General features: G+C 39.7%; 41 protein-coding genes and 2 tRNA genes (1 of these 43 only partly in view). 10 read left to right on the forward strand and 33 right to left on the reverse strand.

Translation table 11 applies throughout. The annotated features are described in order from the left end of the window. The 4 genes from Q0465_RS08250 to Q0465_RS08265 form a co-directional block, all read left to right on the forward strand. Positions 1-1,595: the 3' portion of an efflux RND transporter permease subunit gene (locus tag Q0465_RS08250; protein ID WP_298614953.1), read on the forward strand. 1,582 nt of this gene lie to the left of the window's left edge; 1,595 of the gene's 3,177 nt are visible here — the last part of the coding sequence; its start codon lies off the left edge, out of view; its stop codon occupies positions 1,593-1,595. Positions 1,596-1,969: 374 nt separating this feature from the next. Continuing rightward, entirely contained in the window at positions 1,970-2,482 is a 513-nt protein-coding gene (locus Q0465_RS08255) for an RNA polymerase sigma factor (protein WP_298614956.1), read from the forward strand. Between the two features lie 28 nt (positions 2,483-2,510). After that, a complete protein-coding gene (locus Q0465_RS08260; RefSeq protein ID WP_298614958.1) occupies positions 2,511-2,945 on the forward strand; it encodes a hypothetical protein in 435 nt (144 codons plus the stop codon). 41 nt (positions 2,946-2,986) lie between these two features. Then, positions 2,987-4,204 carry a DUF4252 domain-containing protein gene (locus Q0465_RS08265; RefSeq protein WP_298614959.1) on the forward strand — a complete coding sequence of 406 codons (1,218 nt, stop codon included), beginning with the start codon at positions 2,987-2,989 and terminating at the stop codon, positions 4,202-4,204. A 201-nt stretch (positions 4,205-4,405) separates the two neighbouring features. On the opposite strand, the gene Q0465_RS08270 is transcribed toward Q0465_RS08265, so the two are convergent. The 4 genes from Q0465_RS08270 to Q0465_RS08285 all read right to left on the reverse strand — a co-directional run bounded on the left by Q0465_RS08270 (position 4,406) and on the right by Q0465_RS08285 (position 9,891). Beyond that, positions 4,406-6,121, reverse strand: coding sequence for a TonB family protein (locus Q0465_RS08270; protein ID WP_298614961.1), 1,716 nt, complete (start codon positions 6,119-6,121; stop codon positions 4,406-4,408). A 23-nt stretch (positions 6,122-6,144) separates the two neighbouring features. Beyond that, entirely contained in the window at positions 6,145-6,501 is a 357-nt protein-coding gene (locus Q0465_RS08275; RefSeq protein WP_298614963.1) for a BlaI/MecI/CopY family transcriptional regulator, read from the reverse strand. 161 nt (positions 6,502-6,662) lie between these two features. Continuing rightward, positions 6,663-7,682, reverse strand: a complete 1,020-nt coding sequence (locus Q0465_RS08280) for a branched-chain amino acid aminotransferase (protein ID WP_298614965.1) — start codon at positions 7,680-7,682, stop codon at positions 6,663-6,665. 46 nt (positions 7,683-7,728) lie between these two features. Next, a complete protein-coding gene (locus tag Q0465_RS08285) occupies positions 7,729-9,891 on the reverse strand; it encodes a S46 family peptidase (RefSeq protein ID WP_298614967.1) in 2,163 nt (720 codons plus the stop codon). Between the two features lie 212 nt (positions 9,892-10,103). Here Q0465_RS08285 and rlmN point away from each other — a divergent pair, with 212 nt between their 5' ends. Both rlmN and Q0465_RS08295 read left to right on the forward strand, forming a co-directional pair. After that, on the forward strand, positions 10,104-11,141 hold the full coding sequence (rlmN, locus tag Q0465_RS08290) for a 23S rRNA (adenine(2503)-C(2))-methyltransferase RlmN (protein ID WP_298614969.1): 1,038 nt from the start codon (positions 10,104-10,106) through the stop codon (positions 11,139-11,141). Between the two features lie 9 nt (positions 11,142-11,150). Beyond that, positions 11,151-12,524 (forward strand): DNA recombination protein RmuC, encoded by a 1,374-nt coding sequence (locus tag Q0465_RS08295; protein WP_298614973.1) that lies wholly within the window; start codon positions 11,151-11,153, stop codon positions 12,522-12,524. A 78-nt stretch (positions 12,525-12,602) separates the two neighbouring features. Here the strand turns inward: Q0465_RS08295 and Q0465_RS08300 are convergent, their stop codons facing one another. Both Q0465_RS08300 and Q0465_RS08305 read right to left on the reverse strand, forming a co-directional pair. Continuing rightward, the gene (locus tag Q0465_RS08300) at positions 12,603-13,136 is read right to left on the reverse strand and encodes a chromate transporter (protein WP_298614975.1); all 534 of its coding nucleotides are present in this window, start codon (positions 13,134-13,136) and stop codon (positions 12,603-12,605) included. After that, positions 13,136-13,687, reverse strand: coding sequence for a chromate transporter (locus Q0465_RS08305; RefSeq protein ID WP_298614978.1), 552 nt, complete (start codon positions 13,685-13,687; stop codon positions 13,136-13,138). Before Q0465_RS08305 ends, Q0465_RS08300 begins: the two co-directional genes overlap by 1 nt. Before the next feature lie 196 nt (positions 13,688-13,883). On the opposite strand from Q0465_RS08305, the gene Q0465_RS08310 reads away from it, so the two are divergent. Then, positions 13,884-16,001 (forward strand): DUF3352 domain-containing protein, encoded by a 2,118-nt coding sequence (locus tag Q0465_RS08310; protein WP_298614980.1) that lies wholly within the window; start codon positions 13,884-13,886, stop codon positions 15,999-16,001. A 1-nt stretch (position 16,002) separates the two neighbouring features. Here the strand turns inward: Q0465_RS08310 and Q0465_RS08315 are convergent, their stop codons facing one another. The 8 genes from Q0465_RS08315 to Q0465_RS08350 all read right to left on the reverse strand — a co-directional run bounded on the left by Q0465_RS08315 (position 16,003) and on the right by Q0465_RS08350 (position 24,322). Next, positions 16,003-17,247 (reverse strand): peptidoglycan DD-metalloendopeptidase family protein, encoded by a 1,245-nt coding sequence (locus Q0465_RS08315; protein ID WP_298614982.1) that lies wholly within the window; start codon positions 17,245-17,247, stop codon positions 16,003-16,005. 13 nt (positions 17,248-17,260) lie between these two features. Next, positions 17,261-18,700 carry a carbon starvation protein A gene (locus Q0465_RS08320; protein WP_298614985.1) on the reverse strand — a complete coding sequence of 480 codons (1,440 nt, stop codon included), beginning with the start codon at positions 18,698-18,700 and terminating at the stop codon, positions 17,261-17,263. A gap of 35 nt (positions 18,701-18,735) precedes the next feature. Beyond that, entirely contained in the window at positions 18,736-20,970 is a 2,235-nt protein-coding gene (rnr, locus tag Q0465_RS08325; RefSeq protein WP_298614987.1) for a ribonuclease R, read from the reverse strand. Between the two features lie 213 nt (positions 20,971-21,183). Further along, positions 21,184-22,152 carry an NAD-dependent epimerase/dehydratase family protein gene (locus Q0465_RS08330; RefSeq protein WP_298614989.1) on the reverse strand — a complete coding sequence of 323 codons (969 nt, stop codon included), beginning with the start codon at positions 22,150-22,152 and terminating at the stop codon, positions 21,184-21,186. A 450-nt stretch (positions 22,153-22,602) separates the two neighbouring features. Beyond that, complete coding sequence (gene rnhA / locus Q0465_RS08335) at positions 22,603-23,088, reverse strand: ribonuclease HI (RefSeq protein ID WP_298614991.1); 486 nt, start codon at positions 23,086-23,088, stop codon at positions 22,603-22,605. Positions 23,089-23,324: 236 nt separating this feature from the next. After that, positions 23,325-23,395 (reverse strand) — tRNA-Cys (locus Q0465_RS08340). Between the two features lie 135 nt (positions 23,396-23,530). Further along, positions 23,531-23,884, reverse strand: coding sequence for a dihydroneopterin aldolase (folB, locus tag Q0465_RS08345; protein ID WP_298614993.1), 354 nt, complete (start codon positions 23,882-23,884; stop codon positions 23,531-23,533). Between the two features lie 363 nt (positions 23,885-24,247). Continuing rightward, positions 24,248-24,322 (reverse strand) — tRNA-Val (locus Q0465_RS08350). A 329-nt stretch (positions 24,323-24,651) separates the two neighbouring features. Between Q0465_RS08350 and Q0465_RS08355 the strand changes: the two genes are divergently transcribed. Both Q0465_RS08355 and Q0465_RS08360 read left to right on the forward strand, forming a co-directional pair. Continuing rightward, on the forward strand, positions 24,652-24,906 hold the full coding sequence (locus Q0465_RS08355) for a hypothetical protein (RefSeq protein WP_298614996.1): 255 nt from the start codon (positions 24,652-24,654) through the stop codon (positions 24,904-24,906). A gap of 50 nt (positions 24,907-24,956) precedes the next feature. After that, positions 24,957-25,202 carry a class I lanthipeptide gene (locus tag Q0465_RS08360; protein ID WP_298614998.1) on the forward strand — a complete coding sequence of 82 codons (246 nt, stop codon included), beginning with the start codon at positions 24,957-24,959 and terminating at the stop codon, positions 25,200-25,202. 90 nt (positions 25,203-25,292) lie between these two features. On the opposite strand, the gene Q0465_RS08365 is transcribed toward Q0465_RS08360, so the two are convergent. The 8 genes from Q0465_RS08365 to Q0465_RS08400 all read right to left on the reverse strand — a co-directional run bounded on the left by Q0465_RS08365 (position 25,293) and on the right by Q0465_RS08400 (position 38,225). Next, positions 25,293-26,186 carry a DUF5996 family protein gene (locus tag Q0465_RS08365; protein WP_298615000.1) on the reverse strand — a complete coding sequence of 298 codons (894 nt, stop codon included), beginning with the start codon at positions 26,184-26,186 and terminating at the stop codon, positions 25,293-25,295. Positions 26,187-26,748: 562 nt separating this feature from the next. After that, positions 26,749-28,617 carry a fibronectin type III domain-containing protein gene (locus Q0465_RS08370; protein ID WP_298615003.1) on the reverse strand — a complete coding sequence of 623 codons (1,869 nt, stop codon included), beginning with the start codon at positions 28,615-28,617 and terminating at the stop codon, positions 26,749-26,751. A 21-nt stretch (positions 28,618-28,638) separates the two neighbouring features. Continuing rightward, entirely contained in the window at positions 28,639-30,072 is a 1,434-nt protein-coding gene (locus Q0465_RS08375; protein ID WP_298615006.1) for a DUF4302 domain-containing protein, read from the reverse strand. A gap of 13 nt (positions 30,073-30,085) precedes the next feature. Continuing rightward, positions 30,086-31,006 carry a putative zinc-binding metallopeptidase gene (locus Q0465_RS08380; RefSeq protein WP_298615008.1) on the reverse strand — a complete coding sequence of 307 codons (921 nt, stop codon included), beginning with the start codon at positions 31,004-31,006 and terminating at the stop codon, positions 30,086-30,088. 26 nt (positions 31,007-31,032) lie between these two features. Continuing rightward, complete coding sequence (locus tag Q0465_RS08385) at positions 31,033-32,679, reverse strand: RagB/SusD family nutrient uptake outer membrane protein (RefSeq protein ID WP_298615011.1); 1,647 nt, start codon at positions 32,677-32,679, stop codon at positions 31,033-31,035. A gap of 14 nt (positions 32,680-32,693) precedes the next feature. Beyond that, the gene (locus Q0465_RS08390) at positions 32,694-36,344 is read right to left on the reverse strand and encodes a SusC/RagA family TonB-linked outer membrane protein (RefSeq protein ID WP_298615014.1); all 3,651 of its coding nucleotides are present in this window, start codon (positions 36,342-36,344) and stop codon (positions 32,694-32,696) included. A gap of 115 nt (positions 36,345-36,459) precedes the next feature. Continuing rightward, positions 36,460-37,557: a FecR family protein gene (locus Q0465_RS08395; RefSeq protein WP_298615017.1), complete on the reverse strand. Its 1,098-nt coding sequence runs from the start codon at positions 37,555-37,557 to the stop codon at positions 36,460-36,462. Between the two features lie 86 nt (positions 37,558-37,643). After that, entirely contained in the window at positions 37,644-38,225 is a 582-nt protein-coding gene (locus tag Q0465_RS08400; protein WP_298615019.1) for an RNA polymerase sigma-70 factor, read from the reverse strand. Positions 38,226-38,519: 294 nt separating this feature from the next. Between Q0465_RS08400 and Q0465_RS08405 the strand changes: the two genes are divergently transcribed. Further along, a complete protein-coding gene (locus tag Q0465_RS08405; RefSeq protein WP_298615021.1) occupies positions 38,520-38,663 on the forward strand; it encodes a hypothetical protein in 144 nt (47 codons plus the stop codon). Between the two features lie 886 nt (positions 38,664-39,549). On the opposite strand, the gene Q0465_RS08410 is transcribed toward Q0465_RS08405, so the two are convergent. The 11 genes from Q0465_RS08410 to Q0465_RS08460 form a co-directional block, all read right to left on the reverse strand. Continuing rightward, complete coding sequence (locus tag Q0465_RS08410; protein ID WP_298615024.1) at positions 39,550-40,743, reverse strand: FISUMP domain-containing protein; 1,194 nt, start codon at positions 40,741-40,743, stop codon at positions 39,550-39,552. A 26-nt stretch (positions 40,744-40,769) separates the two neighbouring features. Beyond that, positions 40,770-42,938, reverse strand: coding sequence for a S46 family peptidase (locus tag Q0465_RS08415; RefSeq protein ID WP_298615026.1), 2,169 nt, complete (start codon positions 42,936-42,938; stop codon positions 40,770-40,772). A gap of 21 nt (positions 42,939-42,959) precedes the next feature. After that, complete coding sequence (locus tag Q0465_RS08420; protein WP_298615028.1) at positions 42,960-44,900, reverse strand: 4Fe-4S binding protein; 1,941 nt, start codon at positions 44,898-44,900, stop codon at positions 42,960-42,962. 54 nt (positions 44,901-44,954) lie between these two features. After that, positions 44,955-46,541, reverse strand: a complete 1,587-nt coding sequence (locus Q0465_RS08425; RefSeq protein ID WP_298615030.1) for a DUF6850 family outer membrane beta-barrel protein — start codon at positions 46,539-46,541, stop codon at positions 44,955-44,957. 34 nt (positions 46,542-46,575) lie between these two features. After that, positions 46,576-47,754 carry a DUF4876 domain-containing protein gene (locus Q0465_RS08430; RefSeq protein ID WP_298615032.1) on the reverse strand — a complete coding sequence of 393 codons (1,179 nt, stop codon included), beginning with the start codon at positions 47,752-47,754 and terminating at the stop codon, positions 46,576-46,578. A 20-nt stretch (positions 47,755-47,774) separates the two neighbouring features. After that, the gene (locus Q0465_RS08435; RefSeq protein WP_298615034.1) at positions 47,775-50,615 is read right to left on the reverse strand and encodes a TonB-dependent receptor; all 2,841 of its coding nucleotides are present in this window, start codon (positions 50,613-50,615) and stop codon (positions 47,775-47,777) included. Positions 50,616-50,810: 195 nt separating this feature from the next. After that, positions 50,811-51,104, reverse strand: a complete 294-nt coding sequence (locus Q0465_RS08440) for a hypothetical protein (protein WP_298615037.1) — start codon at positions 51,102-51,104, stop codon at positions 50,811-50,813. 38 nt (positions 51,105-51,142) lie between these two features. Next, positions 51,143-51,745 (reverse strand): hypothetical protein, encoded by a 603-nt coding sequence (locus tag Q0465_RS08445; protein WP_298615039.1) that lies wholly within the window; start codon positions 51,743-51,745, stop codon positions 51,143-51,145. Between the two features lie 20 nt (positions 51,746-51,765). Beyond that, complete coding sequence (locus Q0465_RS08450; RefSeq protein ID WP_298615041.1) at positions 51,766-52,341, reverse strand: RNA polymerase sigma factor; 576 nt, start codon at positions 52,339-52,341, stop codon at positions 51,766-51,768. Between the two features lie 406 nt (positions 52,342-52,747). Further along, a complete protein-coding gene (locus Q0465_RS08455; RefSeq protein WP_298615043.1) occupies positions 52,748-54,169 on the reverse strand; it encodes an alkaline phosphatase in 1,422 nt (473 codons plus the stop codon). Positions 54,170-54,414: 245 nt separating this feature from the next. Then, the gene (locus tag Q0465_RS08460; protein ID WP_298615046.1) at positions 54,415-57,324 is read right to left on the reverse strand and encodes a hypothetical protein; all 2,910 of its coding nucleotides are present in this window, start codon (positions 57,322-57,324) and stop codon (positions 54,415-54,417) included. Between the last annotated feature and the right edge of the window lie 347 nt (positions 57,325-57,671).

A 57,671-nucleotide genomic window follows, 5' to 3' on the forward strand; every position in this document is an offset into this window, starting at 1 on the left:
TAATCACCGGTTTTATGCGAAAATCCGTACTGACATTACTTGTATTCGCAGTGATTTCTTTCTTCGCTTTCTGGGGTTTCCTGAAATGGCCCCGTACTTTTCTGCCTCAGGAAGACCAAGGTTACTTTATGGCTTTTATGCAACTGACGAACGGAGCTTCTTCCTCCCAAACAGAAACCGCTATTCAGAAAGCCACAGCCATCTTAAACCATTTGGAAGGCATAGAAACCTATATCACAATTAACGGATTTTCAGTTATGAGTGGGGCAAACGCTTCCAATGCAGCTACTTTATTCGTCATGCTAAAAAACTGGGATGAACGCAAGGCTCCAGGCCTGAGTGCCCAGGCAATAGTCGACAAGTTTAATGAAATGGCATATCTGGAAATACCGGAAGCACAAGCCTTTGCCGTGCTTCCCCCGGCTATCCCCGGTCTGGGAGAAAGCAGCGGTTTCGAAGTAATGCTGGAAGACATCAATAATTACGGACCCCAAGAGCTGGAAAAAATGACCGATGAACTGATGATGGCAGGCAACCAGACTCCCGGCCTTTCCAATGTTCAGTCTATGTTCAGCGCAAGCGTTCCCCAATATTTCCTCAATATTGACCGTAATAAGGTGGAAATGATGCAAGTTTCCCTGGGAGAAGTTTTCAATACCCTAACGGTCTTTTTAGGTTCTTCCTATGTCAATAATTTCGTTAAATTCGGCCGTACCTATCAGGTTAATGTGGAAGGGGATCCCAATAGCCGTGCTGTTATCGAAGACGTAAGCCGCTTGAATGTCCGCAATGCCAACGGAAAAATGATTCCCTTTTCAGCTTTTACAACCATAGAAAGCCGTTTAGGACCTGAACATCTTACGAAATACAATACTTATGTTTCCGCCCTTATCTCCGGTTCTGCAGCTCCGGGTTATAGTTCCGGACAAGCCCTGGAAATCATGGGCAAATTGATTAAAGAAAAAGCAGGCCGTTCTTTCGGTTATGAATGGACTTCTATGGCCTATCAGGAAGAAAATTCTTCTTCTTCAACTTCTCTGGTTTTTATTCTGGCCATTTTAGTTGCCTATCTTATTCTGGCCGCCCAATATGAAAGCTGGACGAATCCGGTTGCCGTGATCATGGGTTTGCCCATTGCCCTGCTGGGTGTCGTAATCGGAGTTATGGTAATGAACTTACCCGTTAGTGTTTATACCCAAATCGGTATTGTGTTATTAATAGCCCTTACAGCCAAAAATGCAATTCTGATTGTAGAATTTGCCAGAGATTATCATGCTTCCGGGAAAACCATTACGGAAGCTGCACTGGAAGGCGGACGGGTACGTTTACGTCCTATTCTGATGACTTCCTTTGCCTTTATTTTAGGAACTCTTCCGCTGGTTATCTCTACCGGAGCCGGAGCTGCCAGTAGAATATCCCTCGGAATTGCTGTCTTTGCCGGAATGTTGATGAGTTCTTTAGTCGGTACTCTTTTCATCCCGAATTTCTATAAACTTATGCAAGAAATCCAAGAAAAGTTTACCCGGAAAAAGAAAGATACCCCGGAAAACCTGCCGGTTGTTTATGAAGAAAACCTGCCAGCCGAAATAAAGTAATTTTACAGGCCGAAAGAGAAAAGGGATAACCTCAGCTCTATTCCGGAAACGATCTGCCCTTGCTCTCCGGCACTGATTCCGGAAACGAAACTGCTGATTTATCTTCTTATGCGGCCTGAAAGTCCGTCTATCAGTCATCCGTCTGACGGGCATAAATCAATCCCTTTTTACTATCAATTTTAACCCTTTTCAACTGGAATCCGTACTCCCATATATTCTTAAATTTTTGACAAAAAACAGTAAAAATCTGAAAGCCCGAAAAAATAAAACGTTGTTTTTTTATTTTTGATGTAATAAAAATTCTTTTCATTCGTCTTTAAAGAAACGAACATTTTAAAACAGATCTGAAACGGGTAATTCCATTGACTAAAAGAATGACTGAAAAAGAGTTCAATGCATGCATTTTGCCGCTAGCTCAGCATATTTACAACTTTGCGGTAAATCTGACGGGCAATCGTACAGATGCCGCAGATATAACCCAGGATGTAATGTTTAAATTATGGGACAACCGGAATGAATTATCCAAAATTAAAAATCTGCGGGCCTGGGCATTGAAAATTACACGTAATTTATATTATGATACCGTTAAAAAATATAAACCTATCTATGATGAAGAACAAATGCTTCAAAACGAAGGATATGATTCAGAGTTAATGCATTCTATCGAACAGAAAGAAACAGCAGCTCTTTTAAGAAAAATCATTGATACGCTCCCGGATACGCAGAGGGAAGTCATTCTCCTCCGGGAAATTGAAGAGTTGGAATACGATGAAATTGCTCAAATCACAGGTCTAGGCCTGAACAATATCCGAACAATTTTATCCAGAGCCCGCACCAGAGTAAAAGAAATGCTTGTCAAAAAATATAAAATTTCGAAATACGATTAGGTTCAGGAATTTGCACAAAAGGAAAAAGATGGACAATATAAAAGAAATTATAAAACGTTATTACCGGGGAGAAACCAGTATGGAAGAAGAAAAATTCCTCAAAGCCCAATTCCGTGCAGGATATTTGAAAGAAGATCCTTTTTTGTCTCTTTCCTATCCGGAAACTCCCTTACCCGCCGGATTAAATGAAAAAATCCGTCTGGGCATCCGGAAACGGAAAAAATCTTCCCTACGCCGGATTTACATTACAGTAGGAAGCATTGCAGCAGCAGGCATACTGCTCATCTCGCTCAAAGGAGGACTTTCCTTTACGGAAACAAATTCCCTGCAACTTTCAGACAATACGAAACGGGCCCGTTTTGAAGATGCCCTCCGGGTAATCGGCAATGTACTGGAAAATCCGGCTTCTTCTAAAGAAAAGATTTTATACGAAGACAAAAATTTAATTATTGCTATTGAATAAAACTATCATTTGAAATGTAATTAATATAAATCAGAAGGGTTATGAATAAGTTTGTTATTTTACTTGCAGTAAGTTTGTTAATCCCTTTTTGTACACAGGCACAATTGGGGAAACTAATGGCTAAATACCATGGTAAAGAATATGTTACAGTTACTCAACTGGATAAAAATCTATACGGTCTTTACAAAAAAAAGAACATTCCTCCGGAAGCTGAAAACTTATTAAAGCAACTGAAAGAAGTCAATATTCTGACAGTAGATTTAACGAATTGCAATAAAAACTTTGCTGAAGACATTGATTCCAAATTTAAAGCCGTATTAGATCATCCGGATAAATACAAATTAATTAAAAGTCACAGTGAAGCCAACGGGAAACAATGGATATATGCACATACGGACCAGGACAAGCTGAGTGAACTGGTCGTATGGAATCAAACGCCTCAACGGATGGACATTATTGAGTTAAAAGGAGATATTCAAACCGAAAATATAGCTTTACTTTCAAAAGCTTTAAATATAAAAGGATTAAACTCACTTTCAGTCCTCAATCCTGAAAACGAGAACTATAAACATTACCTTCGTTCATTCAATTACGACAACATGGCTGATATGTCCCGGCAAATGCAGGAAATGGCCCAGAAAATGCGGGAAAATTTCAGAGAAATGTTTGGAGAACGGAAGCAAAACATGCCCGGTCAGTTTCCTCTTTACCCCTTCCAGGATGTAGATTCTCTATTCGGTTCCATGGGGATGAATTTCAATATGATGAGTGATATTTTCGACAATTATAATCCTTTTGAAAGCGGAGTAGATATTCGTGGAAATTCCATACAAATCACAGAAGAAAACGGGAAGACAAAAATCAAAATAAACACTCAAAACTCCGCTATGATCTACGTTGTTGACGGTGTTAAATTTGAAGGGGAAGAAGTTACAATGCCCGAAAAAATAAGAGATGTACGGATTGTCGGAGACAAAAAAGATCCCCGGAAATCTTATCTGATCGTCACATCTGACAGTCGTCTGGGCCAATTTATTTCTTATAAAAATCATACATTGACGTTCAAATACGATAATCAAGAGTACAAATACAATCTGGGAAAAGCCGGCCATCCCCTTTTAGTGATAAACGGAGAAATAACCAACGATTTTACAGATATACGTCCGGATGAAATCCTCCAGATTCGTCCGCTGACACCTATGGAAAAAGAAGTGGGAGAATACGGAACAGCCGAAGTTTTTATTCTTACTCAGGAATAAAAATACCTATACGGCCGGCAGAATCTTTCCTGAATTTATAGAATTATTAAAATATAAACATCCGGAAAGCCCAAACAATAAATCGAAAACAAAATACGGAAATGGAGAAAACCTGAAAATTCCAGACGAAAGATAAAATATAAATACGGAATCTCTGAACGAGATTTCGTATTTATTCTTTAATAAACAGCCGTCAGCAGGTCAGTGGGCTTTTTTGGAAGTAACAATCATTACATCTCTCTCTTTCGCTTTTTCCCCATATAAAGCAACGGCTTTTTCTCCCTTTAAAATTGTAAAAGATTCAATCTGACCAGTAGGCAAAGATTTAAGATCGAAATCATCCGGCATAAGCTTTCCGTCTACAACGACAAGGGGATTCTTTATTCTGTCCCGTTTTACCGGAATTGAAAAATCCAGGGGTAGCACACAGCTTGCCTCTACAGCAACACCATTCTGTTGTGCAGGAGTCCAGTCCGGCATCAGGCTTACTACCCGTAAAGCTTCCTGATTTAATAAAGGATCTACTCCTTTTACGATTTGAGGCTGAATTATTTTTCCTTTTTCATTCACTACAAATTGTACCCATACTTTTCCCTGAATGTTTTTTGTGCGCGCTTCAGCAGGATAGCTGAGTTGCTGAGCCAAAAAACGCTTTAAGGCTTCTTTGCCTCCGGGGAACTCCGGATTAGCTTCGACCGGATACATTTTGACCGATTCTTCTTCTCCGGTTAAACCGAGCACCCGCACTTCTTCCAAAACCTGAGGGGCAGACTTCAAGACAACTTCCATCTGCATTTTCCCATCCGATTCCCCTTTTACCGGAATTTCCTGCATCTCCTTCCCGACATAAAAAACACAGAGTATTTCTCCCTCTTTTGCGTTGAAAGTAAACTGCCCTTCAGCATCCGAAACCGTACCTATCGTTGAACCCTTCACTACAATAATGGCACCCGGAACCGGATTATGTTTTTCATCTGTAACCTTACCGTGAATAGCAATTTTCTCTCCCGTCTTTACTTCCGGGACAGAAGTTTTGGACATCACTTCGGCCAAGGTTTGCCTATTGCTAACCAATATCAGTCCTACCGTCACCGGTAATAACAAAGCATATTTTAAAAGCCCTATGCGGGACGTTCGCTTTTTATTCATCATAATAATACGTTTTTTTAACTGTGAAACATTAAAGTTATTTGTAAATTGAGCTGCAGCCGATTGATGGGATAAACGCAATAAATGATATTGATAATTCTTCTGATTATATCCGGATTTAACAACTTTCTTATCCGCCAGAAATTCCAGATTCTGACGTATTTCCCGTCTTAGTAACCAGGCAAAAGGATTAAACCAGCATAAAATACATAAAATTTCACCGAACAACATGTCGACAGAATGCCACTGTTGTACATGCGTTTTTTCATGTGTTACAATTTCTTCCTTCTCCATATCGGAATAATCTTCAGGATTCAGAAAAATCCAATGAAAAAAAGAAAAGGGAGCGATTCCTCTTCTCAAAGAAATAATGCGCACTCCGGAATAAGTAAAGACATTTCCCCTCCGGACAAAGCGGTAGATTTGAATCAGTTGGACACTCAAACGAATCCCTAAAAAGATACCCCCCGCGAAATAGATACTCCACAAAATAGCTTCCCAGCTCACTCCTTCCTCCAAAGGAATGACAGGCATTATTTCTAAATTTTCTCCCAGGGAGAGATAATTTATCCAAAAAAACGTACGTTCTTGCAAAATCCATCCGGAAAAATCAACAAGGGGATAAGTAAAGGATAAAACCAAAACCGTGAACAGACAAACACGTTTCAGTTCTATAAAAGTATCCCGCAGAAATACAAAATGACAAAAAAGCCAGAATATCCCCAAAGCTATATTTACTTTCAAAATATATATATAAAATGCTTCCATAATTTTACCCCGGTTTCTACAGACTATTCTTTCTCTATTAAATCAATAATTTCTTTTAACTCACTGGCCGAAATTTTCTGCTTTTGGGCAAAAAATGCAACCAAATCTTTATAAGAATTGGCAAAATAATTCCGGACAAAACCCGACATAAATTTTGCTTTATAATCATTTTCATCTATAAGCGGACAATAAACATAGGTATTTCCATACCGCTTTCCGGCTATATATCCCTTTTTTTCCAGATTTTTTACGATAGAAGCAACCGTAGTATAAGGAGGACGCGGTTCCTGCATCTGTAACAAAAAATCTTTTATAACTCCTTCTTTAAGCTGCCAAATAATCAGCATTATTTCTTCTTCCTGAAAAGTCAGTTTTTCCATAATCCTTAACAAGTTACGATTATATCGCAAATCTACGAAATTTTCGTAAATAACCAAACAAACAGATCCTATTATTTATAAAAAAATAAGTATCCGGAAATTCTGTTATCTAAAATAACGAATCTCCGGATACTCAAATTCAATTCGTATGTTTCCGGCTCTTATTCTATGATTGTAATCCAGCCGAATTTATCAGGTTCATCCCCGTATTGGATAGCCCGTAAGCGATTATACAATTTTGTACACCATTCGCCGGGTTCGCCGGGTTTACCGAAATGAATACTCTTATTGTTTTCCACGTCGTCGATCTGTCCTACCGGACTGATAACAGCAGCTGTACCGCAAGCTCCGGCTTCTTCAAATGTTTCCAATTCTTCTACCGGAATATGGCGGCGTTCCACTTTTAATCCCATGTCTTCAGCTAATACCATCAAACTGGCATTGGTAATAGAAGGAAGAATCGTATGGGAATAGGGAGTAATATAAGTATTATTCTTAATTCCAAAGAAATTAGCCGGTCCGCACTCATCAATAAATTTCTTTTCTTTCGAATCCAGGAATATAGCCGTAGAATATCCTTTTTGATGGGCTATTTCCCCGGAGCGCATCCCTGCTGCATAATTCCCCCCTACTTTGATATGTCCTGTTCCGTTCGGAGCAGCCCGGTCGTATTTCCGTTCCAGCATCACCTTTGTCGGTTTAAAACCTGCCTTAAAATACGGGCCTACCGGTGCAACAAATACGACAAACAAAAATTCTTTTGCAGGAGCTACTCCCATTTGGGCACCTACTCCAATCAACAAGGGACGGATATATAAACTAGCTCCTGATTCGTATGGTGGTACATATCCTTCATTCAATTTTACAGCTTTCACCACAGCTTCTTTAAACAACTCTACAGAAGGAGCTTTCATCATAACATAATCGGCAGAATTCTGCATGCGCTTAGCATTTTCTTCACAACGGAACAATCGGATTTTTCCATCTTTTCCGCGGAAAGCTTTCATCCCTTCGAAAGCTTCCTGTCCATAATGTAAACAAGTAGAGGCCATGTGAATACTGAGCATCTCAGAATCACTTACCTCCGGAGCACTCCACTGACCATCTTTATAATAACAACGTACATTGTAATCCGTCTTTGTATAGCCGAAAGACAACTGACTCCAATCCAGATTTTTCATAATTGCATTAATTTAAGTGTTCTATATTATAAGACTTATTATCCCCTTACTTTACTATCGTCATTTCGTCGATCAAATTTTTAGCACCAGCATATTTATCAATGATGAATAAAACATACCGCATATCCACATTGATACACCTTTGCAGGTTTTCTTCAAAATCGATATCACCGGACATCGCTTCCGAATTCCCGTCAAAAGCAGCTCCGATCAATTCTCCGTTGGCATTGATAACCGGGGAACCGGAATTACCGCCTGTAATATCATTATCTGTAATAAAACAAGTCACCAAATAATCTTGCCCGTAGGGACCGAAATCCTTGTTTTGATAAAGTTCTTTTAAACGTGACGGTACTTCAAACTCTCCTCCTTTAGGCCCTTCTTTTTCCATAACCCCTGTCAACGTGGTATAATAATCGTAAAATACAGCATCCCGGGGTTGATAACTTTTCACTTTTCCGTATGTCAGACGTAAAGTAGAATTTGCATTGGGAGCCATTCTCTGCTGAGGATCCATTTCCATCAATCCCCGTACAAATAAACGATTATTCTTAGTAATATTTTCTTTCATTTCAGAAGAATAAGCAGCTATCTTCATCAACATTTCGAAATACGCTTCACCTGCCAGGTAAGCTACATCTTTATTCAATTTTTTACAATTCGGATGAGCTATAAATTCATCAAAAGCTTCTTTACTCCTGAAAATAGAAGTATGCCGGAATTCATCAGCTAGTTTTTGATAGTTCCCTTTATATTTTTTATTGATCCGGTCTATAAAATCAGGATGCAAATCCGGGGAAACATTATCACTATACATTTTGAAAAGGGCAGCAAACAAACGGGCATCTACTTCCGGATTAAAATCTTTATAAAAAGCTTCTGACTGTTCCTTCAACGACTTGATCAGTTCTTCTTTTGTAACAACATCCGTCGCTTTATCACAAAGATCTTCCAATTCACCAGCTACTCCATAAGCGAACAAATGTGCCTCGGGACCGCCCAGGGCTTCTCTCAAATAATTCAAAGCCACATCATACTCCTGAACATCCTGATAAGCTGTTTTTAAGGTAGGCAGAACTTCTGCATACCGGGCAACACGGGCAGGATCAGCTTTTACCCAATCTGTAAAGCGATCTTCAATAGCTATTTTGTTCTCTGCCGTTTTCAGCTGTTTCAATGCTTTATTTTGTTCAAAAGAGTATTTCCAATAGTTCGCACAACTAGCGTATTTAGAAGCATATTGAATTCGGGTTTTCGGACTCTTATCCATTTCTTCTTTCATAATCTTCAATTTCTCCGTCCGGACTTTGTACCGGATATCATTTACAATATCCATTGTATTTTGCAGACTGTAACTGGTAGCAAAACGATCGGTAGAACCCGGGAAACCCATAATCATCGCAAAATCTCCATCTTCTACTCCTTTTATAGAGATAGGCAAATGATGTTTCGGTTTTAAGGGGATATTCTCTTCAGCATATTCAGCCGGTTTCCCATCCGGGCCCGTATAAATCCGGAACATGGAAAAATCACAAGTATGACGCGGCCAAACCCAGTTATCCGTATCACCTCCGAATTTCCCAAGACTCTGAGGAGGTGCTCCCACTAAACGTACATCTTTATAAATCGTATAAAGGAAAAGAAAATACTGATTTCCCTCAAACATCGGGATAAGCTGTCCGCTTAAATCGGTATTTTCGGTAGCTTCTTTTACAATTACACTACTGATGCTATCCAAGGCAATTTCTCTTTCCATAGCACTCATATCATCATTCAGTACAGCAATTACCCTTTCCGTTACGTCTTCCATACGTTCTAAAATAGAAGCAGTAACCCCGGGATTGGTTAACTCATCCTCCATTTTATAAGCCCAAAAACCATCTGACAGGTAATCGTGTTCCACAGAAGAATGTTCCTGTATAGCACTAAAACCACAATGGTGATTTGTAATCATCAATCCCTGCGAAGATACTAATTCTCCGGAACAAAAATGACGGAAAGGACGCCCGGCAAAACCCAACCCGACTATAGCATCTTTAATCCCCGGTTCGTTTATGGAATAAATATCTTCTGCACTCAATTTAAAACCCATCTTCTGCATTTCATCGATATTCTGTTGCTTCAATAAAGATAACAACCACATTCCTTCATCTGCCTTCAGGTTCGAAAAAGAAAGCAACGCAAAAATAATAATCAGTAATCTTCTCATTTTTTCTTTTTTCACTTTATTTTATATCAATTTATAACTTTAACAAGAATATAAATGCAAATATATAATTAAATCGATTTAAATCTAAGTAAGGCTTCAGAATTTTAACCTAACTTTTTATATTACGGCATTCCATTTGGACAACAACTTCTACAAAGTCCTTTTTTATCCCATGTTTTTTCCTATTTTTGTATACACAAACAAATAAACAAGTGGAAAAGAAAAACATTCGGGAGATCCCTCTGGAAGAACTGACTACATTTCTTTCAGCAAACGGAGAAAAAACATTCCGGGCAAAACAAATAACAGAATGGATCTGGCAAAAGGGAGTACAGGACTTCGAAGAAATGACAAACTTATCAAAACATATCCGGGAACTTTTGAGCACGGCTTATTACTTTGACAAGATTTTTCCAGATTGTATTCAAACAGCCAGTGACGGCACTACCAAAACAGCCTGGCTTCTAAGTGACGGTAACCGGATAGAAAGTGTACTGATTCCGGGAAATGAGAAATATACTGTCTGTGTATCTTCTCAAGCAGGCTGTCAGTTGGGTTGCCGTTTTTGTGCCACAGGCGAACTGGGTTTCAAACGGAATCTGACAGTAGGTGAAATATTCGATCAGGTTTTGAATGCTAGGAAAGAGGCGGAACACAGAAATTCCAATCTGTCGAATATTGTCTTTATGGGAATGGGAGAACCTCTTTTAAACTACGGCAATGTCCTCTCAGCAATACAGCGGATTACTTCAGAAAAGGGACTGGGAATGTCCCCTTCCCGGATTACGGTTTCTACTGCAGGAATACCGGCTAAAATCCGGCAATTAGCTGATGACGGAGTACGCTTCAACCTGGCAGTTTCCCTTCATTCTGCAAAAGAGAACGTGAGAAATCAGCTTATGCCGGTCAACCGGGCCTACCCTTTAGCTGAACTGGCAAACAGTTTAATTTATTTCGTTGAAAAGACAGGAATACGTCCTACTTTCGAATATTTATTGTTGAATAATATCAATGATTCCCTGGAAGACGCCCGGGCATTAGCAGAATATTGCCGGCAATTCCCAGTAAAAATTAATATTATCGAATACAACCCGGTAGAAGGCTCGGATTTCCGGCATTCTCCGGATAAGCAGCGGGATGCTTTTGTACGGTTTCTGGAAAACCGTAATATGGTGGTCAACCTCCGGAAAAGTAAAGGGAAGGATATTGATGCGGCCTGCGGACAATTAGCAAATAAACGAAAAGAATAATAAAAAGAAATGGCTATGAATACCTGGATTATTTTAATGCTGTTGTTAAATATTCTCCTTCTCCTCCTGTTGTTGAAAAATAGAAAAAACAATGTTTCTGAACCTTTCGACAAAATAAAAAGCGAATTAGAACGTCTGGAAAAAACGCTGAAAGAGGAATGTCATTATTTAATGGATAATCATTCAAAGGCAGCCCGGGAAAACCGGGAAGAATTGAATAAATCGCTGGGAGCATTCCGGGACGAAAACAGCCGCATCCTCCAGCACATCACACAACAAAATCTGCAAGCCCTGCAAGCCATTCACAAAACATTGGAGAATACGTTTAAAGAATTCCAAAAAATATTCACAGAAAATATCCGTTCTTTTAATGAACTTCAACGGGAAAAATTCGGGGAATTAGACAAAAAACAAGGAGAACTGTTATTATCCACAGAAAAACGTTTGGATGAAATGCGGGCCACCGTAGACGAAAAACTTCAAAAAACGTTGAATGAACGGATCGGACAATCCTTCGAACTGGTAAGTAAGCAATTGGAACATGTTCAGAAAGGATTAGGAGAAATGCAAAATCTGGCCCAGGACGTAGGCGGATTAAAAAAAGTCCTCAGCAATGTAAAAATGCGGGGATGTATAGGGGAGGTTCAATTAGAAATGCTTCTGGAACAAATCTTAGCGCCTGAACAATACGATGCCAATGTTAAAACGCGGAAAGGGTCCGATGCACTGGTCGAATTCGCCATAAAACTGCCGGGAAAAGACGATAGCGGTGAATGCGTTTATTTACCCATAGATGCCAAATTCCCGAAAGATGCTTATGAACAACTCCTGGAAGCTTACGATAACGGAGATACAAAAGAAATAGAAAATACTTCCCGAAACATGGAAATGACAATAAAAAATATGGCAAAAGATATTCACGATAAATATTTGGATCCTCCTTATACAACCGATTTTGGAATCATGTTCCTTCCTTTCGAGGCAATATATGGTGAAGTCGTACGCCGTGCCAGTTTGTTAGAACATCTTCAAAAAGAATACAAAGTGATTGTAACCGGTCCCACTACTTTAGCAGCTATCCTAAACAGTTTGCAAATGGGATTCCGTACTTTAGCCATCCAAAAACGGAGCAGCGAAGTATGGAAAGTCTTAGGAGCAGTTAAAACCGAATTCGAAAAATTTGGAGGCATGCTGGAAAAAGCACAGAAAAATATTCAGTCTGCCAATAATCAAATTGAAGAAGTAATGGGAAGACGTACCAGGGCGATTCAGCGTCATTTAAGGAATATAGAAGCTCTCCCGCCAGCGGAATCGGAATTACTTTTACCGGAAATTGACTTTCCCGAAGAAGACGTAAACGATAATCCTAAAACTGATGTTTAATCCGGCAGCCGCACTCTATCGTTCCTCCTTTACACTCCTCATTCCTTTAAACACTTGTACATTTAAACCATAAACCGTTTAATACACCAAATACCCCACGACTCCAGCTATCACAATCAAGAGGATAGGGTCTATTTTTTTCAGAGAAGCAATGAATACGGCCCCGAAAATAAGCCAGCTTCTATAATCAATAAAATTCCGTTCATTCATCAGCAAAACGGCAGCAGCGGCAATCAGTCCGATCACGACAGGTTTTAATCCCTTCAGGGCAGCGGATACATAGACATTATCCCGGAATACAAAAAAGAAACGGGCTACAAGGGTCATTAAAATAATGGAAGGCAAACTTACCGCCAGTGTACATACGGCAGCCCCCCAAACACTTCCTGTAGCTGTATATCCAATGTAAGTTGCTGTATTAAAAGCAATCGGTCCGGGAGTGGTCTGAGAGATAGCTACAATATCCGTAAAATCTGAAACACTGATCCATTGATGTGCTTCCACCACCTCGTGCTGTATAAGGGACAGCATGGCATACCCTCCTCCAAACCCAAACAACCCAATTTTAAAAAAAGAGAAGAATAAATTCAAATACAAATTCCATTCATCCATTATTTTTTCCTGTTTCTCTTTAACATATACCGGTAATAAATAATCCCCGCTATAATTGTTACCATAACGATATAGACAGGAGGTACCCCTGCAAGCCAAATCAATCCTAAAGCGACCGCAGGAATCCACAACGTTTTCCAGGTGACACCCGCTTTTTTCCCCATTCCCCACAAAGGGGCTGCAATCAAAGCCACTACGGCCGGACGAATCCCTTTAAAAACCCGTTCCACATCCGGATTATCCTTAAATTCCGTAAATACTAAAGCTATTAATAAAATAACAATAAAGGAAGGCAATATGATACCTAGACTGGTCATCAGACAACCTTTACAGCCTCTCATTTTATTTCCTACAAAAACAGCTGTATTGAGGGAAATTGGCCCTGGCACAGACTGCGCAATAGCCAACATATCTATAAATTCACCTTCCTCCAGCCAATTCTTCCGGTTCACCACCTCCTTCTGTATTAAAGGAATCATGGCATATCCTCCTCCAAACGTAAAAGCGCCGATTTTAAAAAAGGACCAAAATAACTGAAAATAAAATCTCATAACGATTCATCGATTTCCCCTGTATACGTTACTCTTCATCAGGATGATTCGGCCTGACTTTCCCCTCTCTTCTTAACATATCCGGATTTCTCCCCGAAAGACATTTTCATCCGCTTTGGCAATATCACACAAATGTAAAATATTTTCATTTCTTTCTGGGAAAAATAGTAAATTGCAACATTAAATTTTCAATTAAATGAAAAAACGGCTTTTCCTTTTTTCCTTTTCTGTCTGCATCATCGTATTCTCAATATGGTACGCAGTATTCCGCCAGTCAGGTCGTTATTCCATTGATATGGCTATCCCCCCGGATGCCCTTCTTACGATCCGGACGCCCTCTTTTCAGGAAATTTACAATAAACTCAGTCCAAATACAATCTGGCAATCTTTGAAAAAGTATCCAGCATTCGGCGATTACCAACGGAATATCGAATGGGCTGACTCTCTAGGCAAAATGCATACCAATCTCAGAAAGCTTATTTTAGACCGTCCCTTTGCCATCTCTTTGCACCTTCTGCCGGATGCCAACTGCGATCTGTTATATGTTTGCGATCTTCAAAAATTAAATGTAATCCAAAATTTTGAAACGTTTATTCCGGGACTTTTAAAAGATTATAACATTCAGATCCTTAAACAGGAAGACCGGATACAACACCTTCTTTACGGACAGACTACCTTTTATTATACGTTTAAAGATAACCTGCTCATCGGTTCTTTCCGTGAAGGACTTGTCCAAAATGCACTCAAAAGCTGTGAACAACGAAAAGGGGATAAAAAGAAACACTATAGGGATGATATTTCAGTAGATATTAATCACAAGGAATTGGGAAGATGGCTGAGTCACCTTCTGACTTCCGATTTCCCTTTCCTCAATGCCTCCTTTCTGGACAGTACTTCTCTAAATTTCCAACTGGAAAAAGAAGAAATCCTCCTCAGCGGAACCACTCATTTCCTGAACGGGAATGCTCTTTGGCCAGAAATACTGAAACATACAAAAGGAAATGTTTCAGAAATTAAAAAAATTATTCCGGATAATACAGCGGCTTATATTTCTTTTTGTTTCTCTTCTTTTCCGGACTTAAAAGACAGCCTGATTTATCACTCCCGACAAAAATATCCGGAAATTTACCAGAGCTATGAATCTTCTATACAAAAATTAAACAAGTACCTGAAAATAGATATACCCGGCTTATTCACTTCCTGGATAGGGAACGAAATCACTTTGGTCAAACCTGCATACGACGGCGAACAACAATTACAAGCCATTGTATTAGCCGTTCAATGTAAAGACCGGAACCTGGCTAAAGATCAGCTCGATTATCTGGGCGAACAAATCCGGATCCGCACCCCTATCAAGTTCAGAACGATAAATTATAACGGATATGAAATCAATTATCTCAGCTTAAAAGGATTCTTCCGTTTGTTCGCAGGAGGATTATTCGACCGGCTGGAAAAACCATATTATACTATTATTGATAATTATGTGTTATTCAGTAATTCTCCGGCAGCTTTAACCCAAATAATTAAAAAATATATTTTAAGCCAGACGCTTGAAAATAATGAAAAATATAACCGGTTAGGAGATCAGCTGAACGGTCACTCAAATTTTTATGCCTATTTAAATGCTGCCCCTATCTATCGTTACCTGTATTTATCCTTACCGGAACAATCGAAACATTCTCTGTTACAAAACAAAGGAGCTGTCCTGAGTTTTGAAAACCTGGGTTTAGAGTTTATCCAGGAAAAAGAACATTTTAAAACCAGTATCATAGCCACTTACAATGCAGATGCTCCGGAAGAGTTTGCTATAAAAGAATTGAATGAAGAATTTGAAAATCTGGCAGACGAAGTCGAATCCGGCCGGTATCACCCTGTATTGCCCGACAGTATTGTCGTAAGTACACTTACGGACTTTACCTATGAAACAGCAGACTTTACGATGAAAGGACGGCTTAAAGACGGAAATCCGAATGGTTTCTGGAATTTATACAATAAACAATCAGCATTTACCGGGCAATTCCCCTACCGTAACGGGCAACCAGACGGAATAGCCCGGCTTTTCTACAACAATCAAAAAATAAGAGCAGAAATCACCTACAATGCCGGAGAAATCCGAATCTTCCGGGAGTTCCTTCCCGACGGGACGCTTCGCACCGAATTGGAATACCGCAAAGGGAAGCGGCATGGAAATGCTAAATTCTATTATTCTACCGGTCATCTGCTCTGCGAAGGAAAATATAAAAAAGGGAAACGTTCGGGCAGCTGGTTATACTACAAAGTGACAGGAGAGATAGAAAAGAAACTTAAATTTTAAATCACAATCTGCTCAGCTGTTCCATAATAGAATCTCTTAACACATTGAACTGAGCCAGATTTTCCGGTTTTACCGGCTCTTTGGGCTGGGATTTAATGGTTAGCGGATTCACGGGACGTCCGTTTTCGAATACTCTGAAGTCCAAATGGGGGCCAGTTGCCAAACCAGTGCTCCCTACATATCCGATCACTTCTTTCTGAGCCACTTTAGACCCCACTTTTATCCCCTTTTCAAAACGGGACAAATGCATATAAGTAGTGGTATAAGTTCCATTGTGCTTAATCTTCAGATAATTTCCCCCTCCATTCGCCTGATATCCTTTTGCAATGACGGTTCCCGCCCCGATTGCATAAACGGGAGTACCGACAGGTGCGGCATAATCTACGCCATGATGCGCCCTGTATTTTTTCAGTACAGGATGGAAACGGCTATTGGAAAAACGGGATGAAATCCGGAAATAATCCAAAGGAGCTTTTAAAAAAGCGCCTTCCAGACTTTTCCCGTGCTCGTTAAAGAAAAGAATTTCCCCGTTTTGTAAAAAAGGAATCGCATAATACGAACTATCAGCATGCCGGAAAACAGCTCCGACAATATTAAAATTAGCTAATTCCTGTCCTTCAACACACTCCTGTTCATAAATCACACGGAATTCATCCTTCCGCTGCAAACCGAAAAAATCAATAGACCAACCAAATATACGGGATAATTCTACTGCCAAAAGAGGATCCGTACTGCAACTCACCATCGCATTCCACAAGGAGGATTGTACAGTTCCTTTTACTTCTTTTCGTTTCCACTCCACCGGATATTTTCCCACCGCTACCTCATAATCTTCTTTTAAACGAAAAACCACATAGGAACGGGGATCGGCTTCATAGACAAAATATTCCGGTGTTGCCAGACTGTCCTTCCGGGAAAAAAAAGCATAGGCTTGCCCTCCCTTAATCTTCCGCACGTCAAATATCCCCTTAGCACATTGCCCCAGATCGTGAATCTGCCTACTGCTTAAACCGTGCGTTCCCAGGATAGTGGAAAGACTCTGATTGCGTTTCACCACTCCATAGTCCACATCATAATCATTTACAGGAATTCCGTACTTATAAACAATCTCCTGCACTTCTGTAGAATCTGTCACATCTACTTCATCCAATGACTCTATCACCACTTCCCGCTTCGGCATAAAGATTATAACGAGCAATACCACACCCAATAAGGAAGAAAAAATCACCTGCTTCTTTTTCGTCATCACTTCTTTTTTATTATCCTTCAACTTTATAAATCAATTTCTCACTTTTTAACTTCCAGCTCAAAAACCAAATGATCGCTATCAACACACAAGCAATGCCCACGCAATAAGAAATAAAATGGGACTGATGCAATCCCTCCGGAGCGATACAAATATAAGTAGCACATACGCTTGTCATAAATAAAGCCGGAATAAAAGTCACCCAATAATTCTTCCGGGCCTTTACCAGAAAAACCGTAACCGCCCACAATGTAAATACGGCCAAAGTTTGGTTACCCCAAGCAAAATACCGCCAGATTTTATCAAATCCCTCAGCATCTTTTAAACTGTATAACAACAGACATACAGCAATAATAAACATCGGAATGCAAATATACAAACGCCTGCGGATACTTTTTTGCTCCATCTTCATAAAATCGGCAACAATCAGCCGGGCCGAACGGAAAGCAGTATCCCCGGAAGTAATCGGAGCAGCAACAACACCCAGTATGGCTAAAATTCCTCCGACAGTACCCAGCCAATTCCGGGTAATCGCGTCTACAATAACGGAAGCATTGCTCTCTGACGTCCCATTCTCATGGTAAAAGTAAGTGGCAGCAGCAGCCCAAATCAATGCTACAATTCCCTCAGTAATCATCGCTCCGTAAAATACCGGACGCCCGTATTTCTCATTGGTCATACACCGGGCCATGAGAGGAGATTGGGTAGCATGAAAACCGGAAATAGCCCCGCAGGCAATACTCACAAACATAACAGGGAAAATAGGCAATACAGCTGCATTGGGATGAATATTCTGTACCCCCTCCCACACTTCCGGTAAATCCGGGTAATATACGTACAACATCACTAAAATTCCCACTGCCATGAATAATAACGCCACAGCAAAAACCGGATAAATCTTACCGATAATTTTATCAATCGGTAATAAAGTTGCCATTATGTAATAAATAAACACAACGATTATCCAAAAAGTCACATCCATGGAATCCGGAGTCAGCTTTGCCAAAAGTCCTGCAGGACCAGCAACAAACACCGCTCCCACTAATATCATCAAGATAACGGTAAATCCCCGCATTACTTGTTTTGTGGTGAATCCCAGGTAACGACCAATAATTTCGGGCAAGCTTTCCCCTCCATGCCGCAAAGAAAGCATACCTGCCAGATAATCGTGAGTAGCACCGGCCAAAACACTCCCCAAAACAATCCAAAGGTAAGAAGCCGTCCCGAATTTAGCCCCCATAATCGCTCCGAAAATAGGCCCCAGACCTGCAATATTCAGAAATTGAATCATAAATATCTTCCAGGTAGGCAAGGGAATATAATCTACTCCGTCTGCTTTGGTAATTGCCGGTGTAAGTCGCTTTGCATCCGGTCCAAAAATCCGTTCTATATACCGTCCATACGTGAAATAACCACCAACGAGAATCAGTAAACAAATTGTAAAAGTCAACATGTCAATGAAAATTAAAAAAAGCTCCCAAAATCAATCTATTTTCTTTTTCCAGAACGTGCGCTTCCCTTTCGTTTATTTCCTTTTTTATCACTCTTATCTGCCCGCTTCATTTGTAAAGAAGATTCTTTTTCTTTACATACTAATTCGTAATCCAATTGACGGGCAACCAGATTCGCTTTTGCCACTTTCACCACTACTTTATCCCCCAATTGATATTTTCGTCCATGATGCCTTCCGACAATAGAATAGTTTTTTTCATCAAATTCGTAATAATCGTCTTCCAGCTGATTCACTGATACCAAGCCCTCACATTTTGAATCGTCCAATTCTACATAAAATCCCCATTGGGAAACACCGGAAATCGTACCTTCAAAATTCTGACCGATTTTATCGGCCATAAATTCGACCTGCTTATATTTAACAGAAGCCCGTTCAGCATTTGCAGCCAATTGTTCCCTATCTGAAGAATATTTACACCATTCTTCATATTTTTCCTGATTTACCGAACGCCCTCCATCTAAATAACGCTGCAATAAACGGTGAACCATTACATCCGGATAACGCCGGATAGGAGAAGTGAAATGAGTATAATAATCAAATGCCAGTCCGTAATGTCCAATATTCACCGTAGAATAAACAGCTTTCGCCATAGTCCGTATAGCCAGAGTCTCGATCATATTCTGTTCAGGACGGTTTTTCACCTCCTGCATTAATTTATTCATCGAAGTGGTCAAGCTTTTCCGGCTCGTCAATTTTAGCCCATATCCGAATTTAGACACAAAACTATTGAATTCCTCCAATTTATCTTCCAGCGGTTTATCGTGTACACGGTAAACAAATGTCTTCGGTTTTTGTCCGTTCTTTATCTTTCCAATACATTCTGCTACCTTTTTATTCGCCAGCAACATAAATTCCTCAATCAATTTGTTGGCTTCTTTCGATTGTTTGAAATAAACTCCCAAAGGTTTCCCCTTTTCATCGAGCTCAAATTTTACTTCCACCCGGTCAAAATCGATGGCCCCGTTTTTAAACCGCTCTTCCCTCAATTTCCGGGCCAGACCATTTAATTGCAAAATTTCTTTCCGGTAATCTCCTTCCGCACCCTCTATCATCACCTGAGCTTCTTCATAAGTAAACCGGCGCTTTGACCTGATTACTGTTTTTCCAAACCATTGATCCAACACTTGCGCATTCTGATCCAATTTAAATACAGCAGAAAAACAAAGTTTATCTTCATCAGGACGTAAAGAACATACTCCATTCGACAATTTTTCCGGCAACATGGGCACAGTCCGATCGACCAGATAGACAGAAGTACCCCGTAAATAAGCTTCTTTATCCAAAACGGTATCCGGAGACACATAATAACTCACATCCGCAATATGTATCCCCACCTCATAACAATCTTCTCCCAGTTCCCGCACGGAAAGAGCATCGTCATAATCCTTTGCATCCTTTGGATCTATAGTGAAAGTGACCACCTCCCGGAAATCCCGTCTCCGGGCAATTTCTTCTTCCGGCAACTCTAATTTTATGCGTTCGGCAGCCTTTAACACTTTAGAAGGAAAAGCTACAGGTAATTCATATTCCGCCATAATCGCATTCATCTCCGTATCGTTATCTCCAGGACGCCCCAATACCTGAATAACAGTTCCTACAGGGTTTTTCTGATTTTCAGGCCACTCTGTAATTTGTACCACCACTTTATCCCCATTTTTAGCTCCTCCCAAATGACTCAAAGGAATAAATACGTCATAAGGAAGTTGTTTTCCACTAGGCATCAGAAATGCATAGTTTTCCAAACGCTGGATAATTCCTACAAAAGTATTTTTCTTCCGTTCCAGAATTTCGACAACTTCCCCTTCCGGCCTTCTCGATTTACTCCGGGCATATACCAATATTTTTACTTTATCCCCGTTTAAGGCATGTTTCAAATTGGGGAAAGCCACAAAGATGTCTTCTTTGTACTCTTCCGAAAGGATGTAAGCAGCACCTTTCGCCGTTAATTCTACTATTCCTGTAGTATACGACCCAACAGCCTTACTCTTATAACGCCCTTTCGTCTCTTCCATCAATTCTCCTTGTTCTGCCATTTCTTCCAACACCCCGATAATCAACCGCTTCGTCTCCATATTTTTTACCTCCAGTTGCTTGGCTATCTGCTTGTAATTGCAACACAAGCCCGGATGTTTGGCGAATAATTCTCCCAAACATTTTCTCAATTCAGACTTTCCTATTACAGGTTCGCCTTTTTTCTTATTTTTCGACATAATGCAGTATAATAATGTGACCCTAAAATTAATCACAAAAAATAAAAAAAGCGGCTTTCACCGCTTTTTTTATCTGAAAAGTTTACTTTCTGTCTATCGTTCCAACTTTCCGGATATTTTTTATCTGAAAAGTTTATGTCCCTTTTTCCTTCCGGCTTTACAAATATTTTATATTTGTTCTTTTGACTTACCTTACGGAACTTGTAGACAATTCTATTTTACTAAACCGGCATCGAATTTTTCTTTCACTTTCACCAACATATCAGTCGTCATATTCTGAAGATTATACTCGGCTTTCCAACCCCATTCTTCATGCGCACAGGAATCATCCATACTATTAGGCCAACTGTCAGCAATAGCCTGCTTAACGGGATCTACCTGATAATCCATTACAAATCCGGGAATATGTTTCCGGATTTCCGCAGCAATCTGTTCCGGTTCGAAACTCATAGCGGCAATATTAAAACTATTCCGGTGTTTTAATTTCGTCGGATCAGCTTCCATCAGTTCCACTACAGCCCGCAAAGCATCCGGCATATACATCATATCCATATAAGTACCGGCTTTTACATTACAAGTGAAAGCTCCCTTACGGATAGCATCGTAATATATTTCTACAGCATAATCCGTGGTTCCTCCTCCGGGTAATGTTACATAAGAAATAAGTCCCGGGAAACGTACACTACGGGTATCAACTCCAAAGCGGTAAAAATAATAATCACTCAATAATTCCCCGGTCACTTTACAAACTCCATAAATAGTTGTGTTCGAACGCTGTAAAGTATCCTGAGGCGTTTTATCCTTCGGAGTATCTTTTCCAAAAGCCCCGATAGAACTCGGAGTAAATACGGCACAATTATTGTCTTTGGCAATATTCAGCGAATTGGTCAATGCCCCGATATTGATATTCCAGGCAAGTTCCGGATTCTTTTCTCCAGTTGCCGATAAAAGGGCCACTAAATTAAAGATGCTATCGATTCCGTATTTTCTGACAATACTAATGTACTTATCCTTATCGAGTACATTCAGTTCTTCAAAAGGTCCATCCTCTGCCAGATGTTTACACTTTTCAACACTGATATCAGCAGCAACAACATTGTTGTTTCCGTAAAGAGACCTCAGATGCGGTACTAATTCCGATCCGATCTGTCCACCTGCACCGACGATTAATATCTTTTTCATTATGATTGGGAGTTTAAAAATTCGACACAAAAATACATATTTAAATATTTCACAAAGCTAAAAATTGAAATATTTTTTCCTTAATAAGTAAAAATTTTTAATCATGATTTTCCAAAAAGCATCAAACTGACAATCAATTCTTTTTTTCCTAAAATTCCGGTTTTATTTTTCCTTGTAAATATTTTTCTCAAAATTCTAAAAAACCGGAACCGTATGTTCCCCTGTATAAAAAAACAACGAATATTATAGTTAGCCGTTTTCTTTTGTTTTCGGCTTAAAAAGCAGCTCATCCGCACTTGAATAGGTTAATATACTCTTATTGCCAATTGTCAGGCATGGCTCGTCCGTCAATTGCTTTACAGGATTACGATTTTATTCATTTACTTAATTATTCCTCTCCCCCTTTTCTATACAGGAATACCATCCAAAAATTACGGCAATAACCTCTGATCAGCTAAAGGAACTACTCTCCTTTCTTCCTTCACTTTCATAATAAAAATCCACTTGTAGATTTTCGCTTTTATAAGCCTGAACGGCCAGCTGATCACAACGTTCGTTTTCGGGGACCTCGGCATGTCCTTTTACCCAAATGAAACGAATGCGGTGTTTACGGTATACGTTTAAAAAGCGCTGCCATAAATCCGGGTTTTTTTTCCCTTTAAACCCTTTTTTCTCCCAGCCAAACAACCAGCCTTTTTCTACGGCATCCACTACATAACGGGAATCCGAATAAATGGTTACTTCTTCTCCCGTATTTTTTAACGCTTCCAAACCGATAATAACCGCCAATAATTCCATGCGATTATTGGTCGTCAGCCGAAATCCAGCCATCAACTCTTTACGGTAGGGGCCAGCCAATAAAACAACGCCCAAACCTCCCGGACCGGGATTTCCACTAGCAGCCCCATCTGTATAAATCGTAATTTGATTTCCCATAGACCTCTCTAACTCTTTTTTCCTTCCCAAAGATAAAGATAAAAACCCAAAATAACACCCGGGGACGGGGGAAGGTGTTATCAGCACGGAATATATCTAAATAACCGAATAATAATACAGCAACATTTATAAGATTAACTTAATCATTAAATAGCACCTTCCCCCGTCCCCGGGTGTTATTCTGAACAAAGAAAAGCAGCAACCACCTGGAATCAAGTGATTGCTGCTCAAAATAGAGGTCGGTAGCAGATTTGAACTGCTGTACGCGGTTTTGCAGACCGCTGCCTAACCGCTCGGCCAACCGACCCTGTTAGGTTTTGCGTTGCAAAGATAGGACGTTTTTGTTAAATACACAAAAAATTATCCGAGTTATTTAGAGAAAGAAAAAGAGAATTTTCCAATTCTTTATAAATCAATAAAATGAAGAAATAATACTCAAAAATTATTTTTCTAAAGTAACACTCGTACATTCAATTTTCCCCCCTAACGGCGGATTCATTTTGGAAATTTTTATACGGGCATACTTTAATTGGGGAAAAGTTTGGTATAAAGCATCCAAAATGCGTTGAGCGAGGTGTTCCAATAGATGGGAACGCTTCATCATTTCCGAAGCGATTATTTCATAGGCTGTCTGATAACTGAGGGCATCTCCGATCGCATCCGTCTGAGCAGCCTGTTTAGCATCATAATGCAAACAAACGTATACTCTAAATTTATTCCCGACAATTTGTTCTGCCTCAAAACAACCGTGGTAAGCAAAAAACTCCATTCCCTCTATTTCTATAATACCTCTCATTATTTATATTTTTAAACGTATTTGAACACCGGACTAAAAATACAGTATCTGAACGAATTCTCAAAATACTGTATCTCCTAAGGAAAAAAGTCTGTTAAATGAAAAAGGGCCGGAAACCGACCCCTTAACATTTACTAACTACTAACCTAAACCATACAAACTTATGAAAAACAATCTTTTTAAAAGACAGGGCAAAATTAAATGATCATTTTTTATTTACAATATCCTTATAGTTAAATAAGGTTAATTAGAATGGTGAAATTTGTTAAATATTTGATTCTATTTATAGAACTTCATAATATTTTTTAGATTCAAAATTCTAAAAGCCTAAAAAAAGAGACCTTGTAAAAGATCTCTTTAAGGTGGGCGCTGAGGGATTCGAACCCCCGACCCTCTGGGTGTAAACCAGATGCTCTGAACCAACTGAGCTAAGCGCCCGGACTATTGCCCTATTGCGGCTACAAATGTAATGCTTTTTTATTACCTACCAAAATATTGATAAAAAACTTTTTAAAGAGAAATATGAAAGGGTTTTATTTAATTACATTTTATATTTCATTTAGTTTTAATTCCATACAAATTATGGATATTAAATTACTTAATGCCCAAATTATTTATCATTTAAATCATACTTTTTAAATGAACCATATAAATTAAAAATTAATTTATAACATTATAAATAAAATTTTTAATTTATTTACAACAAATAATTATATTTGCATTCATTATTACTCATCATATTAAATATTTACATTAATCTAATCAGCATGAAAGAACTTAAATTGAAAAAAGAAATTATTACCGTTCTGAACAGAAACGCTATGCATAAACTGTTTGGAGGAAGAAACGGTGAAAACGGAGATGATGATATTAGAGAAACTTTAAATATTTGTGAAACAGACCGCTGGTGTGAATCCGGGGATTGTATAGCTACCGGAATCTGTGACGAGGATACAATAACATGTTTAAGCGCAGCAAATTGTGAAGAAACTATCCATGGCTGTGAAGATACGGATTATTAATCTATTTCTTTACAACAACAAATTAACGAAAATAATCTAACATCAATTGCATGAAAAAATTAGAATTAAAAAAAGAAATCATCATTCCTTTAAACGAAAATGCAATGATGAAGTTAAGAGGGGGAAAAGGGGATGAGGGGGAGCCAGGCCTACCCCCTAGCGAAGATCACTGTATATCTATTGACCTCTGTGATTTTTCATCTGCTTGTGTTACTACTCTTTGCGGAGATACAGCTATCTGTTCTGTGAATACAAACTGTAATCCCTATTCTTCTGAGTGTGCTGAAGAAAATTAGTATGTCGTTCTTCATCAATAACATAATTTTACACCTCTGGAAAAGAAAAACATTTTTCAGAGGTGTTTATCATTAAAATATTAATTCCTTTTACTGTTTACTCACAAAATTCAGGTTCCTCCAAGGTTGTATTTGTTGTAATGTATCAAAACCTGATTTAAAAAAACTGACAACGGCTTTTTCCGGATTGGGATAAGAGAATGCGTCTTCTAAAGCCAAGAAAAATTCTTTTTTATCCGGTTTGAAAATAGCTTTATCCGGTTGTAGCAAGGCTGTATTATCTTTTAAATCTTCAATAAACGGGTAAGGCAGGGCGTAAAAAGCAGCCTGAGGTGAACTGATATCTCCCGGCCAGAATCCGCAAGCATACATCCCTTCGTCTAAGGCTTTGTTCACAATTTTATTTCCCGAAGGGTTTGCCACTAACTCTCCGTTAAATACCATGCAACTCAGATCCATTCTTCCAAAATAATAGGCCGGATAGTGAATTTTTCCATGAAAAGGGGCTAAGTAAAGAGACATGGCTTTGTAAGCGAAAAAAAGACTTTGAAGCCATTTCCGGATTGCTATTTTATCATAGGTATGATGTTTCTCGTCTTTATCCAGATCGACAGGTTCGTAAAATTGCTGGGCTTTTACACAAAGAGGTGTAGGGGATCCCAATTGCTCCAAAGCGTTATTAAATTGTTTATAAAAATCGGCAACACTCAGCCCATCTTCCAAAGGAATATCCACCCTTTTCCCTTCCCCATTCCGGAATTCAACCTGATGTTGACGAAAATCAAAAAATACGGAGAAAGGGGAATTATCTCCCGGAATTAAACCGGTTGTCAATCCATCCGGTAATAAATAAAGCAATACATGTTCCCATTCCGGACGGGGGGCACATCTCTCGACTTTTACTTTTCCTGCCACCTGTAAAAATAAATGTATCGTATCTGCTGTATCCTGCCAATCCGGATAGTTTAAAAATGTCTTCTCCATATTTCTTGTTTTAAATGCCCGTTTCCCTCCTGACCATTTTACTCCCTCAGGATAATTGATTAAAACATTCTTTCGCCCTTCAAACAGGCTTTACGAATTGTTTCAACTTGCGTTTTATCCATTAAACTCTCTTCAGGCGAAATTGTTCCCTTCCTTAACTTTATTTAATGCACAATTACCACAAATCACTTATAACCAACGTAATGCTACAGACAATTACCATATTTTGACAAAAGGATACGTCCCTGCTATAGCGCAGTTATAATTTAAGCTTTCCATTACCAAAAGGGTAGAAAACATAGCGTTCCTGTTCAATTTTACAACCGCATTATTACAAAGCAAATGACTATTGAAACCGTGCCCGCGCGGCTACCGGCTTAGAAATACAAACCTCGTTTAACTGGAGGACATCCCTCCAAATTTATACCAATCCCAGCATTCAGTACCGGAAAAAAGCGGAAGAAAATCATATCCCTTTGCATTCTTTCAGACCGATCACATTCCTAAAAATAAAAATACTCCGGTCGAGGCCGGAGTATTTTCATGCTCACCCAAAAAGAAATCACCACCAGGGGTCGTAAACAATAATCTTTGAATTACGGTATACTTCCATACGTTTATATTTTTCAGGAGCATTTACCGGAATAATATAAAAAGCACTATTAAAGGTAGTCGAACTTTCAGTATCCCAATCTATTACGAACGGACCTTCCGTTAAATAATTCATACTGCGCTCCAAATCTTCCGTCTGCCCGTTCTTCCCGGCACTATTAATGATATTGGAAGCATTGTTATTTCCGGTATTGATAGCGTGATGTGAAACGGTATACTGATAATTTGCATCTACGGTCAGTTGAGAACGCCAGATTGCACTATAGGCTTTAGCAGAAGAATTCTCATATTCAAGAGAAGTATAAATATAAGAAAGTTCTTTGGTTTCATTTGTTCCCAAACTAATCCGATAAGCTTTCAATATCCGTTTTCCATAAGAAGTCAGAATCGGTACCAACTTATTATAAGCTTCAACCTGATCGGCGGAAGCCTTTTCGTCCAGGAAATCTGACGTCAAATTTAAAGCATTAAATAGGGGATTTTCGTCTGTGCTCGCTTCTGCTTTGAAGTAGTCGGCCACCGGTTGGCGGGTTTTAAAAGTCTCCTCTTCCCCGTAGGCAGTACCGTATTCATTCGTAACATAAGCTCTCACATAATAAGTAGTATTCGGGTTCAAAGGAAACAATTGAACGGGTTCAAATTTCAAATGCTCTCCATCCACTCCTTCTACAGCCAACTTATTTCCTGTAATCACCGGATTATGCGAAGTACTCCAACAAATACCGGCTTCGGTAATAGGCGCATTCAACAGACCGGTACTCGTTATTTCTCCTCCCGCATAAGCCCGGTGGGCTGTAATGTGAGCAGAAAGCTGTGTAGCGATAATGGCTTTATAACTCAAAGTTACTGCACTTCGAATCTCACCGAAAACCACGCCGTTTTTGTTCATGGCATACGGACGTACCTGATAAATAACCCCTTGTTCCAATCCTTCCAGTTTATAACTCTTCTCTCCGTCTCCGTCTCCTAAGGCTACTTTAGTATTTTCCAAAGTGGGAACAGCATTTTCTCCGTATACAAAACCATATTCCAGTATAGGTAAGGGAGTGCCGGAAACAGCTTTTACAGTTACCCGGAAAGATTCCCCCTGAATATCGTCTATATTTACAATTTCCACTGCCGGACCAGGAAACATTTCCGTGGTAAAATACAAAGGCTGCGCATACACTGTCCCCTGGGCATAAGAAACAAAAGCACGGCAGATGTATTCCGAATGGTCAGTCAGGCCTTCCAAGGCACATTTCAAAGCCCCCACCTTTCCTTCCACTATTACCTTTGTCGCATTTTCAAAGGTCAGTTCTTCTTCTACTGCTGTCTTTAAAGCATAAACAATCCCCCGTTCCGTAATTTCCACGCCTCCGTCTGTAAATACTTCCGCTTTCACTACCGCAGAGGTTTCTTTTACATCGCTAACGGAAATCATAGCTATAGTAGGACGTCCTTGTGCCAAAGTCATACACCATTTTTCGTCTCCGTATTGTACACCTTCACTCGTATAAGCATAAGCCCTCACATAATAGAGAGTACCTTCCTGCAAGCCGCCAATTTCACTTAAAAATTCACCTCTGCCTTTTCCGTCTGTCGTATGTTGATCTGTCACTGTCGGATGTTCCGTTGTACTCCAGCAGACCCCGCGTTCCCCGATACCTTCTCCTCCGGAAATAACTCCCCCGCATACAGCCGTAGAGTACGTAACATTTTTCAACAATCCTGTTTGTATAACCAATGGTCCTTGAATTTCATCGTCGTCTGAACAGGAAGACAAAACTCCCCAAAAACCGACTATCCATAATAGTCCTAAAAACTTTATATATTTCATAACTTATCGCTTTAATATAAATTACTGTTTCAATTGTCCTGCAATAAACAGTTTTTCCTGTTCTACCCGGAAAAGTCCGCCGATATTTCCACTCAATCCTGGAGTATTATTCTCGGCCCAATCGATTTTAAAAGTATGAGGAATAATTTTCGATTTTACCACCTGGCTCCAGTTATCGGCATCCTTATAATTAGAATATTCCAAACCGCAGAAAAAATCCGGTAATTCATACATATATTCTTCATAAAGAAATTCATTGGTAGACCCAGCCTGTTCCCGGTCGGTAAAAGTAAGGGTACCATCTTCATTTATTTCATACGGATAACGCCATTTGGCTGTAAAAGTTTTCCCACTGCTCTTATTCTCATAAGTTACTCCGAATTCCATAATTGGTTTACCGCTCAGAGCGTCCATCACAAATTTACAATACATTTCCTGAATATAGCGGTTTTTTCCGCCCAAACGTTTATAGGCGGGTGTATAGAGATCACTCATAAAAGGATCAGTCAGGGTTCCCTGCATGGTATTTGCATTCACATACAATTGACTGAATGTCTGATTGTACCCGAAATGCAGAGGATAAGGAGGTACCTTATTATCAAAAACATCATAAGTTTGTCCTCCGATTTCTACCTGATAACTTTCGCCTTTCCATTTCAATCCGTTGAAAGTCATTCCATCGAGTACAACAGGTTCAAAGAAATAAACATTGCCGGCCAAAGCATCTTGTGTAAGCGTATTAAAATCCAAATAAGAACCTACCGTTTTTTCTACCAGATTATTTTCTCCATCCATATAGGCAAAATCGGTCTTACGGGTATTGGGTTTAATCAGATATCTTGTCTTTCCTACTTCAATGACGGGAAAGCGGACAGCTTCCAGATAAGCGGCATGTTTTTCCAACACAGCCTTCAGTCCTCCTTCCGAAGCTTTTACGGCTTCTTCAGGGGTAGCCGGATCCATGCGGGCCAAACAATTATTGAAATTTCCTTTCAGATTTAATCCCCCGTTATCTTCACTGACAATCCGGAATTCAAAATCCGACCCGAAGCCTTCTCCTTTTGTTCCTCCGTTCACACCATTATCCGGATCTGCCAAAATATGCAGATAGCTATATGTTTCAAAGAGTAAAGAAGGGGCCAGTAAGGCTTTTAATTGCCAGGTAGATTCAGAAGGGACCAGGGAAGTCTCTCCCACATTGTTTAATGTAGCATCCATATCGGCTAACATAGCCACTTTTCCCTCTTCCGTAAAAGACATCCAGAATCGATAGGCTCCGTTATTTTTTGTATTTATAGCCAGGAACCATCCGTTCGGAGCAGCCAATATCGTCTGCCGGTATTCTTCTTCTGTTTTTTTCAAACGATTATCAGGATCCTCCGAAAACACATTGTCTTCCATTTTATCACATCCCAGTAATAAAACAGATAATAGCATAAATATATATTTTTTCATATCCATTCCGAATTTACAATTCATACTCTTCATTTAACACCCGGTTCAAAGCTTCCTGTACCAACGTCACCAATCCTTTTTCCCCATCATGATCATAAAAATCGATCCCCCAGATATTTTTCAAATAATTAATAACAATTGTTTCCTTTTGTCTCATTGCCTCAGCAGGATCATAAGCATATTGACCGGGGGAAGCGCTGACATACATTTCATGGGCCTTAGTGATTCTCTCTTCCCACCAGTCCTTGCCGTATACGGCAATACGGGAAATCATTTCGGCAAAATCTTCATCGGCCTCACTACAAGCATAGCGGCTGACAAATCCCAGGCCCAACGCTTCTTCTTCGTCTACATTATTCCAGGAAGAAGTATATCCGGCAGGGGTTATCTGTTTAAATTCTTCCGGGTACATAATCGTCTGATGCAAGGTATGTACAAATTCATGGTGTACTGTCTTCATAATTTCCTGAATCAGCTCTTTATCTGTCGGTGTAAACCTGTTTAAACGGAAAAGGGTAATCTTTCTTCCTCCTTCGGCTTGACCCACCGTAATTGTTCCGTCAGAATTATACATAGGACTTCCCACCAATACATACTTTTTGGGAGAATACAAGCGGATAAAATCAACCCCTGATAAAACTTCATAAGGTTCTATCCAAACATGCTTTACAATTTGCATGACCGGGATCACGACTTCTTCCTTTACCGGTACTAAAGTTTTATTTAAGTCTAATTCCGATTGATCCCATCTGTATTTTACTTCCATATTATAAGGAACCGTAAAATTCTCCATAATCCACTCATCTATTTCGTTCGGAGCATAGTCATCTCCTCCCAATCCATGCAAATACTGATCGGGGGTAAATTTTTCCTCGGAGCATCCCCAAACTGTCCAAAGCAGAGCGAGGCATATTAAATATTTTAGTTTTTTCATAATTCCGATATTAAATTGAATGAGGTTTACCATTTTTTACTGAGCAAATTTTCCCGGGGATTCAGTTCAACTCCCGACAACACAGCCGTTTCAGGGATTTCCAGTACCCAGCGGTCATCTCCCGGGTAAAGCGTATTTTCTTCTCCTGTATTTGTCCGATGCGTTACCGGTATTTTATACCTGACCAAATCCCAGTACCGAAGTCCTTCCCACATAAATTCATTCCGGCGGAAATCGAGTATACATAAAATCAGGGATTTCTTTAAATCCGACCAGGAAGCAGAACCGTAAGCATTGTATTTTTTCATAAAATGTTCTTCATTCTGGAGGGTCGTTGCGTAATACTTAATTAAGGCAGCCTCTGTAATCACATGTAAATCTTCCTTATAATTCAAAATCCGCTGACGGCAAAATACATTCAAGTCTGCGATCGCTGCTTCGTAATTATCCAGCATTGCATAAGCCTCGGCCCGGTTCAGCAAAACCTCCTCATTCCGGAAAGTAGGAAATATCGTATAGATTTTTCCTGAGCTCGCATTGATATCAGTCTTGATAAACAATTCATAAAATTTCGGGACATAATAATTTTCATCTTTATGATAGGTCCGGTAAGCCCAGCTCCCTCCTGTAACATTGGCAGCATTTTTATCCAAAGTGACTCCCAGGTCATCGGTAGTGGTTCCGTATCTCCAGGTATTGGCATAACGGGACATCCGGGATACCATTTCTGTCAGTAAAAGATTGGAGGTGTTGCTGGAAGAACCGTAAGCGATTTTAATTTCTTCAGAACCGGAAGCTGCTCCATAAGTAGTCAGCCAGGGCTGAAAATTATTCTTAGCGTATAAGGCTGCCTGATCTGTTGCGGCCACATTTTTCACTCCCTCTTCTCCGATAAACTCTACCGGCCTCGGAAACACTTTATTTGCATGAGAAATCACATTATTCCAATCCCCTTTATACAGATAAAACCGACTGGCAAAAGCGTGAGCTGCAGCTTGTGTAAAATGATACCGAGGCACTGAATAAGTGGCATCCGCACCGATTTTATCAATCGATTCAAGAATATCCTGTTCGATTTTCTCATACGTCTTAGCCACCGTCTCCCGGTCATAATGGGCTACAGCAACGGTTTCCGGTTCCGTTACATAAGGAATACCCGGAGCATTGTTTGCTCCTCCCAGTTCATAGAACTGAGCGTACAGAGAAACCAGTATAAAATGAGAAAAAGCCCGTATCATCTTCGCCTCAGCTACATAAGGAAGTTGTTCTTTGGGCATCCCCATCTTTTCAGCAGCTTTTAAGGCATGATTTACTTCCGCAATACTGAAATAAAACTTTTGCCACAGATAAGTGGGAGTATCCTGTGTATCGTCAGTTACATCCCGCCAGAAAAAAGGATCTGTATTAGAAGCGTATTCTTTATTACCGGCACCTTTATCGGTTACAAAATCCACTCTTGAATTCAAAGTTGCTGCATAAGAAGCTTTGGGATATGCATCAGCGACCAATTTAGCCAGCTTGGATGTCGAGTCGATTTCAGTTCTGTCGTCCGGCACCTCATCCAAAAAATTATTACAACCGGTCAATAAAATAAGTCCGCCGGCAATGATATTTCTGATATATTTATTCATAATTCCATCTTTTAAATGCATTTCAATTTTATTCTTTTTCATTGTAAGGCATTTCTTTAAAAACCGATATTCAAAGCCACGGTAAACTGACGGGCAAGAGGTTGGGCCACTCCACCGGTATTGTAAAATTCCGGATCCTGACCATTGAATTTTTTATCGGCATAAATCAACCACAAATTCGTTCCGGCCACCGTAAGGGACATCTCACTCAATATTTTTGTCTTTTCCAAAATATATTTGGGTAATCTGTAAGTCAGGGAGATGGTCTTTAAGCGGATAAAATCCCCTTTTGCCACCCGAAGGCTTGTATAATTATATGCGCTATAAGCATACATACTCGACAAATTGGAAACAGTTATCGCATCCGGAATAGAAGGAACATTCGTATATTTTTCATCACCCGGTTGCATCCACCGGTCTTTAAACACTTTCGACATGGCATCCAGTTCCGTATATTCTTTCTTAAACTGTCCGTCCAAACGAACCTTATTTCCGGCCTGGAAAGTTAAGAACACATTAACGGACAAATCCTTCCAACGGAAAGTATTCGACCATCCTCCGGTATAAGTAGGATCTACCGGTCCTTCATATTTCAAATATTTCAATTTCGTGCTCTGGAAATCGATGGTTTTAGCTATTTCTCCGTTTTGATCTAAAATCAAAGGTACTCCAGTATCCGGAGTCAATCCACAGAATTGAACAGAAAACAGACTGTTTACCGGATAACCTTCCAAATTTCCTCCGGTAGAACGTACCATACTGTTGATAGAGGGTAAATTCTTGGAATTGGTAATCTTGGTTTTTGTATATCCTAAAGTAAAATTGGATTTCCAACCCCAATCTTTTGTCCGGATCGGCGTAATACCAATGGCAATATCGAATCCCCGGGATTCCATATCGGCATAATTTGCTTTTTTATTAATCATACCTCCGATCCCAGAAGTTTTCATCGTTGCGATCAGGTCGAAACTATTCCTTCTCCAGTAATCAAAAATCACATCCAGCCTCCGGTTAAACAATCCCAGATCAATTCCTAGATTTAATACATGTCCTTTTTCCCAGGTCAGATCGGCATTTTCCAAAGCATCCAGGTTAATTACAGATTCCTGATCCCCTGCACTGGGACGATTGGTATTTCCATTGATAAATTTTGCGGAAGCGGAAGCGGAATTATTCATAGAAGCCGTCAAACCGTAAGAGGCCCTCAAAGACAATTGATCCACCCATTTTACCGGTTCCATAAAATGTTCATTACTGATATTCCATTTTCCACTGACGTTCCAGGTAGGCAACCAGCGGGCCGTCCGGCTTTTTCCCAAAGCATTGGTTCCATCATAGCGGACCGTACCGGAGAAAATATAGCGGGCGTCATATCCGTAATCCGCATTATAGTAAAAGGCGACAAAACGGTCACGTGTGGTACCCATTCCATAATAAGGGAAATTACTTTCGATCATCATTTTCATAATCCGGTAGTCTACGGTTACGTTCCCTCCTTCTTCATACTGATAACCATATCCTGTATTATTAAAAGCCTGACGGTCGGCATATTTCACCTGTATACCTCCGATCATATTCAATTCATGAAGCCCGATTTTTTTATTAAATTTTAAGGAGTTTCTGACATCATAACTGGTCAGCTGATCCTCTGTACGATTGTAAAAGCCGCCATAGGGCAACACGGAAACAGGTTCTGCTTCCGGATGTTCTTTGTCTTTATAGAGAAATTTATTTTTCTTCCGGATGGTGGAATTGTAATCGGCCCGGTAAGCCTCTGCCATATTGGATTTCTCCTTGATCATATGCTCCCGGTCGGATTTTACATAGCGGACAGCACCCGTAAATTCATAGCGGAGTCCTTTTACAATCTCCCAGCCCAAATCAACCTGGGCTTTTACATCTACCATTTTCAAATGAATTGAATTATTCCTCAATTCGTGAATGATATTAAAAGGGGCATAATTACGGGTAAAAAACTCCAGATTCCCTTCTTCATCGTAACAAGTCATTGCCCGGCTGGTATTCAAAGCATAACTGAAAGGATTTATATCAAAATCCCGGTCGTAAGTTCCTTCTACTGTATTACTCCTCCTTGACAAAGCTCCGGGTGCTTTCTGATCCCGGACCGAACCGATTACCTGAAGTCCCAGATTCAAATTTTCAGCCAGTTTCAGATCATTGCGGATATTGGCGGTATAACGGCGTACTTTTGTTCCGATGCTCCAGCCTTCATCGTTCAGGAAACTCAAAGAACCGTATGTACGGCTTCTCTGATTACCTCCGGAAATACTGATAGAATGTTCCTGTTGTAAAGAATTCCGGAATAAAATCTTAAACCAGTCTGTATTTGAATTTGCATAACGGCGTAAAAACTGACGGCGGGATTCTACAGTATTCGGTAATCCGAATTTACCGGTTTCGGGATCATAAGTATTAATCAACTTATACATTTTCCCATAAATACCGGAGTTCTGATCATTTACCAGATCAGAATTCAGAAATCCCTTTCTCTCCAGTTCAGCATAAATTGACATTTGGTCTCCCGAATTCAGAATATCGTAATCTGCATAAGAAGGCCTCAATTGAACTGTAAAATTCCCGGAATACCTTACAATGGGACGACCTTCCGTTCCTTTTTTAGTCGACACCACAACCACCCCGTTCATCGCCCGTGCCCCATAAAGAGCAGTAGCTGCAGCATCTTTCAAAATATCGATACTTTCAATATCATTAGCATTCAGACCAGCCACAGCAGACCCCAAAAGCGTAGTCGGGTCACCACTGGTCAGTTCGTCATTACTCACACTGACAATATCTTCATGTACCACTCCGTCAATTACCCATAGCGGCTTATTTTCTCCGGACAAAGAGGTCGCACCGCGTACTCTTACCTTCGGAGCAGCTCCGAAAGTCCCGGAAACGTTTTGTATGCTCACACCTGCCACTTGTCCTTCCAGCATGCGGCTGACGTCCACAATTCCTTTTTGGGCGATATCCTCTTGCTGCAACTTCGTAGAAGAACCGGTAAAAGTAGTCTTACTGATACTCCGGTATCCGGTTACCACCACATCCTCCAGTACCAGAGCATCGTCTTCCAGCACAACCGTCAGGGGTTTATCCGGACTTGCTGTCAGCTCCTGACTTTTCATGCCGACAAATGAAAATACCAGCACGGCCGGTTTATTAGTAGGACTATCAATCGCAAATTTCCCGTCTAAATCGGTAGCAGTGCCGGTCGTTGTACCTTTTATGACAACACTTACACCGGGTAACGGTTCCCCTTTTGAATCCTTCACCACCCCAGTCAATTGCTTTTTTTCTACTTCTGCCATAAGCTGTTCCACAGCTTTAGACTTTGTAATAATAATCAGATTATTGGAAATCTCATACTGATATCCGTTACCGATAATTTTTTTCAGCGCCTTGTCCAATTCCTCTTCCTGAATAGAGAGAGTGACCCTCTGATCGGTATTTACACTTTTGTCGTTAAAGAAAAAATAATAATTTGTCTGATTTTCCAAGTCTTTAAAGACTTTACTGAGCAACTCGTTCTGGCAATTGACAGAAACCCGTACCACTTGTGAAAAACCCAATGCATTCACGTCGAAAATGAATGCCAACATCAAAATCAGCGTTAATCTCATAATACGCAATGTCTTTTTCAGTAATTGCCCCCGGGGGATAGCAATTAATTGCTTTTTTTTCATAAATTTGTAATTAAGATCCAACATTACCTGTTGTCCTCTTCCAAAAAACAACAGGCGGTTATCTACCGGTGATTGTTCGCACCAATCACCGGTTTCTTTTTATTATTATTCAGTTTTATTCTATGATTACTGTCTTGCCATTCAGTCTAAAGCTTACGTCCACTGTCTTTTCTATGGTCCGGAAAGTTTCCTCAGGAGTTAAATTCCGGTCGATCATTCCTGTAAAAGTATATTGCTGAGCTTCCCGATTCCGGAAAAATACCGTTAAACCATACCAACGCTCCATCTGAATCATAATATTCTCCAGGGACATCTTTTTAAAAATAAACTTTCCATTCTTCCAACCGATAAAATCCCTGTAATCTACCTCCTTTACCTGTATTTTTTGTTCAGAACAACAAGCTTGCTGTCCCGGCAAAAGCCTTATTTTCTGATTTCCATCTTCTACATTGACTTTTCCTCTTACTAAAGTTGTCTCCACACCTTTCTTTTCCGGATAAGCATTAATATTAAAACGGGTTCCTACCGCTTCTACTTCCACATTTCCAACCACCACCCGGAAAGGGTGCCGCTGATCACTCCTCACTTCAAAGTAAGCTTCTCCTTCCAAAAATACCCGGCGTTCATCTCCAACAAAGGCTACGGGATACTTCAATTTGCTACAGGAATTCAGGTATACTATACTGCCGTCAGAAAGTGTCAATTGATAACTACTTCCAACAGGCATTTCTAAAACGTTATATTCCAGTTGATGAGAAACTGACGATTTTACTTCATAAGACAGGGTAGATACAGACTTGTGCCGGATAGCCACGTCCTCGTTTATCACCAGATTGACAACCGAATCCTTATGTACCCGGATTACTTTACCATCTGCAAGTGTCAAACGAACTGCAGCATCATTTTCTACTCTTTTTTCTACCTTGACAACTTTCTGCGGAGACAGATATTTTGAACGATAAAAATAAACAGTTGCAGAAAGAATAAGTACCGGTAATAATACTGCCGCCACCCCCTGAAAAAACCGGATTCTCCTCTCTTTTTTTCCGATAGTTGCCCTTTTAACCCTTCCCCACATCCGCTCAAAATCCGGCTCAGGCGTCTGAGTCACCTGAGCCATACGCTCCAGAGCTCCGCGGATTTCAGGATCGGCTTTCAAATCCTCCTTTTCACCTTGTAAAAATTGCCATATTTGTTGAAATAATCCTTTCATCTTTTTCATGTTGGAATTTACAATTCCCCTTATTCATCGAAAAAATCATATATAATGAACATAATAAGGTAAAAAGGGTGAAAAATTTATAAAAAAAATTTCGATATTACGATAAAAAGAAGAGGAACTATCTCATCCAGAGAACATTCCTGAAAAGAAGTTTTTAACTTACGGTAAGCAATTTTTACTTGTGTCTTTACGGTATTTACAGAAACGTCCAAAGCCGAGGCCGTATCCGAATAACTCATCCCCTCCACCACAGACATAACGAATATTTTACGGCAATTTTCAGGTAAAGAGAGAATTACTTTTTTGACTTGCTCCACCCGTTCTGAGAAATCCTCCGGTGAATATTCCCCCCAAAATTGCTGTTCCCGGTTTAAATTCTCAGCATGTTTTTGTTCAATATGCTGGTGCCGGAAATAATTGAAAATATAATTCCGGACTGACTGTTTCAGATAGTACTGAATGTCATAAGCCGGATTTATTTGCCTGCGATGATTCCATAAATACACAAAACTTTCCTGTACGGCATCTTCTGCTATATCCCGGTCATTCACCAAACCCATTGCAATAAAAAACATGGCCCGGGAATAACAACGGAAAATCCGCTCAAAGGCTTTAGCATCTCCTTTAATCAAGCAAAGTATATCATCCTTAGCATCCATCCCAGATTTTACTTAATAAAAGCCCGACAAAGTATTTATGATTTTATAAGACAATTCCTTCCCTTCCTGTTCAACTGCTCAAAACAAAATTATCCGGCAAAGTTGGTTTATTTTAATCATAAAAATACAATTTTTCTAAATAAATATGCCTCCTAACTCAAATTTTATTCTTTTTTTAGATATTATTCTATCGAAACAACCCTTTTTGACCTGAACTTTCCAAGAACAGATTCTTTCTTTTTTCCCTTAACTCTTTATTACGGATTTGCGTATATGTTGAAAACAACATAAAAAATGAAAAAGAGAACCCAAAAAATATGGACAATTATCGCCGCTGTCCTTTTATCTGTTTTGCTGTTATGGTGGCTGTTGGCAGCTACAATTATAGACGAGGACGAAGATATTCCCAATCCTGTAATTATACAACAAATAGATTAATCTGTAAAAGATATATTTTTAATCCATACCTTTACACTATCCAACTTCATTCTTTACATTAGGATGTGTAAAAGCAGTCTCATCTCCTGACTTTTAACTGAAAGTTACTGATTATTGTCAAACCGTTTCCTCTTCTAAAAATTATACAGTAATTTCGCCGTACAGGCAGAAATCGACACAGGTATTATGGCTCCCGGCAGCCTTAACAGATAAAAGTCTGATGAAGTCTGCAGGCTGAAAACGGATTTTTCCATCCAAAAGAAATAGAACAGGGAGACGGAAATAAATTATGCCCGACTGCAAACAGCAAATAAATATAACATAGAAAAATTAGCTGTTTCTTCTCCAGAAAAATACATACTACCTTATTTTTAAAAATCAGGCAGCTATACAAATCGATCTTATGGTCCTCTTCTTTCTTGGGTCAAATATAAATTTAATACCAGCGAACCGCCGTATTACTGGAGATACTTTTCTTTTCATTTTAGAAGACAAATTTCCTTTCCCAACACTGTAGGGAGAAATTTTTATCTACCTGACAGCCGAAAGAAGGAGCACAAATCCTCCAACCGGACTTTCCTTTACAAAAAGCCCAAAACCGGCAAACGGGACGCCGGCCTGACAACAGGAATTGAACAACAAACCGTAAAATGCATTTTTTATTACGTTGAGGGCAAGCAGTAATTGTAAGGATATTTTAAAACAGGCAGATTTTCATCCCATAAAACTTTTCCCTTAACAGGCAGGTCTGACAATAAGCTACAATAGCTTAAAATTAAACAAACATTAAAACAAAACATAAAGGGGTACCCGAAAAATAAATCTCCGGAACCCCTTGCTCTTTTATTCTCTCACAGAAGCCTGAAAAAGGCTTTCCCCACTCCCGTTATTCGTCCTTTACACAACGCAAGCCAATCCCCACCGTCCAACGGGCATTCGCAACGCTAGCCGTTTTCAGTACCGGGCTCAACATCAAACCTTTATTTTGAGAAACGGTAGCAGAACTGGCATCGGTAGACGACCACATATAGCCAAGAACGCCTGTGAATTTGCCATTAAACATTCGCTGTCCGCCTACAGTACACTGGAACCCGTCAGCTTCCAGGTCTTCCAGATAAACTTTATCATCCTCCCGTTTATAAGGTTCTAAAAGTGCATTCCACTCTTCCTGGGAAGGGATATGATACCCCGGAGGACAAATTCCCCTCGCTTTTTCAGTTGCGTTTTCACCTCCCAAAACAGTCGGCCAGTTATACAAATATCCGTAAGCTTTCACCGAATCCGCATTATTTTCCATCTTTGCATACCAAATACCGGTGTCATCAGCAGGGTCGTCAGAGACAGTCATACCTGCCGGTACATACCTGAGGTTCTCTGCCATCCAGCATCTTCCGTCTTTCATTTTGACATTTCTATATACTTCTCCCTCATAAACAAACTCGGCCTTACAAGAATTCTCTTCCTGCTTCACAATCAATTCAACGACTGCAACTCCCGCCTGAAATGTCAAAGTAGCCGTACGTGCATCTCCTTCATTGGAATTTACCGTTACCACTACAATGGAATCTCCCCGGCTTCCTTCTGTACGGCTCAAACTCATCCAACTTTCATCGGCAGAAGAAGGAGTTACTGTCCAGTCTTTGTTAGTATATACCTTCACTTCAAATTCCTCCCCGTTTTCACCGACACTCTTTTCTCCAGAAGGACTGATCTCAATCTCTGCAGGTGTACCTTTCTGAGAAACCACAAAGTATTTTCTTACTTTTTCAATACCTGTAATCACTTCATAATAAACAGAATCTTTCCGTTCATTATTCTCATTCGCTGCAATACTAAAAGTCAACTTAGTATCTCCGTCACCACTCCCGGGAACAGCACTTATCCACAAGGATTTATTTACCAATTCCCATTTTGTATTTGACATCAGATCCACTTCGAATACACTCTTTTGAAAGTCCAATTCTTTAAAAGACTCCGAAAGATTCAACACTGGAGAAGCCGTTTCATCTTCTTCGTCACAACAATAGAAGAGAACCGAAAAAGCCGCCAGTATGATGCCGTAGTAAATGGCTCTTTTCATAGTAAAGTTATTTAGTTGTTAATCATTTATTCCTGAATATTCATTTCTTCAATTAACCGTTTAGCTCCTGCATAACGGTCCACTACCCATAACACAAAACGGATATCGACGCATACACATTTGTTGTATTCCGGATGAAAATACAAATCCCCTGCCATAGACTCCCAGTTCCCGTCGTAAGCCAGACCCACCAATTCTCCTTTGGCATTCATTACCGGGCTGCCGGAATTACCACCTGTAATATCCTGGTTGGTGACAAATCCTGTATATAATTTTCCGTCCGCACCGGCATATCTTCCCCATTCACTTTTTTTCACCAATTCCAGAAAATCTTCCGGTAAATCAAATTCAGGATCCCCCTTTACGTATTTTTCAGGATACCCGGCAATTGTGGAATGAGAAGCATAGGAAACGGCATCTTTTGAAGAATATCCACCCACATTTCCGTAAGTAATTCTCATGGTAGAATTTGCATCCGGATAAACAGCTTTTCCCCGCTTCATTTCTAATAAAGCTGCAGTATATTTCGTCCTCAACTCTGCTATTTTCTGCCGGTTCTTTTCCAGGTAATCCCGCAACTCATAATTTTTATCCTGAGCAGCACGGATAATGATATAGGCCGGATCTTTAACAATATCCTTTAAACGGAGGTCTTTGTCCAACTGGGAAAACAGTTTTTCCTTATTGGCCAGAAAAGAATGCTCATAGACATAATCGGTCAATTTCTCATAATTATAACCAAATTTCTTCACCAATTGCACTATTTCTGCCGCTATAAAATCGGGATGCATATTTTCTATATACAAACGTAAAGTAGCAGCAAAAACTTTCCGGTCCACCTTTTCATTATAATCCTTAAAATAGTTCTCACACACTTTCCGGAGATTCTGACATTGGCCGCAATTTTTTTCCATTTTACAGCATTTATCTTTTTTCATCCTCCCCTCAACCGCTTTAAACCGCAGCCCTAAACGCAATATATCGGAACCATTGATCATCGCTTCTTTGTGGTAAATATCCGCTGCAATATAGGGAGCCTGAAAAGCATAACATTCCCGCAATTCCCCGACTAAATTCCCATATTTTGCCATTCGTTGCGGATCGCTTTTTATCCACTCCGTCAATAATGCTTCTTCCGCTGTTTTCAATCCGACAACATCATATTGGCGGGTATATTTCATTTCCCCTATGGCGTATTTCCAATAATTACTATTTCCGAAATACTTAGCTGCATACTGTAATTTTACCTCCGGATCCGCGTGCATAGCTTCCCGTAAAATAGCTAATTTGACATCCCTCACCTTTACCATTGCCGGATCCGTTACATCAATTTTCTCAGCTACCCCGAAAGAAGGAGTGTAACGGGCCGTCGAGCCGGGATATCCCAATAACATGGCATAATCTCCTTCTTTCAAGCCAGCCACAGATACCGGTAATACATACTTAGGCTGCAGAGGCACATTATTTTTGGAATACTTTGCAGGGTTCCCGTCTTTATCTGCATATACGCGGTATAGCGAAAAATCGCATTTGTGTTGCGGCCAGGACCAATTATCCGTATCTCCTCCAAAAGCACCCAGCCTGGCAGAAGGAGCCCCTACCAAACGTACATCCGGATACACTTTATAGTAGAAAAGATAATACCGGTCTCCTCTCAACATAGGTACACAGGACAATTCAATACCTTTCTCTTTATACTTTTTCTCCAATTCGGCACTTGCTCTCCGGGAAAAATAGGATTGATGTTCTCCCGGTTTATTATATTTTGCCAGCACTTTACGGTATTCTTCAGTAACATCTTTCACTTTTTGCAAAAACATTACAGTTTTTCCGGGGATCACAATTTCTTCCTCAGCACTCTTTGCCCAAAATCCATTTTTTAAGTAATCGTGTTCCATAGAACTAATGTTCTGGATGTCATCGTAAGCACAATGGTGATTGGTAATCATCAATCCGTTCCGGGAAATGATACTCCCCGTGCAGCTCCCATAATCCAAAGCGACAATGGCATCTTTCAAAGAAGGCCGGGTTTCACTATAGATTTCTTCCGCAGAAAGCTGAACGCCTTTTTCCTTCATCGTCTGATAGTTGATTTGTTCCATCAGGTTAATCAGCCACATACCCTCATCTGCCAGAACTACGGCAGGGCATCCCAACAACAACAAAACAACTAAATGTTTCAATATACTTTTCATTCCTTCAATTTTACCTTGTTTTTACTCTATTGTTTTTCCCTGCGTTTTAAAAGGCAATTGAGCCTCTTTTTCTTCCACCCGTCCATCCGTATAATGAATAGTCCATTTCGGACTTTGAAGTATTTCCCAGATTTTCCCGTCGTCTAATACCCCTTTTACATAAGTAATCCGAATAACAGGCATATCTCCTTTTAAAGCTGTCTCATAACCTAAAATCCCGTCGTAAGTGGAAATAAAACTGCCGAAATAAGGCAATCTTCTCTGAATTAATGGTTTATCTAGTCCTACATAAGGCATTTCATACACCGCTTTTACGACATCTGTATCATATTTAGCCACATTTCCTTTAAAAGTGGTTTTCGTTTTAGGAAACATCAGATTCAAAAATTCTGTCCGGCTAATCGTATCTATTTTCGAATCCATAGACACAAATTCGTAATCACATCTTACTTTTTTCTTCACTCCTCCATGTAACAGCATCTCGAATTCATGTGTTTCTACAATTTCCCTCAACTCTTTTTTATCGACCGGTTTATTTGCATCTATAAACAATTTAATCTGAACCGGACAGGCATATTGGGAAATAATCCCGTAATATCCTTCTTTCTGACGGAAAATATTAGACAGGAAGGTAACGTCCATCTTATCAAACAATTTCTCTACCCCAATGGTTATTACCTGTAGTTTTTCCACTTCCGGAGCCGGAACTTTCAGCTTCATTTTCGTGGGGGTAAACATAGCTCTTTCTACTTTCTCCTGAGTTGTTTCTTCCGGGTTATAGTATACCTGAACGGCAAAACGATTGACATAGGTAGTCACCCCGTACACGCCGGGAACCTGTTTCATTTTAGCAGCAAAAGCTTTAGAACTTCCGTAACATTTCACTGTTTTCATGCCGTCCCGTTCAAACATTTCTAATTTTGACCATTTCGCTTCATCCCCCCATTTTTCCGATATTGTAGGTAATTCCCAGCGAGATCCCATCCAGACAGCAAAGAAGAATAAAACAACAGTCAACACAACCGGTAACCAGCGGAACCTGGGATTCCGGTTAATCTGAACAGCTTGATTATGGCAAGAACCTACACATTCGCCGCACAGCATACAATCGACATGTTTGACGGTCTTTAAATGAGCTACATCTATACTCATCGGACAACGTTTGGAACAAAGTCCGCAATTATTACATTTTTCCTCATCTCGGGTTATCCGTAACAAAGGAAACGCCTTACTCTTATAATAGATGATTTCGTATAAATAACAGATAACGGCAGCAGCTCCCAGCATCCAAATCCAATTCATTACCAGACCGGCATATCCGGCAATTCCTGCCAAGGCTACCAAAACAATAAAGGTAAGCGTAAACTTGAAAATATTACTCAACGCTCCTAACGGACAGACATATTTACACCAGAACATTCCGATAAACAAATTCCCCGCGAAAAGAACGAAAACAGAGATTACCGCCATCCAAGCAGTCAGTTCTCCTTTAAAACCGGTAGCAAAAGCGTAATAGGGATCAAAGTTTTTACAAAACAACTCACTGGAAGTGATTGTCATATAAAAAATGACAAACAATAAAATATACTTGATCGCTCTCAATAGTTTATCTCCTACGGAACCTGTTTTCACCACAAATCCGATTTTCATTTTTTTACGCCATTCGTTCATCCATTCCGTGAGCGTCCCCAGAGGACAAACATAACCACAAAATAACTTACTGAACAACATTACGGCCAGGGCCAGTACAATTCCCATTGTAATCTGTACCACTGACATACTGCAAGCCAATGTATCTGAACTAATAAAAGTTGCTAAAGACTGTAAGCCTCCGAAGGGGCAATAAGCTTCCACATCAGCCGGACTACCTCCCAAAAATACTTTCAGGATAAAACCAGCAATAATTGCAATTACACCCAATTGCAACACATGACGCCACACATTATTTTTTATTTTTTTCATCAGGATAATTAATTAATATGTTTTTATTTTCTTTTTATTGATGCGCACACTGATTTAAAAAGCCAGACCTATAACAGCCTGTATACCTGCCCGTTCTCTACTTTTATATATACCGCTGATTACTTTTAAATAATTTAAGCGGGCGTCTGCATATAAACTCATTCCCTTCTCCTTATTTAAAAAGTATGTATACCTGAAGCGGGCATTCAGCGAAAACTTATCGGATGTCAAAAACTCATATTCCTGCCAAAGCAAATCTTTTCGTTGTTTGTATAAATCAATATCCGGCCGTTCTTCCGGAGATACCCTATTCCGGTCCAGCAAAGTACCGCTGCCCTCCGCATAACTCCCACCGATTCCACAATCCAGCATTCCTTTTTTAAACAGGAAATTTTTAGTAAAGTCCAGATAACCTTCCAGACTTTTTACCTCGTGCTTAAATTCTACAGGAAACATTCGGTATCTGTTCTCCCGTATATACCCCCGTCCTCCGGCGGTCAGATTCCAGGAACTGTTATAAGCCGTACGATTCCGGTAAAGTGTATAGCTCACGTCGGCTTTTACTGCGTCGATATCCGATTTATTTTTTCGTCCGTACTGCACAATCTGGCTCGATTGGTCGATAATAACAGAACGCTGGAGATTCTCGAAAAGGAGAGTTGTTGTAAAATCTGCAGCCCATTTCAAACGATGGTCATACTTGTCTCCTGTGATTTGCAAAGCTCCGTCGTAGTCATAAACAAGGGTCTCTACCTCTCCTCCCCTGTCATCTCCGGCTTTATTACGGAATATCTCTTCTTTCCCTTTCGTAACAGCCAATTGATTAAAGAATCTCCACCGTTTCCCATATAACTCCAATTGGGCAGCCCCTCCATAAATATTATCGCGGTACTCCCTTTCCATCGTCCCGGATTCTTTAATCACGTCAGAAGTATAAAACCACAGGCCGTCAAATTCGAAAATCTCATGGTTTTGTCCGGTTCCGTAAATCCGGATATCTACTTTTTCCGTTCTCCTGCCATAGATAAAATTCAACCCCAGATTCATCCATTTACTCCGGTACATGACTCCCGGAGCAATTTGTAAAGACATATAAACATTCTTATTCCGTGCATCTCTTTTTTTAGCGTTATTGGCTACTTCAAAATCCATCCGTCCACCGATTGCAAAATGTTTATTCAATTCATATCCAACACCTCCGTTTACGCGGTAAAGTTCCAAAGTCTGTCTGCCAGGAGTGGAGTCCGCCAAAAAAACAGGCGTACGGTACGGATCCAGCACACTTGCCCAAGCTTTATTCTGCCGGTGAGAATAATCAAAATCGAAATTCCCGTAGAAATACACTTTCTTTATTTTCCGGAAAGATTCTGTATTCAGTTTAAACTGCCCTTCCGAAGTAGGTTCAAACACATTCCGGTAACTCCCTTTCTGATAGTCATAACCCAAACGGACAAGTGAAAAATCTTCATTCCGGTTAAAAACCAAACCAGCCGAATTATATGAAGTATTCCAGGGGTTAGCGGTCCTGATACGCTCCATACGATATGCATATTTCTCCGATTCCCCTGTCTGTGCATTTACTCCGGCAATTCCGGTAAATACCAGACTTAAAACAAGGATATATATTTTATTAACTTTCATAATGTATCTGATTTTATGAGTTGCTGACCTCGGTTTATTGTTTCAGGCTGGCCGATTTTATCTCAAAATCTTCACTTGAATTATTTGTGTCCATATAAACGACCCTTCCTCCTTCAATGCTTTCCACTTTCCGGACGACAGCCAATCCCTGATTCCGGTTTTCTATAAAAATAAATCCGGCATCTACATTGGTCGTCAATCGTTTATTGGCCTGTGTCTGGCTGATAACACATTCCACCCCGTCAACTACCCAATCTGAAGGAATCATCAGGTAGCGGGTATTTACATTGGGTTTAGCAGGATCTTTCATTAAATTATCCGGATTACCCGCAAATTCTGCCGCATTTGTTCCCTTAATCTTAAAGAGAATCATAGCGGGGCCGGTTTGAGAAACACTGAAAGCTGTTGAGGTCCCTTCTTTCCAAAATTTGTAAAGGGGTACCACTCCCGGAGCCGGAACCTCTTCTTTTGTCAAATCAGAATCCCAGAAAGCATAGTCAGCTACGGCTAAATTCACGGAATTTCCGGCTCTCTGTGCATGATTGACAGCATTGATGGCTATGATTACTTCCTCCCCCGGCTTCAGGACTTTAGCCGAGCCGGAAGGAACCTGCCAAGCCAGATAAGCCAAAGGCAACTGATCCATCAAAGAACCGTCTTCTTTTACAAAAGTGCTTTTACCGGCACTCGTAAGCGGATTGACACAACCAATGCATAAACTGTCCAGACTGGCCTCTTCTGAAGAATTATTGTAAATAGAAATATAAGTATCTTTATTGTAATTATTCCCCATATCATCCAAGCAACCGGCATAATAAATTTCTTTAATGACCAGCTGAGGCAAAACAGCCGAGATTAAATTCATCGAATAAAAATCCTTATTATCCCCATTTTCCGGAGTCAGTATCATATTCTCGATCCGGCCATTTACCACCCGGACTTCGCTCCCTACATGATATTTTTTCTGAGCAATTGCTTCGTAAAAACCGTATTCTACATTACTGACTGCCACCCCGGAAGCATCCGTCACGACATTATAAGTCAAACCGGTTATCGTATTAAACAATTTCACATTTACACCCGATTTATCTACCTGCTGCAATTCCTCCGGAAAAATCATTTGAATCCGGACCGGCAAACTCTCTTTTTCCTCTTTCAAACACCCGGTACAACACAGCAGAAGGGAAAAAACGATTATATTGTATATTTTCATAATCTTACAATTTAAAAACATTAAAACTTCAATTGCAGTTCAGCCCCGAACGACATCTCTGTATTCAAACGCTGGTAGTACGCTCCGGAACGGAAAAATCTTCTGGGGCGGGAGTTCGTAAAATTATTTGCATAAAACGATAAAGAAGCAATCTTACCGATCTCTTTTGTCAGTCGCATATTCATCATAAAATAAGGATTCTGGGAATCCATTGTAAAATATTCCGGGCGGGAAGTCCGGATATAACGATCGAAATCCGGATTTTGCCGTTCTGCTTCTGTAAACGGATGAACCGTACCTTCTAAATCCATATAAGCAATCGGGTCCACACAAATAGCCGCAATTGCATCCGGATTACTTCCATCCACAATATTTTTGTCCTGATCCCTGTAATACAAAAGACTTCTTCCCTGATATTCCGCTAAACGTTGTGTTTTATCTATCCAGACGCATTGTCCTGTCAGTGTAAAAATCAGGCGCAACTTTGGTAAATGGGTCACCAGCCGGATATTGGTATTCAAACGCTGGCTTTTCGTGCCATTTGTCCCCGAATTTGTACTATTACCTGCATAAAGACATACAAAAGGAAAGTCTTTAACTCCCCCGCTGAAATTAGAGGTCTCATATAACATTTGCAGATCATTTTCCAGTTGCTTATTGTAAAAATAAGCCCCGTCGACAATAACCGAAGTCGAAATAGCCTTTATCTTACCAAAATCCAAGCTATACTCTATTCCCCATTTATCATTACTCACGCCATTAGCTGCACGTCTATAGGTCGCAAACGTTTCCCGGATCGAATAATCGACCGGTTTACCATCCACTTCCACTACCCCATTAACAAACTGAGGCCGCTTTCCGCTTTCATTTACCAAATCGTATTCCCGGTAGAAAAAAGGACGGGCAGCTCCGGCAAAACTGAAACCTTTTCTCAATTTTTCATTAAAATATGCCAGATTCGCCGTGATTCCCCAAAATTTCAGGTCTACTCCCACTTCGACATTTGTACTCCTCGGTAATTCCAAATCCCGGTTACTCGTTTCCGTCACCATGGTCGTCATTACTCCCAAAGAATAATTATTTTCTTCGTCATTGTATGAAAAACTGGATTTATCCACATAGGAAGGATCCGGATAAAGATAAGCCAGTCCCGGCATTTTATGCAGGATACCCCAGCCAGCACGTACACTCAAATGCTGTAAACCTTTCTTACTCCATTTATTGTCTAAAAATACGAAGCGGGCATTAATACGAGGATCCAAAACCACATCGTAATCATAATCCCGGGTTTCAATATTGGTAAAACGCAATCCGGCAGAAAGTTCCAAAGATTTTTTATTTAAGGTAAAAGTCACTTTATCTTCAATAAAACCGGTATATTCCTGTATAAAAGGAATATCTTTAAAAGAACGGGGACGCAGATTTTGGGAAGGAGTCAGCCGGGCATCGAAAGTCCTTCCTTTTCCTTCATTTCCTTTCGTTGACCATTCCGCCCCCAATAAAAATTTATTATACACAGATCCGTATTTGCCCGCAACATTGGCAGTTACTTTAGCGGTAATATAAATCGGTTTACCTTCAACTCTCAGGTCACTGAAATATTCATACGGCAACAAAATGCCCTCGTGTTCTCCTGTCGTAGTCTCGGCTATACTCGGAATTCGTCCGGGCGTTCTCCAGACTTTTTCCCGGTTATCCTGTTTTCCGTATGAACCGAAAAGATTGTAATTAACATTTGTCAGCCAAGGTTTCTGTACCATCCAGTTTCCATACAGGTTTAAACTGAATTGTTGTTCCTGGGCTTTATATATTTCGTCCTTCACCTGATCCGGGTCTCTTTTATATTTATCTTTTAAAAAGACTCCTTTCAATTTTGCATTAAAACTTACAGCACGTTTATCCGGATTAAAAATATTGGAATATCCGAATTGAGCAGTAAGTCTGTCAAAAGATTTTGAAGGCGTCCGGACATCTTTAAAAGCACGGGCATATTCGGCATCCACATTAAAGAAACCTTTGTTTTCTCCCAACGAAAAGCCTTTCCCTGCCGATACCTGTTTAATATTGGGATCTGTTTTAAAACGGACCATAAAAGGAGTCTTCCCTGCTTTCGTCTTGACGACGACAGCCCCGGAAGTCATATCCCCATATTCTGCAGAAGCAACTCCCCGGATGACCTCAACTGATTCCACGTTATCCACCGAAACCTGACGGGCATCTACCCCCGTCCCGCTTGTCGTCTCAAACGCACTCAAACTGTTACGGGTTTGTAAATTAGCATCGTTCGACAGTTTAGCTCCATCTACAATGACAGCAGTACCCAAGGCATTAGTAGCGTCATCCCCCGATATGTCCCGTATGGAAATCTTATTGATCTTTGTCAAATCCGGATTCGTTGTGACAGAGCCCGGCAACAACTGCATGACGTCCGTCAGACTGGCTCCCTGAAGATGGTCGATAGCCGTCTTGCTGATCGTCGACGAACTATTCAATTTACCTCCCTCCTTAGCTGTTACCACTACTTCATCCAATGCTAAAGATTGTGCATTCAATTTCAATTTATAATTTTCTACAGTCTTATTGAGGGCAATCTTTATGGAGTAATCCTCATATCCCAAACAAGAAGCCGTCAAGGTATACGTTCCCGGAGTGACATTCTTGAAATGAAAATTTCCATCAATATCAGAGGTTACCCACAAATTCAATTCCTTAATATTCACGACAACAGCCGGCATTGTTTCTCCGTTTTTAGCATCCGAAACAGTACCGGACAGCGCCACCTTCGACGACTGCCCCCAGACAGAAACCGGTACAGCCAGCCAAATAGCAACACTCACTATAAACCACATCTTACACTTCATAATAAATCAAATTATAGGATTAGCCGTTAATTCACCACGCACTTTCTGCAAAAAGTCTATTCATCCGGCAAATCTTTCCCAACTGAAAAAATTGCCTTCTTTTTTAACACCTGATTATCAAAAATATCTATTCCGTTTCCTTCTCACTTTACACCCCACTACTCTTCTTTATACTGATTTACGCACTTCTCCGAATTAAAAAAAATAATTATCCAAGCGTTCCATATCCACATCATTCATATAATGGTTCTCCATCCATTCTTTCAATATAGCAGGCCGATCGTGTTCAAAACGGTATTTTTGAATTCCATTTATCAATAGACCAATAATAATGCCGGCAGCTAAACTCATCCATAAATGCCGGCGGACGAAAACGCGGTTTATCTTTTTTACTTCTATACGTTCTTTCATCCGGACCTGGATGCCTTCGTAAAAACCGGGCCTTACGTTTTGAATTCGATCTTCTTGGATTAGCTGTTCCAGATTCATTTTATACGCTTTTACTATTAGACAAACCTTATTTCCAATTATTGCGCCTTTCCCATTATATTTTTTCCCTCTTTTCCCGGGAAAACGAAATTTTCCAGACTATCTTTCAATTCTTCATGATAAGGACAGAACTTTGGGGATTTTTTACATTTTTCTTCCTGGCTACATTTATTCTTACATTCCACACAATGTGCATCTATTTCCAGCAACTCTTTGAAAATTTGCTCCAATTTCCGGGATTGTTCCGGATCACAAATTTTTTTGATATTTAACAAATGCCGGGAAGTCTGTGTCTTCAAAGCCGCATGCATAAATCCAATGGATTTAGCCAATTTATTCAACTGTTCGATTGAAGGTTGAGGTTTTGCCAATTCACTCATCAGCCTATACCGATTCCGGCACAATAATTTCAGGACCCGTTCATATCTTTCCTGTACCTTACTGTCCATCTCGCATAAGGAAGCATATTGCGCATCAGAAAGTTTGAGTTCTTTCCTCAAAAACTCATTGGAAATAATCTTTCGTTCGTCAGTTTTCCGTTGTCCGCTGCCCATAAAAGTAAAGACAAAAAAAGCTGTATTTGCTACCAGAAAAATTAAATTGAACCAATAGATCCAATATCTCCTTTTTACCTTTTCCATAACCTGAATATTATCATATTTTATTTCTGAGACATCATTTTATTCTGTCCGATAATCGGTTTTAATTTTTTTTCTAAATTCGTTTTTGCCCGAAAAATCAGAGATTCCACCGCACTCACACTGATATTCATTATATCGGCTACTTCTTTATAGGACAAATCTTCATATTTATTCAAAATAATGGCTTTCCGCTGATTTTCCGGTAAGTTGTCTATCGCCCGGTGTAGAAGTTCTCTCCTTTCCTGATTTTCCATCTTTTCCTGTACCGGTATTTCTTCTGAAGGAAAGTCAAAATGTTGTTCCGCTTCATCTAATTTCAATTTTATCCGGCGCTTATGAAACGATTTGCAACTATTGATTGCCCGGTTGACACTCATCCGGTAAAGCCAGCTTGAAAGCTTACAGTCAAAACGAAAAGACTTCAGGGACTCAAAAGCCTGAATAAAAACGTCCTGAGCGATATCTTCCGCTTCTTCCCGGTTATGAAGAAAGGCATGGCAAGTGTTGACAACCATTATTTTATGAATGTCGACAAACAAACGGAAAGCTTTCTCATCCCCTTCCAATATTCTTTTCACCAATTCTTGTTCACCCATACCACCGGACTTACTTCTTTATAGACAAGACAAAACTCAAAAACTTTCGAAAATACGAAATAAATATTTTGAGACTCAAAGAATTAAAATAAAAAATGTTAGAAAAACCGGTAGGTTTGGTGAAATACAGATTATAAAAAATGTTAGAAAAATCCTTCGGAAAAACAACAAATAAACTTATTCCCATAAATAATCACAAATCTTCTGAAGAAGCGATAAAATCTTCTAAATAAAAAGATCCGGAAAACCTGACTTAGAAAAAAAAATTTAAAATTTACTGATTATTTAAACTCTTTTTAATTCAGATTATTTTCAGGAAAAGGTTCTTCAAGCTTAGTTTCACTAAATAATAAATGCCCAAAAAATAAATTTTCGGGCATTTATGCTAATTTTCAGGAATCTGTTATTAATAAGCAGCAGCTTCTGCAATTTTTTTAGGAATATCTGTATTATCCAATTTTCCCGTAAAAAGTTGGGAACCGATGCCGATTGCATATACGGGGACAACCCCTGCCGAATGTCCTCCGCTTGTCCAGCCGATCATAGCAATCGAATCTAAAATCCGGATAGCTTCCGCCGACAGCCGGCTATTTTCAGAATAGAGATTTTTTTCCATTTCTGTCTTCTTCGAACCGAAAGTAGAGGTATAAGCTTTCTTCAATAACGCTTCCTGTTCTTCATTCAGCTGAATTCCTCTCCAAAAACCGAGCTTTTCGCCGAGCAAATTTTTCACATCTTCCCAGGATACTTTATTTCCTTTTGTTTTCCGCAAATCCTGAATCGCATTCGTCAATTCATCCTTCGAGAGATTCTGATATTGTAAAGCCTGTAAATTTAAGGCATATTTCCCTGTGCCCAATGCTATTCCTCCCGTTTCATGGTCTGCCGTTATAACAATGAGTGTTTCCTCCGGATGCTGCTTATAAAAATCCAGCGCTTTCTGGACAGCTTCAGACATATCCACAATTTCAGTAAAGACAGTCGCAGCATCATTTCCATGGCAAGCCCAATCAATTTTTCCCCCTTCTATCATCAGGAAAAAACCGTTATCATTATCCCGGGTCAGAAATTGGATGGCATTTTCTGTAATCTGAGCCAATGTGAGATCTCCTTCCCTGCGGTCAATAGCATAAGGAAGACTTCCCTCATCGCTTCCCTCCTCTTGAATGAAGATCACTTTGACAGCTTCCCCGCTTTTGTCAGTAAATTCTTCCATACCTCTTATGACAGTATAGCCTTCCTGCTCATACAATTTAAACAGATTGATAGCAGTAGAATCTGTTTTACTGTCCGGCCGCAAAAATCCGGCTCCTGCATAAAAGTCAAAACCAGCTTTCGGTAAGTCGGTTCCGATTTCATAATACATATTTCTATTGGGCTGATGGGCATAAAAAGCAGCAGGAGTCGCATGGTCCACACTGACGCTGGTTGTAACCCCTACTTTTCTACCAGCCTTCTTCGCTTTTACAGCCACACTATAAAGCGGTGCCTTATGCAGACTATCCATTCCAATAGTGCCATTTTTCGTCTTATTACCGGTAGCTAAAGCCGTACCTGCGGCAGCAGAACAGGTTACAGAATTATACTTTGAATAGGTTGTAGCTACATTTACGACCGGGAATTGCGTAAAATTCAAAGGTTTCAGTCCGATTTTGCCTTCTTTTTCAGCCAAATACATTTCCGTACCATTTACCTGGTTTACACCCATTCCATCCCCGATAAAATAAAAAACATATTTAGCCTTTTTGTCTTTAGGAGCGTTCTGATATTGCAGAAATACCCCCATAACAGCTAATGCAAATAATAATAAATAAAATGTCTTTTTCATATTTCGCACTTTTATATAGATAAATTTCAAACTATCCCTTTCTCTCTTATAATTTTCAAAGCTAAATAAAATAATGAATGCCACAAAATCAAAAGGATTACAAAAATGTGAAATAAAAAAGGAAGCCAGATCTTCAGATTTTCAGTGATTTTCGTTTCAATACACTTAGCTGTTAATAAAAAGGGCTGTCTAAAATCAGACAGCCCTTAACCTTATGCGGACTATTTTTCAGGAAACAGTAACCATTATTTGGTTGCTGTCAGTACAACCGGAATACGGCATTGTACTTCAGAGAGATTAGCAAATGTAACCTTAGCAATAACCGTCAGGTTATAATCTTTCTTCAACTGAGCACCTTCGTTCTTCCAAGTGAACGTACCGGTAGCAGCGTCAACTTTCAAGATAGAACCTTGAGACATGTTATTCACCAATTCCTTATAATCGGCTCCGGTCTTATCAAATGAATATTCGACAGTCGGAACGGCAACTTTATAGTCGTTAGTAGCTTTATCACTCAAAACTAAAGCATTAGTTGCAGCATCATAACTATAGATATGGTCATTATCATTGTCAAGAACAAGTACCTGAGGCATTGTTTCTCCGGTGTTTTCTCCAATACCGTTACCGTATACACTCACCGTATTTGCATTTCCTGCTATAAACGGATTGACAAATACAATATTGTAATTGAAATTACATTCCTCACCGTTAACCAATACCGTCTTGTAAGTCATGTTCTTCACTTCAGAACCCTTTGTCATGGCTTTATCCAAAGCAACAGTAAAGTCTGCATTCATTACCTGATTTGCTCCCGGAGTTACGCCGGTAACACCTGACTTCCACTGGAATTGCAATGTCTTAACATTATTGATGGTATTGAAATAACCGAAAATGTTCTTGCCGCCAATCATTTCAAAATGTTCACTGACTACAGAAGACATTTCCCAAGAACCATTCAACTGTCCTTTTACTACAATACAATTGGAAGTACCTGAATAATTATCGTAATAATACAATGGATTATAGGTAAAGTTCTTACAATCTTCTCTTACATAGAATTCCTGTTTCAGTCTGAAATCTCCATAAACCATCTTATTATCAGACGGGATTATGATCTCAACGAGATATTTAGCACCCTTGCCATCTATATCCTTATACGTATTTTCGGTCCTGATAAGATTATTTATGCCCAACTGAATATTTGAAGTTGTCTGAGCTCCCTTATTCAACATTACACTGAAAATTATGCCAGGAATAGTAGCATTTCCCGTCATCCAGCTTTGATCAGCCGCTATTTGCTCATATAAAAGATTTATCTGCTGATTTGATTTATTAATAGTAGAAATTTTCAGGGTATACGTATCGCTAGCACCTCCGTAATAATTCCAGAAATTCTGAGAAGTCAGGCCCGTCAACCCATAAAGGCTATTATTGATATCTGTCCAAGGCATATTGACCACAAGAGTACCTGCTGCACTTACTGAATGATATTCATATTCCTTAACACCACTCATATTGACTGAATAATCCGGTTTCTCAACTCCAGGCTGAGGAGCTGTACGTTCGATTGACAATTTGATATAGGAAGAAGCAACCAGATATTTATTTTCACTACCGTTAGCTGTCAAATAAGCATCCACACGAACAACAGGTGTCCGTCCGATAGCCGGCGTCAGTCCGTTTTCCAAATTCTTTGCATTTACTTTTACAACACCATCGTTAATTTCAACAAACCACTGTTGATTGGTTTTTTGCTCATCATTAGCATTATATTCTGTTGGAAGGCTAAATTCGTAACTCATGCCAACAAATCCAAGTTTAGCTAAATACTCGTTCTTCATATTTGAATAGAGACCTACTTTCTCTTTTAAATCAATAGATCCATCATATTTGAAAGAAAAATTGGCCTCAGCATCCAATCCGACATATTGTTTAATAAAAGCATCATTTTCTTTTGCTCCTTTTATACTCTTCGTCCGCGTATAGAATTCCACTGCAGGACTCCCCACTACCGTTTTCACACTATCAGCCAGAATCACGTCAAGTGCAGAAGACGAAACATGAACATAATCAGAAGTAACCGCATTTTGTCCTACCCATACTTGCAGAGCTACAATATCATTTTTAGGTTCAGAACTCAATGCAGAAGGATCAATTGTTGCATATACGGAAGCGATACCTTTCTCAAAGGTTTTATCCTGAACAGAAAGCAAATCAAACTTATCATTAGCAGCAGCAGCCCGTGTAGAAACTCCGCGATTCAAGAACGTCGCAAATGTGAGATCGTCTACATAAGCATCTTCGGGATTCAGACGATAAAGCATATTTACAATATTCGATTTTTTCCAGTTCGATTGGGCTGTAAACACTTTTGTCGAAGCATTATATTTACTCTCATCCAAATAAGTAGTTAAATGATAAAATTCATCTGTAGTTGTCGGATAAGAAACGACAGAACTCATCACTTCAGGCACAAACAAAACCGATCCAAGCTGTTTACCAATATAAATAACCACTGTACTGGCTTCTCCCTTAACACCTGTCAAAGTTAACGTATTACCGTTGAGAATAGCGCTGATACCGGTTGCTCTCCAACTGATAGTTGTAGAGGATATATATTTACCGTCCTGATAAATATCAAAATAGCCAGTCTCCTGATTCGGCACATAATATTTGCCGTCCTTACCGTCCTGACCATCTTTACCATTCTGGCCGTCCTTACCGTCCTGACCATCTTTACCATCATTGCCGTCTTTACCGTTCTGGCCGTCTTTACCGTTTTTACCATCCACTCCAACAGCCTTATACTGGGTTTTTACGCCGTCTTTATACCAATAACCGTCCTGACCGATTGTCCAGGCGACACTTTTGCCATCCTGACCGTTCTGACCATCTTTACCATTTGTAATGGTATAAGTTTTGTTATTGCTCATCAAAATGGAGATCCCATCCTCCGTATTGGTAATCGATTTGATAAAATAACCGCTATCAATCAGTCCTTGTAATTCAGAGATTGTCACGTTAATGTCGTCAATCTGCCTCTGCAAATTATCAATATCGTCGTCGTAATTACAAGCAACGAATGTAGGACTTGCGACCCCAAAAAATAAAGCACCTGCCAGTGCAATACTTATAAATTTCCGTTTTTTGTTCATAATAATAAAGTTATATTAAGTAATTAAATTCAAGTCACGCTTTCCCCCGTAACTTTCGAGTTCTAAGTTTTAATATGAATTTTTGTATTTCCTGTATTCTTCTACCCTAATCCGGAGGTATAAGAAATCGTAAAAATTTGTTTTTCATTCTAGTAATTATTAAATTGTATATCCTTACTCATAAAAAACATATTATACCTTTCATGTCCTTTTTTTAAAGGCATAAACTTCCTCTAAAAACGAACCTTTAAAAAGGCGTTTAATAAGTTGATAATAAACGAATTAATTAAATTTGAAATTGACCATTTAAGGGGAAAGTAAAGAAGAAATAAAAATACAAACAACTA

Source organism: uncultured Odoribacter sp., assembly GCF_937966165.1.
Lineage (GTDB): Bacteria > Bacteroidota > Bacteroidia > Bacteroidales > Marinifilaceae > Culturomica.

Bases quoted from the DNA above. Each gene is read 5' to 3' on its own strand.
- Q0465_RS08255 (WP_298614956.1), top strand. From the start codon at position 1,970: ATGACTGAAAAAGAGTTCAATGCATGCATTTTGCCGCTAGCTCAGCAT.
- Q0465_RS08260 (WP_298614958.1), top strand. From the start codon at position 2,511: ATGGACAATATAAAAGAAATTATAAAACGTTATTACCGGGGAGAAACC.
- Q0465_RS08265 (WP_298614959.1), top strand. From the start codon at position 2,987: ATGAATAAGTTTGTTATTTTACTTGCAGTAAGTTTGTTAATCCCTTTT.
- Q0465_RS08270 (WP_298614961.1), bottom strand. From the start codon at position 6,121: ATGGAAGCATTTTATATATATATTTTGAAAGTAAATATAGCTTTGGGG.
- Q0465_RS08275 (WP_298614963.1), bottom strand. From the start codon at position 6,501: ATGGAAAAACTGACTTTTCAGGAAGAAGAAATAATGCTGATTATTTGG.
- Q0465_RS08280 (WP_298614965.1), bottom strand. From the start codon at position 7,682: ATGAAAAATCTGGATTGGAGTCAGTTGTCTTTCGGCTATACAAAGACG.
- Q0465_RS08285 (WP_298614967.1), bottom strand. From the start codon at position 9,891: ATGAGAAGATTACTGATTATTATTTTTGCGTTGCTTTCTTTTTCGAAC.
- Q0465_RS08295 (WP_298614973.1), top strand. From the start codon at position 11,151: ATGGCTATGAATACCTGGATTATTTTAATGCTGTTGTTAAATATTCTC.
- Q0465_RS08300 (WP_298614975.1), bottom strand. From the start codon at position 13,136: ATGGATGAATGGAATTTGTATTTGAATTTATTCTTCTCTTTTTTTAAA.
- Q0465_RS08305 (WP_298614978.1), bottom strand. From the start codon at position 13,687: ATGAGATTTTATTTTCAGTTATTTTGGTCCTTTTTTAAAATCGGCGCT.
- Q0465_RS08310 (WP_298614980.1), top strand. From the start codon at position 13,884: ATGAAAAAACGGCTTTTCCTTTTTTCCTTTTCTGTCTGCATCATCGTA.
- Q0465_RS08315 (WP_298614982.1), bottom strand. From the start codon at position 17,247: ATGACGAAAAAGAAGCAGGTGATTTTTTCTTCCTTATTGGGTGTGGTA.
- Q0465_RS08320 (WP_298614985.1), bottom strand. From the start codon at position 18,700: ATGTTGACTTTTACAATTTGTTTACTGATTCTCGTTGGTGGTTATTTC.
- rnr (WP_298614987.1), bottom strand. From the start codon at position 20,970: ATGTCGAAAAATAAGAAAAAAGGCGAACCTGTAATAGGAAAGTCTGAA.
- Q0465_RS08330 (WP_298614989.1), bottom strand. From the start codon at position 22,152: ATGAAAAAGATATTAATCGTCGGTGCAGGTGGACAGATCGGATCGGAA.
- rnhA (WP_298614991.1), bottom strand. From the start codon at position 23,088: ATGGGAAATCAAATTACGATTTATACAGATGGGGCTGCTAGTGGAAAT.
- folB (WP_298614993.1), bottom strand. From the start codon at position 23,884: ATGAGAGGTATTATAGAAATAGAGGGAATGGAGTTTTTTGCTTACCAC.
- Q0465_RS08355 (WP_298614996.1), top strand. From the start codon at position 24,652: ATGAAAGAACTTAAATTGAAAAAAGAAATTATTACCGTTCTGAACAGA.
- Q0465_RS08360 (WP_298614998.1), top strand. From the start codon at position 24,957: ATGAAAAAATTAGAATTAAAAAAAGAAATCATCATTCCTTTAAACGAA.
- Q0465_RS08365 (WP_298615000.1), bottom strand. From the start codon at position 26,186: ATGGAGAAGACATTTTTAAACTATCCGGATTGGCAGGATACAGCAGAT.
- Q0465_RS08370 (WP_298615003.1), bottom strand. From the start codon at position 28,617: ATGAAATATATAAAGTTTTTAGGACTATTATGGATAGTCGGTTTTTGG.
- Q0465_RS08375 (WP_298615006.1), bottom strand. From the start codon at position 30,072: ATGAAAAAATATATATTTATGCTATTATCTGTTTTATTACTGGGATGT.
- Q0465_RS08380 (WP_298615008.1), bottom strand. From the start codon at position 31,006: ATGAAAAAACTAAAATATTTAATATGCCTCGCTCTGCTTTGGACAGTT.
- Q0465_RS08385 (WP_298615011.1), bottom strand. From the start codon at position 32,679: ATGAAAAAGAATAAAATTGAAATGCATTTAAAAGATGGAATTATGAAT.
- Q0465_RS08390 (WP_298615014.1), bottom strand. From the start codon at position 36,344: ATGAAAAAAAAGCAATTAATTGCTATCCCCCGGGGGCAATTACTGAAA.
- Q0465_RS08395 (WP_298615017.1), bottom strand. From the start codon at position 37,557: ATGAAAGGATTATTTCAACAAATATGGCAATTTTTACAAGGTGAAAAG.
- Q0465_RS08400 (WP_298615019.1), bottom strand. From the start codon at position 38,225: ATGGATGCTAAGGATGATATACTTTGCTTGATTAAAGGAGATGCTAAA.
- Q0465_RS08405 (WP_298615021.1), top strand. From the start codon at position 38,520: ATGAAAAAGAGAACCCAAAAAATATGGACAATTATCGCCGCTGTCCTT.
- Q0465_RS08410 (WP_298615024.1), bottom strand. From the start codon at position 40,743: ATGAAAAGAGCCATTTACTACGGCATCATACTGGCGGCTTTTTCGGTT.
- Q0465_RS08415 (WP_298615026.1), bottom strand. From the start codon at position 42,938: ATGAAAAGTATATTGAAACATTTAGTTGTTTTGTTGTTGTTGGGATGC.
- Q0465_RS08420 (WP_298615028.1), bottom strand. From the start codon at position 44,900: ATGAAAAAAATAAAAAATAATGTGTGGCGTCATGTGTTGCAATTGGGT.
- Q0465_RS08425 (WP_298615030.1), bottom strand. From the start codon at position 46,541: ATGAAAGTTAATAAAATATATATCCTTGTTTTAAGTCTGGTATTTACC.
- Q0465_RS08430 (WP_298615032.1), bottom strand. From the start codon at position 47,754: ATGAAAATATACAATATAATCGTTTTTTCCCTTCTGCTGTGTTGTACC.
- Q0465_RS08435 (WP_298615034.1), bottom strand. From the start codon at position 50,615: ATGAAGTGTAAGATGTGGTTTATAGTGAGTGTTGCTATTTGGCTGGCT.
- Q0465_RS08440 (WP_298615037.1), bottom strand. From the start codon at position 51,104: ATGAATCTGGAACAGCTAATCCAAGAAGATCGAATTCAAAACGTAAGG.
- Q0465_RS08445 (WP_298615039.1), bottom strand. From the start codon at position 51,745: ATGGAAAAGGTAAAAAGGAGATATTGGATCTATTGGTTCAATTTAATT.
- Q0465_RS08450 (WP_298615041.1), bottom strand. From the start codon at position 52,341: ATGGGTGAACAAGAATTGGTGAAAAGAATATTGGAAGGGGATGAGAAA.
- Q0465_RS08455 (WP_298615043.1), bottom strand. From the start codon at position 54,169: ATGAAAAAGACATTTTATTTATTATTATTTGCATTAGCTGTTATGGGG.
- Q0465_RS08460 (WP_298615046.1), bottom strand. From the start codon at position 57,324: ATGAACAAAAAACGGAAATTTATAAGTATTGCACTGGCAGGTGCTTTA.